This window comes from Streptomyces sp. AC512_CC834 (assembly GCF_019049325.1).
GTDB lineage: Bacteria > Actinomycetota > Actinomycetes > Streptomycetales > Streptomycetaceae > Streptomyces.
Map to the genome: position 1 here is coordinate 1 of NZ_JAGMUO010000018.1, position 57,101 is coordinate 57,101.

Sequence of the window (57,101 nt, forward strand, 5' to 3'; positions counted from 1 at the left end):
GGCGGGGGTGGCCCAGGGGGCGGCGGGGGCGCCTCGGACTGAGCCCGCGCACACGCGAGAGCGGCCCGCCCCCACGGGGGAACGGGCCGCTCTCGGTATTCGGTACCCGGCGTGTCAGACCTTCAGCGGCTTGATCGCGGTCGGGGCGTGCGCCGGCTCGGTCGCCAGCTCCTCGAACTCCATGACGTTGCCGATGTCGTTCGTCCCCGACATGGAGATGTTGGTGACGCGCTCCAGGATGGCCTCGACGACGACCGGGACCCGGTGCTCCGCGGCGAGCTTCTTGGCCTGTTCCAGGGCCGCGCCCAGCTCGGCGGGGTCGGTCACCCGGATCGCCTTGCAGCCCAGGCCCTCGGCGACCTTGACGTGGTCGACGCCGTAGACGCCCAGCTCGGGCGAGTTGATGTTCTCGAACTCCAGGTTGACCTGGAAGTCGATGTCGAACGCCCGCTGCGCCTGGCGGATGAGGCCCAGGTAGGAGTTGTTCACCAGGACGTGCACGTACGGGATCCGGTGCTGGGCGCCGACGGCCAGTTCCTCCAGCATGAACTGGAAGTCGTAGTCCCCGGAGAGCGCCACGACCTGGGCGTCGGGGTCGGCCTTGGCGACGCCGAGCGCGGCCGGGACGGTCCAGCCGAGCGGGCCTGCCTGACCGCAGTTGATCCAGTGCCGCGGGCGGTAGACGTGCAGCATCTGGGCGCCGGCGATCTGGGAGAGGCCGATGGTGGAGACGTACCGGGTCTCGGGGCCGAAGGCCTTGTTCATCTCCTCGTAGACGCGCTGCGGCTTGATCGGGATGTCGTCGAAGTGCGTACGGCGCTGGAGGGTGGCCCTGCGCTCCTGCGCGGCGGCGGCCCACGCGGAGCGGTCGGGCAGCTTGCCGGCCGCCTTCAGCTCCTTGGCCACCGCGACGAACAGCTCGAGGGCAGCCTTCGCGTCGGAGGCGATGCCGTAGTCCGGAGCGAAGATCTTGCCGATCTGGGTGGGCTCGACGTCGACGTGGACGAACTTCCGGCCGGCGGTGTAGACGTCGAGCTTGCCGGTGTGGCGGTTGGCCCAGCGGTTGCCGATGCCGAGGACGAAGTCGGACTCCAGGAAGGTCGCGTTGCCGTAGCGGTGCGAGGTCTGCAGGCCGACCATGCCGGCGTTCAGCTCGTGGTCGTCGGGGAGCAGGCCCCAGCCCATCAGGGTGGGCACGACCGGGGTGCCGGTCAGTTCGGCGAACTCCACCAGGAGGTCGGCGGCGTCGGCGTTGACGACACCGCCGCCGGCCACGATCAGCGGGCGCTCGGCGGCGACCAGCATGCCGATGGCCTTCTCGATCTGGGCGCGGGTGGCGACGGGTCGGTAGACGGGCAGCGGCTCGTAGGTCTCCGGGTCGAACTCGATCTCCGTGGTCTGGACGTCGATCGGCAGGTCGATCAGGACCGGGCCCGGGCGGCCGGAGCGCATCAGGTGGAACGCCTGCTGGAAGACGCCGGGGACCTGCGCGGCCTCGAGGACGGTGACGGCCATCTTCGTCACCGGCCCCGCGATGGAGGCGATGTCGACCGCCTGGAAGTCCTCCTTGTGGATCACTGCGGTCGGCGCCTGGCCGGTGATGCACAGGATCGGGATCGAGTCGCCGATCGCCGAGTACAGGCCCGTGATCATGTCGGTGCCGGCCGGACCGGAGGTGCCGATGCAGACGCCGATGTTGCCGGGGTGGGTGCGGGTGTAGCCCTCGGCCATGTGCGAGGCGCCCTCGACGTGGCGGGCGAGGGTGTGCTGAACGCCGCCGGACGCCTTGAGCGCCGCGTAGAAGGGGTTGATCGCCGCGCCGGGGACACCGAACGCGTCGGTGACGCCCTCGCGCTTGAGGATCTCAACTGCCGCTCGGGCAGCGGTCATACGAGCCATCGAGTACTCCTGCTCCGGCTGTCGGATTCGCACTCCCGTCGCGCCCCGCGGTGAGCTTCTTCCGTAGCAACTTCCGTATAGCGAAATTTGTTTTCTACGATCTGGAAGTAATGTAAGTGGGCAGCCGAAGGCCGTCAAGGGAGGACGATGGGGGTCATGTCCGAGACCATCTCGGTGTGCTGCACCGCCTGCGGGCGCCGGCACCGCTACACGGCACCGTCGTATCCCTGCGCGTGCGGGGCGCCCGTCGCCCCTGAGCTGGATCCGCGGGGGACGGCGACCGCGGTCACCCACCGGGCGTGGGACGAGGAGTGGATCGGGGTGCGCTGCGCGGCCTGCGGGGCCGAGAGCAGGTGGCCCCGGCCGGAGCTGGGCTGCCCGTGCGGGACGGTGCTGTGCGTACCGGTGGACCGCACGGCCGCGGGCCGCTCCGGGCGCACCCCCGGTTCGCGGGTCCCGGCGCACCGGGCCGTCCCGATCCGCACCGCCCGCGACGCGGTCACCGCCGCCGTCCTTTATCTGCGCGGGCTGGGCCACCGGGACGTGCGCCGCGCCGACCAGCGGCCCCTGTCCGGCATCGGGCTTGCGGCGCCCGGCATCGTCGTCCAGGTGGATCCGACGGTGGGCCCGGCCTCGGTGCGGGACGTGGAGCGCCTGTGGCTGACGGCGATGGCGGAGTCGGCGCGGTGCGTGTACTTCTCCCTGGCCGGGTACGCCGAGGACGCCCTGGTCCGCGCCGACCTGCTGGACGTGCCGCTCTTCGTGCTCGACCCGACGGGTGTGCCGCGTCCGGCGAACGCGCCGGCCGTGGCGCTGGACGCCACGGCCGGCTGAGAACTGCTGCGGCGACTACCGCGCCGCGTACCCGAAGGTGGTGCCGGAGGCGGGGAGACCGCCCTGTCCCGGCTGGTACACGGTGGGCGCCGCGTTGGGCTCGCCGAGGGTCACGTTGGACATCGGCAGGGCGTAGAGCGCGCCGGTGCCGGTCGGGCCGTAGGGCATGCCGACGTACAGGTGGCTGCCGGTGAAGTGGATGCTGGAGCCGAGGCGCTGGTTCGCGCCGGGGGCCCCGGGGACGCCGTCGCCGTCGCCGGACTCGATCCACTTGTCGTTGGCGCCCGGCGAGCCGAGCATCGAGAAGACGTGGACGGCGCCGGACTTGGCGGCCGTGCCGATCGCCTCGTCGGGCAGGCCTACGGCCATCTTCATGGTCGCCTCGGTGCTCACCGCGCGCGGCGCGGTGTTGACGGCGGTCAGGGTGGCGCCGAAGTGGTCACCGGCCTCGGAGGTGCCGGAGACGTCGTCGTCGCCGGTGCCGGAGGAGTATCCGTCGAGCTGGGAGTAGGTGCCGGCGGCGGTGACGCGGAAGGTGATGACGCCGCCCGTCTCGGCCTTGCTGACGCCGTTCACGTTCAGCGCCTCACCCGGCGAACCGACGGCGAGGATCGACTCGTCGGCGCTCGCCGCGCCCGACGGGCGGTACGGGGCCAGCGCCAGGGCCGCGCCGAAGCGGTCGCCCGCCTCGGCACCGCCGGAGACGGTGTCCAGGTCCTGGTCGAGGCCGAACAGCGGGGTGGGACGGTTCTCGCTGTTCAGCACGTGCGAGAAGACCGCGAGGTTGCCGGCCGCGGCGTCGCCGTTGATGGACTCGTTGGGCGCCCCGATGGCGAGGTGGTTGGCGTCGGCGGCGAGCACGGCGCCGAAGCCGTCGTTGGCCTGCACGGCGCCGGGCACGTCCAGCTTGTCCTGGTGGACGGAGACGTTGGTGCCGCCGCGCACGTAGAACGCCTCGCCCGCCTTGGCGAGGTCGCCGAGGCCCTCGCCGGGGGTGCCGATGAGGAGGAAGGGCTCACCGGCGGCGGTGGTGCCGGCCACGAGGGCCTGGCCCATCAGGTCACCGGTCTCGGGGGTGGAGGCGCTGATGGAGCCGTTGCCCGAGGCCTGCTCGAAGTGGGTGTTCTTGGTGGCGCCGGTGCCGAGGCCGCCGGGAGCGCCGTACAGGAGGTCGGCCATGCCCGCGTCCACGGCGTCGCCCAGGTTCTCCCCCGGGACGCCGACGGCCAGGTCGGTGCAGCCGTCCTCGTCGTAGTCGACGGTGTCGAAGGCCTGTCCGAAGAGGTCGTTCGTCTCGCCGGCGCCCGGGACCCAGTCGAGGTCCTGGTTGATCTCGGCGGTGCCCTTGCCGTCGCCGTACACGACGCGGATCAGGCCGGCCCTGGCGTCGCCGCCGACGGCCGCCTCGGGGTCGGCGATCGCGATGTCCTCGACGCCGTCGCAGTTGAAGTCGGTGACGCGGTTGGCGCCGGCCTTCGAGGCGATCCAGGAGCCGAGGTCGTCGACGCGGGTGGCGACGCCGCCGGTACGGGTCTCGGTGGCGTCGATGCCGAAGCAACCGCCCTGGTACGAGCGGCTGCTGAGGGCGGCGAGTTGTCCGGTGCCGTTCACCGTGCGCACCAGCGGGCCGCCGGTGTCGCCCATGCACGCGGCCACGCCGTCCTTGCCGGTCACCGTCGCGGTGGTGGCGTCGGCGGCGTCCACGGAGAAGGCACCGGTGTGCAGGTTCAGCGGCGCCCACTCGGTCTTCGTACGGCCGTAACCGGCGAGGGTCAGCTCCTCGCCCGCGGTGGGCGCGGCGGTGGCCAGGGCGATGGGGGTGACGTCGGTGACCGGGCGGTTCAGCCGGGCCAGGACCACGTCGCGGTCGGTGCGGGGCACCAGTTCCACGACCGTGCGGACCGCGCCCCCGGTGCCGGTGAGGTCGGCGCGGCCGATGGTCGCGGTGGTCGTGCGGGCCGGCTTGCCGGCGGGTACCGCGAGGCTCTCGGCGGGGTTGTCGGCGAAGCAACTGGCCGCGGTGAGCAGCCACTCGGTGTCGACCAGGACCCCGGAGCAGCCGCGGTCGTGGTCGCCGACGACGACCCGCGCCGTGTAGGCGTGCGTGGTGTCGGAGTCGGCGGAGGCGGGTCCCGTCACGGCGGTGGCGGGCACGGCGGTCATGACGAGCGGCCCCGCGGTCAGGGCCGCGACCAGTGCGGCGAGGCGCACGGATCTGGTGTGTCGCATGGTTTGAGTTCCTTGGTGGGAGATCCGGCTGCGGCGTTCGGCTGGGCCGACTGAGCAGGCTGGGCACTACTTGCCGGGCATTACTTGCCGGGCACTACTCGCTGGGCACTACTTGGAGGTCCTGATCTCCACCAGCAGATGCTCACGGTTCTGCTCGTCGGCGCTCTCGCCCACCGGGGTCCAGGTGTTCTTCTCCAGGTCGAAGGACTTCTCCTCGTCCCCGACGGTCATGTCCACCTGCGTGTCGTAGTCGTTGCCCCGCATCGAGTACACGGCGGGGATCTCCAGCGTCAGCCAGCCCGAGTCGCCCACCGACTTGAAGCACACCTTCTCCGCGGTCCGCCGCGCCAGCACCTCGATGAACCCCGTCCCGCCGGCACAGTCCACCAGTGTGATGTGGCCGTCTCCGCGCTTGAGCAGGATGCCCTGCTCCGCCTCGATCCGGTCCGCCTGCGGGTAGTCGAAGTCCTCCACCGCGTACCCCGGTGCGTCGTCGGCGACAGCCACCGACGGGCCGCCGGCCGCGCCCTGGGGTACGGACGCCAGCACGCCCCACGCCAGGGCGCCCGCGGCGGCCGCCGCGATCAGGGTGCGCGCGACGATTCGTTTCCTCTTTCGTGAATTCGCCGCGACAACGACGTTTTCTCTCATGCCGATCCTTAATCAATTCACGGGCGGCCGAGTGTCCGCGTCCGGTCGATATTCCGGGGCGGAATTCACTCACGGTGCCGCCGAGCCTGACCATGGCACGTCAATCGCCTCACCGTGTCCACCTGCTGAACCACCGCAAACGGGGCGGCAGTTGAGGAGGCGGCGTGACGTCTCTCACGTTTTGCAAAGGTTGTGCGACCTTTCGTGAAGAACTTGTGTGGGTTGTTCACTGCATGCCGAGAAGATTGCTGACGTCGACTCACATTCCCTTATACGCAATTGATTTCCCCTTCGAAGCGCGCTCAAATAGGCACGGCCATCGCACGCATTCGCTGCCGCCACTCACGACGACGAGGACAACTCACCCATGCAGACGATGTTCTGGAGCCGCAGACGGCTTCTCGGCGCGGTCGCCGCCACCACCGCCGTGGCCGCCGCTCCCCTCACGCTCGCGCGGCCCGCCCGGGCGGCCGACGCTCAGGACCCGGCGGACGGCTCGGCGGACGGCTCGCTCGTCCTGCCGGACACCGACCGGGCGAAGGTGGTCAAGGCCTGGTCCACGGGCGGCCGGGCCACCAAGGCCGCCGCCGCCTACGCGCTCTACGGCACCGACAGCGACATCCGGACGTTCCTCACCGAGACGCTGCCGAAGGTCCTCGCGGAGGACAACCGCGTCGCCGTCTCCCGGCTCATCTTCCGGGCCGGCAAGGGCACGCGTCGCGAGGCGTCCGCCGCGCTGGACAACGGCGACGCCGCCGTCGCGGCGTTCCTGGGCGAGGGGTACAAGCCCGCCCTGCTGGAGGACCTGGCGGTGACGACGTCCATCGTGTCGAGCACCGGCGGCAAGGGCGTCAGGCGCGAGGCCTCCGCCGCCCTCGACGCCAACACCCAGCAGGCGCTGGAGGACTTCCTCACCGACGGCCAGTACGGCGCCGCCCTGGAGGACGCCCGGGTGCAGGTGGCCACGATGCTGGTCGGCGCCGGGCCCGAGGTGCAGAAGTACGCGGACCGCGCCCTGAGCGGCGAGGCGTCGGACATCCAGTGGTTCCTCGACACCGGCCAGCACATAGCCCGGGCCCGGGACCAGGAGTCGGCGACCATCGCCGAACTGGTGGCCGTGGTGGAGCGGGAGGGCAAGCAGGCCCAGGCCGAGACCGACCTCGCCGTCGAGGCCTCCGAGCGGGCCCTGACCGCCGCCCAGAAGGCCAAGGAAGCCGCGCAGAAGGCCGCCGCCGAGGCCGCCGCCGCCAAGGACGACGTACGCAGGTCCGCCGCGGCCGCCCGGAAGGCGGCCAATGCCGCCAAGGGCGCGGCGAACGCCGCCCGCGACGCCATCAGCGCCTCCAACGCCGCCGTGGTCGCCTCCCGCCGTGCCTCGTGGGCGGCGGCTGCCGCCTCCCAGGCCGCCGCAACGGCCGGCAACGCCGCCTCCCGGGCCTACAACGCCGCCATCGCCGCGTCGAAGGACGCCGGCAAGACCAAGGCGGCCAAGGACGCGGCCTTCGCCGCCCGCGACTGCGCCGAGAAGGCCAAGACCGCCGCCAGGGCCGCCGACTACGCGGCCGCCGCGGGCGCGCAGGCCGCCAACGCCGGCAGCTCGGCCGCCTCCGCCGCCCGCAACTCGGCGGCCGCCGCGGGCGCCGCCGCGCAGGCCGCCGCGGCCTCCGGCGCCGCCCAGTCCGAGGCCAACGAGGCCAAGCGCCAGGCCGCCATCGCCACGACCGCGGCCAACCGCGCCACCAACGCCGCCTCCACGGCCCAGGCGCTCGCCAACACGGCCGCCGCCGCGGCGCGCAAGGCCCGTGACGCCGCCTACTCCGCGGCCGAGCACGCTCTGAAGGCCGCCGACGCGGCCGACGAGGCGGTCAAGTTCGCCGGCCAGGCCATCGACTACGCCAACAAGTCCACCGCGCACGCCGGCGAGGCCGTGAAGGCGGCCAACAACGCCACCGAGGCCGTCGACGAGGCCATGGCGACCGAGAAGGCCGCGCGGGAGGCCGAACTGGCCCGGCTGGAGCAGGACAGGCTCCAGGGCATGGACGAGGCCCGGCTGCTGTCCGGGATCGAGGCTCAGGAGCAGGCCGAGTACGACGACAAGCGCACGCAGGAGAAGCAGACCGCGCAGGCCCTCAAGGAGCTGATCGCCTCCGCCGAGAAGGCCCTGTTCGAGACCGGGGACCTGGCGCTCGCCGCCACCCTGGGCCGCCAGGCCGCCACAGGCCTGCTGGAGGCGAAGGGCGCCTGGACGCGACAGGCCGCCCAGTACGCGCTGGCCGGCAGCGACGACGACCTGTACTCGTGGATCGACCTGGACCGGACCCTCGCCCAGAGCCAGGACGACCGGGAGACCGTCCTGCACATCGCCGAGATATCCAGCCCCGCCATCGCGCAGGCGGCGCAGGCGGCGCTGGAGAGCGACAGTTCGGCTGCCGTGGGCGATTTCCTGACCTCGGGAATGATCCGGGCGTCGCAGGACGACCGCAAGGTGCAGATCGCCCGCATCCTGAACGACAATCCCGGCAAGGCCGTCACCAAGGCGGCCAACGACGCCCTCGACGCCAACACCCCCGAGGCGGTCTCGGACTTCTTCGACCGCACCTACCCGGCGGCGGTGCGCGAGGACGACGCGGTGGCGACCTCCACGGCCCTCGCCAACGGGGGCGAGTACGTCAAGTCGTACGCCGAGGTGGCCCTCGAGGGTCCCACCTGGATGCGCCGGAACTTCGTCCAGGTCGTCCAGTACACGGCGGCCCAGCTCGACCACGACTCCGCCACCCACATCGCCGCGATCCGCGGGTCCATCGCCGCCGCCGCCAAGATCGCCCACACGGCGCAGGAGAACGCGGCGCTGGCGTCGAAGGCCGCGGCGGACGCCCGCGACGCCGCCGACCAGGCGAAGGAGTGGGCCGACAAGGCCATCGCCTCGGCGAAGGAGGCGGACAGCTACGCCGACCAGGCCAAGCAGAACGCCGACGCCGCCGACAAGTCCGCCGCCGACGCGAAGGCCTCGGCGAGCACCGCCAAGGCCGCCGCCGCGACCGCGCGCACCGCGTCCCGCTCGGCGAACTACTCCGCCAACAAGGCGATCGACTCGGCCCGTTCGGCGCTCCAGTCCTCCTACAGCGCGCAGGCGTCGGCCGCCAGTGCCCGCCAGTCGGAACTGGAGGCCGGCCGGGACTCCAAGGCGGCCGCCGCGGCATCCAGCCAGGCGCGCGCCATCGTCGCCCAAAAGCGGGCGGCCGAGCAGGCCGAGGCCGCCCGCGAGGCCAAGGAGAAGGCGCAGCGGGAGCGGGACGAGGGCCGCAACCCGGCCAACAACGAGAGCAACGACGACATCCACCCGAACGGCACCGGTTCCGGCAAGGAGGACTGGTGGTCGGACGCAAGCTGGTGGGCCGACGCGGCCAACACCGTCAGCATCGCCTCGGGGTTCATCGCCGCCGGACTCGGTCTGGCCAGTCTGGTCTTCCCCCCGCTGGCCGTGGGTGCGGCGTTCTTCGGATACCTGTCCGTGGGCGCCGGCGCGCTGGGGGCGCTGTTCACCGGCCTCGAACACGGCTTCACCAGCGGTGAGTTCGTCAAGGCCATCGGCGGGACCGCGCTGAACCTGGCCACCTTCGGCCGGGGCAAGCTCGTCCTCTCGGCCGGCAAGAAGGTGGCACCGGTGGTGCACAAGGTCGCCGAGGAGGGCAAGGAGCTGGTGTCCTCGATCACCGGCGGACTGTCCAACTTCTTCTGACCGGCTGGCCTGCCGGACACACCCGGCCGTCACCGGACAGCACGTCGCACCCGAAAGGACAGTCCCACGATGAGACCCTCGTCTCGAATACCGCGCTCCCGGCGCGTGCTCCTCTCCCTGCTGGCCGTCATGGCGCTCGGCGCCACCACGACGGCCATGGTCCCGGCGCAGGCGACGCCGCAGACCCAGGAGCGGCCCGGGAGCCGGGCGGACCGGACCGACCCGACCGACCCGACCGATCCGGTCAATCCGGCCGATCAGGCCGATCCAGCAGACACTTCCGCCGCCACCAAGACCCGCCCCGCCACGGTGGCGCCCGGGGAGCGATGCGAGCCCACCCGCGCCGGCTCCCGCGAGCGCCGGGCAGGAGCCGTACAGGCCTGCGTCTCGATGAGCGCCACGCCGGTGAAGCCGGCCGAGCGGCAGTCCCTCGCCGCGTCGTCCGCATCGTCGGCGTCGGCGTCGGCCGCCGCCGACGACGCGGCCAGTTGCGCGATCACCGCTCCCGGAACATGGAAGTTCAACCGCTTCGGCTACTGCGTGAGCGGCCTGACCGTGCTGTACGTGCTCAAGGACGGCAACGGCAAGCAGATCGGCACCGGCACGCTGAACGTGACGACCAGTGCCCTCCTGCCCGCCGAGGGCACGTCGTGGGAAGAGCACGTGACCGTGACCATGACCGGCGCGACCGGGGCCGTCACGTCCCTGACCGCGAAGTTCAGGTCCGCGTGCTCGGCCGGCTGCAAGGCCACCAAGACCGCCCCGTGGTACGGGGGCACCCTGGTCAAGGGCGATTCCCGCAACGGCCGCGTCGCCTACTCCTCCACCCCCGCAGCGGGTACCGAGGTCGAGTTCACGACGTCGTACGACCTGTACGTGACCTCTCCCGGCGCCCAGATCACGGACCCGAGCGCCTCCTGGAGCAACCCGGAACGGATCCGCTGCGACGACGACGTCAGCGACACCGCCTCCGCCGGCACGCCAGGACCCGGCTGCGTGGTGCCCAGCGTCATGCCGGTCGTCAACATCGACGCCACGTCGGGCGCCGCGGCGGTCGGGTACCGGTGGGCCCAGCAGAACCTCGCGGGCGGCTGGGGGCGCGACAAGCCGCTGACCCGGGCGAAGAGCGGCATCGCCGACCGCACCGCTCGCACCTGCGGCGGGTCGAAGCCCTTCCAGGCCCTGCCGGACGTCGTCACGAACGACAGTTGCGGCACGTTCCCCTTCGCGGCCACGCATGAGGGCGGAACCGACGGCGCCCTGTGTGCCGAGATCGTCCTCAAGGACACCGGCGGAGGCTGGGCCGTCCAGCAACTGGGCGGCACCGACCTCGGCAGGTCCTGCGTACGCGCGCACGTCCCCGCTGCCGACAACCAGGCCGCCGAGAACCAGCTCTTCGACGGCTTCGTGAACCAGCGGGTCGTGGAAGCCGAGAAGTTCATGGTGGAGATCACCGGCGCGACCGCGCAGGCGCAGGGAGCCTGCCTGCGGACCCTGCCGAACGGATCGCTCCGGGCCGGCGACGGGTGGATCAAGAACACCACCGACGCCGTCGACCACGTGAACAAGACCACCACTCCGAACGGAGCCGGTACCCGCGCGGCCGTGGCGCAGGCCTGCCTGGGGAAGAACCTCGACACGGGCTCCGACGCGTCCGGTGACATCACCGGATGGCAGGACGCGCAGTTGTTCCGCGACACCTACTCGCCGAAGACCGGGCTCGCCCGGTGTCACCTGATCCCCAACATCCTCGGTGGCAAGGGCCAGGTGGTGGACGGCGGGCAGAACAACCTCGTCCCCTGCTGGCAGTCCGGCATGAACACCGGCACGCCCAGCATGCGGACCTTCGAACTGGCGGCTCAGAAGCTGGTGAAGGAGGACCCCAACTTCCAGGCGAACGACGCGCTGTTCTACCAGGTGACGCCCAAGTACCAGGACGCCACGAGCACGATACCCGTGGGGGTCACGATGACCGCTACAGTGCAGCGGGCGGACGGAACGTCCCAGCCGCTGTTTCCCGAGGTCTACATCACCAACACCAAGGGCAACACCGGGACGCTCAATCTCGGGAACTGAACCCGTCTGATCAGCGCCATCGGGAGCCAGTATGAGTCGCACCACCCCACCGCGGCCGTTCGACGTCACCGCGCTCTTCCCTCAACTGGCCCCGCTGGCACGCACGGCGACCCGGCTGCATCCGCGCGCCGGGTCGCCGTCGCGGCACGACAGCTCGGTCGGCGGGCCGCTCCTGTGGCCCGCCGGCGAGCCGTGGCCGTACTGCGACGGCCCGCACGAGTGGGACCAGGTGAACGAGCCGACGTCACCGGCGGACGTGCGGGTGCAGCGGCGCATCCACGAGGCCGCGGCGAACCGGCCGCACGGCGGGCCGCACGCATCCGGATACACGGACGAGGAGCGGGCGGCCCTCGAGCGGATCAACGCCGGCCGCCCGTGGCCCGAGGGCCCGATCGCCATGCTGCCCGTGGCCCAGTTGTACGTGCGCGACGTCCCCCTGCTGCGCCCGCCCGGGCAGGCCGACGCCGACCTGCTCCAGGTGCTGTGGTGCCCCTTCGACCATCCGGAACACCCGAGGACCGCGCTGGTCCGGCGGTCCGCCGCCGAGGTCACCGACGTCCTCGACGCGCCTCCCGAGCCGCCCGCGGTCCAGTTCTCCGACTACGTGCCCCAGCCGTGCCTGCTCTCGCCCGAGCAGGTCACCGAGTACCCCCACTTCCTCGAACTGGACAAGGAGTTGCGGGAACGGCTGGCGGACTGGAGCAGGTGGCAGGCGGCCGGGGACGCGGTGGACGGCGCCTACGCCGTGGCGCCGCAGGAGTTCTACACGAACAAGCTGTCCGTCTCTCCCGGTTGGAAGGCCGGCGGCTGGTCCCGTTGGGGTCTCACGGATCTCGTGCCCCGGGCCTGCTCCGCCTGCGGCACCGCGATGGAACCGCTGCTGACCATCGCCTCGACGGAATGGAACGGCGGCACCAAGGACTGGGCCCCCGAGGGGGACCGGGCCCGCGACCCGCTTCCCCCGGGCGTTCCGCCGGCGAACTACACCCGGATCGTCGTCGCCGGCGGCTACGCCCTGCAACTCCACGTCTGCCCGGTCTCCGCGGACCACCCGCACCTGGAGCTGGTCCAGTAAGTCCGGTCAGGCGCGCGTCCCGTACCGCTCCCGCAGCTCGACCTTGCGCACCTTCCCGGACACGGTCATCGGGAAGGAGTCGAGGATCTCCACCCTGCTGGGCACCTTGTAGTGGGCGAGCTGCCCGTCGCAGTAGGCGCGCAGTTCCTCCAGGGTGAGCGGGTCGGCCGCGTCGCGCGGGACGACGCAGGCGAGGACCTCCTCGCCGTAGCGCTCGTGCGGTACGCCGACGACCTGGACGTCCGCGATCTTCGGGTGGGCGTAGAGGAACTCCTCGACCTCGCGCGGGTAGACGTTCTCGCCGCCCCGGATGACCACGTCCTTGATCCGGCCGACGATCTCCACGTAGCCGTCCTCGCGCATCACCGCGAGGTCCCCGGTGTGCATCCAGCGGCCCGGGTCGATCGCCTCGGCGGTCCGCTCGGGCTCCTCCCAGTAGCCGAGCATCACGCTGTAGCCGCGGGTGCGCAGTTCGCCCGCGTCGCCGCGCGGCACGGTCACGCCGGTGACCGGGTCGACGACCTTCACCTCGATGTGGGGCAGCACCCGGCCGACGGTGCCGGTGCGATGTTCGAGGTCGTCGTCCATGCGGGTCTGCAGGGAGACCGGGGAGGTCTCGGTCATGCCGTAGCAGATGGAGACCTGCTCCATGTGCATCTCGGCGACCACCCGCTTCATCACCTCCACCGGGCAGGGGGAGCCCGCCATGATGCCGGTGCGCAGGGAGGTGAGGTCGTAGGAGGCGAAGTCGGGGTGGTTCAGCTCCGCGATGAACATGGTGGGGACGCCGTACAGGGACGTGCACCGCTCCCGCTGCACCGCCTCCAGCGTCGCGGCCGGCTCGAAGGACGGGCCGGGGATGACGATGCACGCGCCGTGCGAGGTGGCTCCGAGATTCCCCATTACCATGCCAAAACAGTGATAAAAGGGCACCGGCAGACACACCCGGTCCTGCTCCGTGTAGCCGACGGTACGGCCCACCCAGTAGCCGTTGTTGAGGATGTTGTGGTGGGAGAGGGTGGCGCCCTTCGGGAAGCCGGTGGTGCCGGAGGTGTACTGGATGTTGACCGGGTCGTCGCAGCTCAGCTCGGCGGCGAGCGAGTCGACCCGCTCCTGCGGCACCGCGGCGGCGCCCGCCGTCAGCGCGTCCCAGGACGGGTCGCCGATGTACACGGTCTCGCGCAGCGCGGGGCACCGGCCGCGGACCTGCTCGACGATGGCCCGGTAGTCGCTGCCCTTGTGCGCGAGGGAGGCGACGAGCAGGGTGATGCCGGACTGCTCGAGGACGTACTCCAGCTCGTGCGCCCGGTAGGCCGGGTTGACGTTCACCATGATGACGCCGATGCGGGCGGTGGCGTACTGGACGAGGACCCACTCGGGGCAGTTGACGGCCCAGATGCCGACCCGGTCGCCCTTGGTGACGCCCTTCGCCAGCAGTCCGCGCGCCACCTCGTCGACCGCGGCGCCGAACTCGGCGTAGGTCCAGCGCCGTCCGGACTCCACGTCGACCAGGGCCTCGCGGCCCGGGTGGGCGGCGATCGCGCGGTCGAGGTTTGCGCCGATGGTGTCGCCGAGGAGCGGGGTCGTGGCGGTGCCGTGGGCGTAAGAAAGAACGTGGGAGGGGGCCTTGGAGAGGGCGGTCATCGGAAGTTCTCCTCGCGGTACTCGTTCGCGGAACCGGCCGCCGTGGCCTCGCGCAGCTCGATGCGGCGGATCTTGCCGGACACGGTCTTGGGCAGCTCGCCGAACTCCAGGCGGCGCACCCGCTTGTAGGGGGCGAGGGCGTCGCGGGAGTGCTCGAACAGCACCTTCGCGGTGTCCGGGCCGGGCTCCCAGCCCGCGGCCAGCACGATGTACGCCTTCGGTACGGCCAGCCGCAGTGCGTCGGGAGCCGGCACGACCGCCGCCTCGGCGACCGCCTCGTGCTCCAGCAGGGCGCTCTCCAGCTCGAACGGGGAGATCTTGTAGTCGGACGCCTTGAAGACGTCGTCGCTGCGGCCGACGTAGGTCAGGTAGCCGTCCGCGTCGCGGGAGCCGATGTCGCCGGTGCGGTAGTAGCCGCCGGCCATCGCCTCGGCCGTGCGGTCGGGGTCTCCGTGGTAGCCGGTCATCAGGCCCACGGGGCCGCCGGACAGGTCCAGGGCGATCTCGCCCTCGTCGGCGCCGGGCGCGCCGCTGACCGGGTCGAGGAGTTCGACGCGGTAGCCGGGGCTGGGGCGGCCCATGGAGCCGGTCTTGAGGACCTGGCCGGGGCTGTTGGAGACCTGGACGGCGGTCTCGGTCTGGCCGAAGCCGTCCCGGATGGTCACCCCCCACACGCGGCGGACCTGTTCGATCACCTCGGGGTTGAGCGGCTCACCGGCGGCGACGACCTCGCGGGGCGGGGTGGCGAGCTGTGTCAGGTCGGCCTGGATGAGCATGCGCCACACGGTCGGCGGGGCGCAGAAGGTGGTCACGCCTGCCCGGTCCATCTCGGCCATCAGGCGGGACGCGTCGAACCGGGCGTAGTTGTACAGGAAGACGGTCGCCTCGGCGTTCCACGGCGCGAACAGGTTGGACCAGGCGTGCTTGGCCCAGCCGGGCGAGGAGATGTTGAGGTGGACGTCGCCGGGCTGCAGCCCGATCCAGTACATGGTCGCCAGGTGCCCCACGGGGTACGACACGTGGGTGTGCTCGACCAGCTTGGGGCGGGCGGTGGTGCCCGAGGTGAAGTACAGCATCAGCGGGTCGTCGGCGACGGTGGGGCCGTCCGGGGTGAAGGTGTCGGAGGCGGTGTAGACGTCCTCGTAGGCCCGCCAGCCGGCGGCCCGCGTGCCGCCGCCCACGGCGATGCGCGTGTAGGCGCCGGGCACGTCGTCGAACTTGCCGGTGTCCTCACAGCGGGCGATCACGTGCTTCACCCGGCCGCGGTCGACGCGGTCGCGCAGGTCGGCGGGGCCGAGCAGCGTGGTGGCCGGGATGACGACGGCGCGCAGCTTCATCGCGGCCAGCGCGGTCTCCCACAGTTCGGCCTGGTTGCCGAGCATGACGAGGATGCGGTCCTCCGGGCCGACGCCCCACTCGCGCAGGCGGTTCGCGACCCGGTCGGAGCGGGCGGACATCTCGGCGAAGGAGACCCGGACCTCGGCGCCGTCCTCCTCGACGATGTGCAGGGCGGTGCGCTCGTTGCCGTCGGCGATGACGTCGAACCAGTCCAGCGCCCAGTTGAAGTTCTCGGGGCGGGGCCAGGTGAAGCCCTCGTAGGCGGCGGTGTAGTCCGCACGGTGTTCCAGCAGGAAGTCCCGTGCGCTGCGGAACAGCTCCGTGGCCGTCGTCATCTGTCCTCCTCGGTGCCGGACCTTGCCGGGCGGCTCTGTGCCATCGTGTAATCCGTGATGCAGGTCTCACTACCCCCGAACGGGGGTGTGCGTCCCGGGGCGGGCGCGAGGGAGGGCGGAACGAGTGGCGGTGGACGCGGCCGACGCGGCGGAGATCCGTGGTGCGCTGGCGCGGCTGCGGCGCGCGACGGGGCTGCCGGTGGCCTTCGGCGGGCTGCTGGAGTCCGGCCGGCGCCAGGTGCGCATCAGCGAGCTGAGCGGGACGGCGACGGACGCGCTGCGTGCCCTCGCGGTGACCTCCGGCAACGGCCTGGGCGGCAGGGCGGTGGCGTTGTCGCGGCCGTGCGCCGTGACGGACTACTCGGTGTCCCGGCAGATCAGCCACGAGTACGACCTGCCCGTCGCCGCCGAGGGGCTGCGCTCGGTCCTCGCGGTGCCGGTGGTCGTACGGCGCCAGGTGCGCGGGGTGCTGTACGGCGCCCTGCGCTCGGCCCAGCCGCTGGGCGACCGCACGCTGAGCGCGGCCGTGGCGGCGGCCCGGGACGCGGAGCAGGCGCTGGTGCTGCGGGACGAGGCGGGCGAGCTGCTGGCGGCGTCCCGGCCCCGGCCGGCGCACGACCCGGCGGGCGCCGCGGCCTGGGAGCAGGTGCGGGAGGCGCACGCGGCGCTGCGGGCGCTGGCGCCCAGGATCACGGACCCGGCGCTGCGGGACGAACTGCTGCGCGCGTGCGGCCTGCTGGCGGCGGGGAACGCGCCCGCCCCCGGGCCCCGGCTGGCTCCGCGCGAGGTGGACGTGCTGGCGTGCGTGGCCGCGGGCGCGACGAACGGGGCGGCGGCCGAGCGGCTCGGGGTGGGCCCGGAGACCGTCAAGAGCTATCTGCGCTCGGCGATGCGCAAACTGGGCGCCCGCACCCGCGGCGAGGCCGTCGCGGCCGCCCGCCGGACGGGGTGGCTGCCGTAGGGCGCGGGCGCCGGGGCGAAGATTTCTCGCCGCCGGAGTTTGTTTTCGATGCCCCCGCGTTTGTTGTCGGGCTCACCTCGCCGTCCCTCCAGAATGCAATGAGCCAATGCCTAATATTGGCCCGGACACGACACACGGAGGGGAGCGGTCACCGTGCGACGGGACTTCGCGGAGTCTGCCGGAGGCCGCTTGGACCTGGTCATCGGGCGGGAGGAGCCATTCGGCGCGGCGCATGAGCAGCTCGCCCGGGGCGGCAGTGTGCTGCTGCACGGGCCCGCCGGAATTGGAAAGTCGACGGTCCTGCGGACCCTGGCCGCGGAATACGCCCGTACGGCGCACACCGTGCTGCGCTGCTCGGCCACCGAGTCGGAATCCCATCTCCCCTTCCTCGCCCTGGCCGACCTCCTGGGCCTGGTGCTCGACGAGGTGTCGGACGCGCTGCCCGGCGCCCAGCGCACCGCGTTGGAGTCGGCGCTCACCGGCCGCGGCGAGTCCACCCTCCAGCGCGACGGTCTCGCGCTGCGGCTGGCCGTGCTGTCGGCGCTGCGCGCCCTGGCCGCCGAGGGGCCCGTCCTCGTCGTCGCCGACGACCTGCAGTGGCTCGATCCCGCCAGCGCGGAACTCCTCGGCTTCGCCGCCCGCCGCCTGGGCGACACCCCGGTGCGGCTGCTGTGCGCGGTGCGGACCGAGGGTCCCGAGACGGAGAGCGCGGAGTACGACCGGCATCTGCGCGCCTCCCCGCCGGACACCCGCGCCGTCCGCCTCGGCCCGCTGACCCGGGCCCAGGTGTCGACGCTGCTCGACGAGCGCGGCTACTCGGGTCTGCACCGTTCCACGGTCCGTGACATCCACCGCACCAGCGGCGGCAATCCGCTGTTCGCCCTGGAGCTGGGCCGGGCCCTGGCCGAGAGCCCCGCCGCTCCGCGCCCGGGTGAGCCGCTGCCGGTGCCGACCTCGCTGCGCGCCCTGGTGCTGTCCCGGCTGGAGATGCTGTCGGACGAGGCGCGCCGCACCCTCCTGGTGGCCAGCGCCGGCGCCCGCCCCACCCCGGCCCTGCTGCACGCGGCCGGCCGGGACAACGCCGAGGCCGAGACCGCGCAGGCGGCGGCGCTCGGGCTGCTGGCGACCGACCCGGAGGGCCCGGCCGTACGGTTCGCGCATCCGCTGATCTCGGCCGCGCTGTACGCGGAGGCTCCGGCGCCGGAGCGGCGGGCCGCGCACGCCGCGCTGTCCACGGCGGCCTCCGACCCGATCGAGCGCGCCCGGCACCTGGCGCTGGCCACCACCGGCACCGACCCGGAGGTGGCGGCCCGGCTGGCGGAGGCCGCCGCGCTGGCCCGGGACCGCGGGGCGCCGTCGGTGGCCGCCTCGCTGGGGCTGCTCGCCGCCCGCCACACCCCGGCGGACAGCACACCGGGCCCGGACGAGCGCCGGCTGGCGGCCGCCGAGGACGCGATCACCGCGGGTGAGCCGGACCTCGCCCGGGACCTCGCCCGCGAGGTGCTGACCCGGACCACCTCGCCCGGCGGGCGGGTACGGGCCTGGATGGTGGTGATCGAGGCGGCCGGGCAGGCCATCGGCGAGGTCGACGCCGTCTTCCCGCAGGCCCTGGCCGACGCGGGCGACGACCCGCGGCTGCTCGCCCTGGTCCACTACCAGTTGGCCTGGCGCTCCCTGGTGGTGCAGGGCGACTTCGCCCAGGGCCGTCAGGAGGCGGCGCACGCGGCCCGGCTGGCGGCGCGGGCCGGGGACCGGCGCTCCGAGCTGCTCGCGCTCGCCTTCCAGGCGCAGGCCGAGACGCTGATGGGGCATCCGGGCGCCCCGGCGACCATCCAGCGGGCGCTTCAGGAACCCCAGGACCCCCGGGTGGCGTGCCATCACAACGGTGCGGGCTCGTCCCGGTTCCGGTGGCTGGTGATGAGCGACCGGCTGGCGGAGGCGCGGACCACCGTCACCGCGCTGCTGCGCGAGGTGCGCAGGCGTGGCATGGCCGAGAGCGAGGTCCACTACCTGCGTTTCCTCTCGGAGACCGAACTGCACTCCGGTCACTGCGGCCGGGCGCTCGAGCTGTCCCGGGAGAGCCTGACGCTGGCGCGCGACGCGGGCATCGGCGAGGGCGCGGGCGCGATGCAGGCCGCGCTCGCCGAGGCCGCGGGCGGCGACCCCGGCCGGGCGCTGGAGCTGGCGCGGGAGGCGGTGCGGCGGGCGGAGGGGGACGGCGACGCCGTGTACCTGTCGCGGGCACTGGCCGCGCTCGGACACGCGAACCTGGCGGCGGGCGACGCGGCGGCGGCCGTACGGGTGCTGCGCCGGGTGCGGGAGCTGGAGGCCGGCGCGGGCATCACCGACCCGGCGCGCGGCCGTTGGCAGGGCGATCTCGCGGAGGCGCTGGTGCGCACCGGGGAGCCCGCCGAAGCGCTCGACGTCATCGAGGTCACCCGCGCGCACGCGCTGCGGCTCGGGCGCGGGAGCGTCCTCGCCGTGCTCGACCGGGCCGAGGCCCTGGTGCGGGCCGCGCGGGGCGAACACCGGGCGGCGGTCACGCGGTTGACGTCGGCACGGGAGCGGCTCGCCGAGCTGGGGTTCGGCCTGGAGGAGGCGCGGGCGGTCTTCGCGCTGGCCGAGCTGCACGCCGAACGGCCGGGGCGGGCCCCGGAGTCGGCGTCGTACGACGAGGCGGCCCGGCTGTTCCGGCGGTGCCGGGCGCTGCCCTGGCTGCGGCGGGTGGAGGCGGCGGTCGCGGCGCGGGCGGCCGGGCCGCCCCCGGTGCCGGTGGCCGAGCCGGACGGTCTGGCGGGGCTCGCCCCGATGGAGCGTCAGGTGGCCGCGCTCGTCATGGAGGGCGCGACCAACCGGGAGATCGCGACCCGGCTGTTCGTCAGCGTCAAGACCGTCGAGGCGACCCTGACGCGGGTCTACCGCAAGCTCGGGATCCGGTCCCGGGTCGACATCGTCCGACTGGCGGCGGGCCGGCGGCCCGACTGAGAACGGCCGACCGAGAACGGCAGACCGGGAACGGCTGCCTGAGAACGGCCGGCTGAGAACGGTCGGCTGACAATCGGCGGCTGCCGGCGGGCCGGGTTTACCGGCGGTAAACCGAGGGTTTTCCCTGTCCGGCTCCCCTAGGGGGTTCCCTCATTGGGCGGTCCGGACCGCCGGTTCTAGCGTGAGCATGTGCCGCTCGCCCGGGCATCGGGGGTCTGTCCCGAGACCCCCGTCCACCCCCCACGCCCGGGCGGGCTACGTCATCTCCTGAGCAGCCCTCAGGTGCGAGACCAGGGGGCGTTGCGAGCCTCCACGAGCGGCCCGCAACGCCCCCTTTCCAGTCTTCAGCCGCGTACGGTCCCGAAGCGGATGTCGTACGCGGTCGTGGGGTGCATCGTCGCCAGCATCCGCTCGCCCTCGGCCACGATCTCGTCCCGGTCCTTCCCCGGGAGACGGCCGAAGAGCTCGACGACGAGGGCGGCGTCGTCCTCGAGCTTCCACAGTCCGGCCACGAAGCCGTCGACGAGGAGGACGCGGTAGGCCTGGTTCTTCCGCCAGGTACGGCCCTTGTGCTCGGGCGGGACGACGCGGGTGCGGTCGGCGTGGGAGAGGAGCAGGTTGTCGAACTCCGGCAGGAAGCGCGGCGGGGCCGGGGTGTCCGGGTCGGGGCGCGGCGCGTCGGGGAGGTCGAAGAGTTCGGTGCCGTTCGGGTCCCGGAAGGTGACGAGGCGGGGGCGGAGCCGTTCGAAGGCGTCCCGGAGCCGGGTCAGTCCCGCCCAGGTCTGCATGTCCTTCACGGAGGCGGGTCCGAACGCGGCGAGGTAGCGCAGCACGGTGTCGTCCGGGTCCTGCGCCGGACGCGTGGGGCGGTCGAACCAGTGCTCGGCGGTGGTGAGCGTGACCTGACCGCTCCTGCCCCACAGTCCGCGCGGCGTCACCTGCACGAGCGGGAGCCGGCAGCGGGCGGCGACGGACAGGGCCAGGGGGTCCGCGTCGGGCCACTCGGCGAGGAGGGCCTCGCGCAACCGCCCCAGGGTGCGCGGCTCGGCCTCGACCAGCTCGCGGGCGAGGGAGGTGAGCCGGTCCAGGTCGACGCCCGCCAGACCCTTGCGGAAGCTCCCCAGCTCCCGGTCCCGGGCGGCCTGCACCAGCGGCCGCAGGGTCAGGCAGTCGTCGGCGGTGTGGGTGTGGATGGTCGAGCGCATGGTGACGAGGCGGGCGACCCGGCGGTCGGCCATCGGCTCCGACAGGTCGCCGGGGGTGAAGCCGTCGAGCCGGGCGGCGAGCGCGTAGTACGGCGGCTTCACGTTCTGCGCCTGGAGTCCGACGAGGTGCGCGACGGCGTCCTCGGCGGACATCGCCGCACGGCGCAGCAGCAACTGCCGGGCCAGGGTGGCGCGGTTGAGGGCGCGGGTGCCGAGGACGGGGGCGGTCGTTCCTGCCTTGTTCGTCATGCCGGGCACGTTAGCGGGGGTTGCGGACGGTTCCTGTCCGCGATCCGCAGGTGGGCCGGTAGGTGAGCTGCGGCAGGAGTTCGCCCCAGCGGGCGGGGGTGAGGTCGCCGCCGGTGTGGGCGCAGACCTGGCGGACCGCCCGGTCCGTGTCCAGCGTCCAGATCCTGGCCGTGAGGTCGGTGCCCGCCGAGGCCAGGGTGTCGCCGCCGGGCGCGAACGCGACGGAGGTGACCGTGTCCAGGTGACCGGTGAGCGCGTTGCCGAAGGCCTCGGCGTGGGCAGGGTCGGCCACGTTCCACAGGCGTACGGTGTGGTCCTCGCCGCCGCTGGCGAGGGTGCGGCCGTCCGGGGCGAAGGACACGGAGGTCACGCCGCCGCGGTGCCCGGTCAGCTCCTCGCCCAGGGGGCGGACGCGGCCGGGATCGCGCACGTCCCACAGCCGTACCGTGCGGTCCCGGCCGCCGGTGGCGAGGACGTGTCCCCGGGGCGCGAAGGCGACCGAGTTGACCCAGTCCCCGTGGGCGGTCAGGGGCTTGCCCACCGGCCGGGCCCGGTCGCGGTCGCGCACGTCCCACAGCCGGGCCGTCTTGTCCTGGCTGCCGGAGGCGAGGGTGTTCCCGTCCGGGGAGAAGGCCACGGAGCCGACCCAGTCGGTGTGTCCGGTCAGGGGCGCGCCCACGGGACGTACGTCGTCGGGGCCGCGCACCTCCCACAGGCGGACCCGGTCGTCCGCGCCGCCGGTGGCGAGGGTGCGGCCGTCCGGGGAGAAGGCGACGGTGAGGACACCGCCGGGGTGTGCGTCCCGGAGGGTGGCGGCGGGGGCCGGCCGGTCGGGGTCGGTGACGTCCCACAGCCGTACGGTGCCGTCCTCGGCCCCGGAGGCGACGGTGCGGCCGTCGGGGGCGAAGGCCACGGTCAGGACGGCGGCCTCGTGACCGGCGAGCGGTCGTGGCAGGGGGCGCGGCCGTCCGGGCCCGCGGACGTCCCAGAGCCGGATCAGGGCGTCGTCGGTGCTGCCGGCGGCGAGCAGCCGGCCCTGCGGGTCGTAGGCCACGGAGGTGAGCGGGTTGGTGAAGTCGGTGAGGACGTTGTCCGGCAGATGCCACAGGCGGACGCTGCGGTCGGCGCCGGTGGTGGCGAGGGTGCGGCCGTCCGGGGCGAAGGCCAGGTCCCACAGGCCCTCCGTGTGCCCGGTCAGCGGTTCGCCGATCTGCTGCGGGTAGGCGGGGTTGGACACGTTCCACAGGATCACGGTGTCGTCCTGGGCGGCGCTGGCCAGGGTGTGTCCGTCCGGGCTGAACTCCACGGCCCACACGGCGGCGGTGTGCGCGGTGAGCGGTTCGCCCAGGGGGCGCGGGCCGCCGGTGTCCGACACGTCCCACAGGCGCACCGTGTCGTCGTAGCCGGCGGTGGCGAGGGTGTCGCCGTCCGGGGAGAACGCCACCGACCAGACCGCCTCGTCGTGGGCGTGCCAGGGCTCGCCGAGCGGGGCCGGTCCGTCGGCGCGGTCCAGCCGCCACAGTCGTACGGTGCCGGTGTGTCCGGCGGTGGCCAGGGTGCGGCCGTCCGGGGCGAAGGCGACGTCCCGCACGCTGCGGGCGTCGGCGCGGGCCGGTGTGCCGAGGGGCGCGGGCGCGGCCGGGTCGCTCAGGTCCCACAGGCGCAGGGTGCCGTCGTCGCCGACGGTGGCGAGGGTGCGGCCGTCGGGGGCGAAGGCCACGGACGTGACGGACTTGCCCCCGTGGCTCACCAGGGGCCGGCCCAGCGGCTCGGGCCGGGTGCGGTCCCGGACGTCCCACAGCCGGATGCCGCCGCCGTGCCCGGCCGCCACGAGCACGGTGCCGTCCGGCGAGAACGCGACCGCGCCCACCGGGTCCCCGGCGATCCGCAGCGGCTCGCCTAGCTGCATGTCCTGGCCGTCCTCGCTGGCCTGACCGTCCTCGCCGACCTGGCCGTCCTCGCCGTCCTCCCCGGCCTGACCGGCCTGACCGGCCTGACCGGCCTCGCCGTCCTGGCCGTCCTGGCCGTCCTCGCCGTCCTCCCCGGCCTGACCGGCCTCGCCGTCCTGGCCGTCCTGGCCGTCCTCCCCGGCCGTGTCCCACAGTCGTACGGTGCCGTCGTGGCCGCCGCTGGCGAGGGTGCGGCCGTCGGGGGCGAAGGCCACGGCGCTGCCGATGTCGTCGTGGCCGGGCAGCCGGGTGGACAGCACCCGGCCCGCGTCCGAGGTGAGCGCGGTCCGCAGTTCGGGGGTGGTGCGCATGCCGAGCGCGGCGACGTCCAGCCGGGCGGCGAGGGTGGCGCTGGTGTCGCGCACCCGGTCGGCCTCGGCGGTGATCCGGCCGAAGACGGCGTCGTCCCGCTCGGCCTGGGCGTCGGCCCGCGCCCGGAGCGCGACGACGGCCGTGCCCGTGGCGACCAGGACCAGCAGGACGAGCGCGGCCGACAGTCCGCGCCGGAGCCACACCGCGCGCCGCCGCCTGCGGACCGAGGCGGCGAGGAACTCGCCCTCCACCGGTGTCAGTTGGCCCACGCGGTGGTCCTGCGGGAAGGCCTCGTGGGCGGCGGCCAGCCGGGATCCGGCGTACAGTGCGGCGTTCTCCCGGCCGAGGGCCACCCACGTGCGAGCGGCCTCGGAGAGCGCGCGGTGGACGCGCAGCCGGTCGCGCTCGGCGTCGATCCAGCCGCGCAGCCGAGGCCAGGCCGTGATGAGGGCCTCGTGGGCGAGTTCGACGGTGCCGTCGTCGAAGGTGAGCAGCCGGGCCCCGACCAGCCGGTCAAGGACGGCGCGGCTGTCGTCGGGGTCGCCGAGGTCGAGTTCCGCGTGTTCGGCGGGGCGCCGGGTGTCGGGGGTGCCGTCGCCCGGGGCGACGAGCCGCAGCAGGATCCGTCGGGCCAGGTCGGCCTGGGGGGCGGTGAGTTCGCCGTACACCTCCTCGGCGGTGCGGACGACGGCGCCGCGCAGTCCCCCGGCCGCCTCGTAGGCGGACTCGGTCAGAGTGCGGCCGGTGCGATGGCGCCAGGTCTCCAGCAACGCGTGCGACATCAGCGGCAGTCCGCCCGGCGCGTCCTCGACCTCGTCGAGCAGCCGTGCGGTCAGGGCGCGTTCGACGACCAGTGAGGCCGCGGCGGCCGGCCGTACGACGGCCTCCCTCAGCTCCTCCCGGCTCATCGGCCCGGCCAGCAGGGTCGCGTCCTGCAACGCGGCGGTGAGCCCGGGGTGTTCGGCGCAGCGCCCCAGGAAGTCGGCGCGCACGGCGACCACCACGCGCAGTCGGCTGCCGGGGGCGGTGGCGGCGAGGAGGCGGTCGACGAAGGCGTCGCGTTCGGCCGGGTCCGTACAGAGGGTGTACAGCTCCTCGAACTGGTCGACGATCAGCCAGGTGTCCGCGTCCGTGTCCGGCACGGGGTCCAGCCGGTCGGCGTGGGTGGCCGCCGGGCGGGCGCCGGGGGTGAGGATGCGTACGGCGGCGGGGGCGGGGGGTGCGCCGGCGCCGGCTCTGGCTCCGGGCGTGCGCACGCGCGGGATCAGGCCGGCCCGCAGCAGGGAGGACTTGCCGCTGCCGGAGGGGCCGAAGACGGCGGTGAAGCGGTGCTCGCGGGCCAGTTCGGCCAGCCGGTCCACCAGCCGGTCGCGGCCGAAGAACAGCGCGGCGTCGTCGGGTTCGTAGCGGGTCAGACCCCGGTAGGGCGGGAGCGTCTCCTTGTCGGCGGGGAATTCCGCGGCCTCGTCGCTCGCCGCCCGCCAGCGCCGCTCCCACTCCCGCGGGTCGCCGCCGCAGACGTCGACGTAGGCGAGGGTCACCGCGAGCGTGGGCAGTTGCCGTCCAGCCGCCGCCTGGGACAGGGCGGTCACCGAGAACGGGACCTTGTCCGCCATCGTCCGGTAGGTGGGGCGTCCCACCGACTCGCGCAGGGCGCGGAGTTCGGCGGCGAACCGCTCCACCGGTCCGGCTCCCGGGTCGAGCCGTCGCTCCCGGCGCCCCACTCCGTTTCCGCTCACGTGTCCCCGCCCCGCCGTTGCTCTCGGTCCCCGTCCGGGCGCCCACGGTAGGGAGCCCCTGGACGGGGCGGCAAGCGAACGGGCCCCCATCGGGGGGTGGCGCACGGGGAGTTCACGGTGTCTTCACTCCGGTTCCGCATTGTCGCGCATTGTTCAGTGCCGCGTCCTGGCTGCTGAACAACGGCGGTACGCGGTGGAATCGGTGTCCGGGGGAGTGCGGGGTGGCACGACCGCCGGGTCCGTCACGGCACGGCCGCACCACCCCGCACCCACGTTCGCCCGTTCCGGGTATGGCCTGTGAGGGAAGTGATCAAATGATCGCCGACACGACCCGTCGGCCGCGCAGCGTGACGCTGGCGGTGGTGCTGGTGATGCTGGGCACGCTGGTCGCGGCGACGACGGCGGCCGGCCCGCAGGGGGCGGCGACCCTGGTGCTCCTGCTGGTGGCGGTCTGCTTCTGGTTCGCGGTCCGCGCGGGCCGGGGCCGGCGCGGCGCCCGGACCGCGGTGACCGGTCTGACCGCGGCGATCCTCGTGATCGCCGCCCCGTTCGCCCTCGACGATCCGCTGTACGGCGGCTCCACGCTGCTGTTCGCCGCGCTGCTCGCGGTCCCGGGCGTGATCCTGCTGCACCTGCCGGCCGCCGACGCGTACGTCCGTGCCCGGAGCGGGGAGAGCGACGAGGAGATGATCGGAGGATGACCCGGCCGCCGGACGAGGAACCGGAGCAGCACGAGGACCCGGAGCAGCACGAGAGCCCGGAGCACCTGAAGCACCCGGAGTACCCGGAGTACCCGGAGTACCCGGAGGCCGAGTATCCCGGACCCGACTGGCCGCCGCCGGTCCCCCGCGAACCCCGGGACCCCGATCCGCTCGCTGTGGCCGTCGGCAACGCCTCGCTGCTCGGGACGGGTTATCTGATCATGGGGCGGCGCGCGCTGTTCTGGGCCGCCGCGGTGGTCACGGTGTCGCTGCTGTGGCTGACGTACGAGACCGCCGAGACCTGGTGCGAGTTGCTCCTGCTGCTGTGGTGGGCCGCGCTCGTCGCGCACGGCTGGTGGCTGGCCCGGCGGCACCCGGCGGCCGGTCCCCGGCGCGGACAGCGGGTCCTCGCGCTCGCCCTCGCCCTGCCGGTGCTGGTCTCCGCCGGGTGGCTGCGGTACGACGCCCACGAGATCGAGGACGCCGTCGCCGGGGCCCGCGAGCGGGGGAAGTGCGGTGACGCGGCGGACGCCCAGGACGGGGTCGGGTTCCGTCACCGGCTCACCGCCGGGCCGGTGGTCGCCCGTGGTGACGCGGTGGTCGAGGCGTGCGAGCGCCTGGACACGGCGGCGGGCTATCTGAACGTCGGGCTCAGTGGTGACCTGGACTCGCTGGAGACCGGCTTCCGGGGGCTCGGCGCGGTCCTCGGCGAGTCCGGCAACGAGCGGACCGTCGCGGCCACCCTGGACCGCTTCCTCGCCGGGCTGCCCACCGACGACGGCTGCCTGACCGTGCGTATCGCGGACTGGCTGTGGGACCGGGACACCGGACCGAAGGCCCTCACCCGACCGGCCACCGCCACCTCGGCCCGGATAGCGCCCGAGGCGCTCATGGAGTGCGGCGACGCCCTCATGACCGACAGGGAGTGGGCGAACGCGCGGGACCGCTACCAGCGGCTGGTCGACGAGCATCCGGACGACGGCCACGCGGACGACGCCCGCAAGGGCATCAGGAAGGCGGGCCTGGCGATCGAGCTGGACCGGGTCAGGGAGCTGGTGTCGGCGGCGGACAGCATGAGCACCGGATACTGCAAGAACCCCGCGAAGTACTCCGCGGCCCCCGCCTACCGCAAGGGGAAGAGCCGCGCCGTGTTCGTCGGCGACACCGAGTACACGGACAAGCTGCCCGAGGGGTGGCGGGCCGAGACCTCCGATGCCGCGCTGGTGGTGTGCACGGGCGAGACGGAGGCGGGGGACGTCGTCGAGACGTGCCAGTACCAGGACCACCGGGGAGACATCGGCAGCGTCAGGTTCAACAAGCTGGCGATACCGGTGAAGGCCTACGCGCTGCGGACCGGGAAGCTCGTGATCGACCGCAAGGTGCAGTTGAGCGGCGAGAGCTGCCCGGGCCTGCTGCGGTACTTCGACGAGTTGCCGTCGCGGATGGCCGTCACGCCCTCGAAGGCGGACGTGCGCGACGCCTTCGAGCCGGTGGTGGGCCGCTGAGCCGGCACACCGTCACACCGTCGCCGTCGCCGTCGCCGTCTGCACAGCGTGGTCGGCGAGGGTCAGGCGGTACACCTGTTCCGCGGCGTCGGCGACGCGCGCCCAGGTGTAGTGCCGCAGGACGCGTTCACGGCCGTTCCTGCCGTGCTGGCGGCGCAGTCGCTCGTCGGCGAGGAGTTCACGGACGGCGTCCGCGATGGCCCCGGGGTCCTGCGGGGCGATCAGGCGGCCGGTGCTGCCGTCGGCCACGGAGTCGCGGTGGCCGCCGACGTCGGTGGCGAGGACGGGCACCCCGCACGCCATCGCCTCCAGCGGCACGATGCCGAACGGCTCGTACACGGGGGTGCACAGCACCAGGTCGGCGCTGCGGAGCAGGGCGGGCATGTCGTCCGGGTCGACCGCACCGAGCAGCCGGACCCGGTCGGCCACGCCGGCGCGGCGGGCGATCCGGGTCAGGCGCCGGGCCTCGGGCTCGGTGTCCACGGCGCCGGCGGGCGGGCCGCCCCCGATGAGGAGCTCGGCGTCGGGAATGTCGGCCAGGGCGCGGATGGCCTGGTCGTAGCCCTTGCGCGGGACGAGCCGCCCGCAGGCGAGCAGCCGGTGCGGAAGTCGTCGTTCGGGGGTGCGGCCGGTGTCCGCGGCGGGGTGGAAGTGCTCGGCGTCCACTCCGCAGGGCACCACGGAGATCCGCCGGGGCGGGATGCCCATGCCGTCGAGTTCGGCGGCCTCGTCGGCGCAGGTGGCCAGGACCCGTTCGCAGGCGCGGCCGAGCTGCCGTTCGATGCCGATGCGCTCGTAGGGGCTGGTGTCCCACAGTCCCTGGTGGCGCCGCTTGACGGTGCCGAGGGCGTGGAAGGTCTGGACGAGGGGGATGCCATGCGGCCGTGCGCCGGTCTGCGAGGCCATGCCGGACATCCAGAAGTGGGCGTGCACCACGTCGGGCCGCAGCCTGGCCCAGGCCCGGGCCAGGTGGGCGCCGAAGGCGGGCATGTGCGGGAGGAGTTCGTCCTTGGGGAGGGTCACGGGCGGTCCGGCCGGCACGTGTTCGACGACCGCGCCGCCGGGCAGGGGCACCCGGTCGGGCAGGTCGCCCGCGTCCCGGCGGGTGTAGACGGTGACCTCGTGGCCGCGAGCCGCCAACTCCTCGGTGAGGTGGGCCACGTAGACGTTCTGTCCCCCGGCGTCGACACCGCCGGGCGCGGCGAGTGGACTCGCGTGCTCGGACACCATGGCGATCCTCATCGGGTCACCTCCTTCAGCGTGCACTCCCGCCCCTCCGAAAACCGGGACGGCCCGTAGTGGCCCCGGACTCCGCTCAGCGGCGGGGGCAGGCCCGGGGAGTGCCGACGGGCGGGGTGGGCGGGCTCGACGGGGCGGCTGGGCTCGACGAAGTGGCCAGGGCGACCGAGCTGAACGGGACGGACGGGCTCGACGAAGTGCCTGGGGCGACCGGACTCGACGGGGCGGCCAGGCCCGACGGAGTGGGCGGGCTCGGCGGGGTAGCCGGGGCAGACGGGCTCAACGGAGTGGCCGAGCTCAACGGAGTAGGCGGAGCGACCGGGCTCAACGGGGCGGCCAGGCCCGACGAGGTGGCCGAGCTCAACGAGGTGGCCAGGGCGACCGGGCTCAACGGGACGGACGGGGAGGCCGGGCTCAACGGAGTAGGCGGGCTCGACGGAGTAGGCGGGCTCGACGGAGTAGGCGGGCTCGACGGAGTAGCGGGGCTCAACGGAGTAGGCGGGCTCGACGGAGTAGCGGGGCTCAACGGAGTAGGCGGGCTCGACGGAGTAGCGGGGCTCAACGGAGTGGGTGGGCTCGGTAGGGGTCATGGGGTCATCTCTTGCCACGCGGGTGCGGCGCGGTGGCGCCACAGGCCGCTCAGTCGGTGCCAGGTCGCGGCGGGCGGGATGAGCGCGCTGGTGATCAGCATGGTCGTGACCTCGTCGCGGGTGCGGGGGCCGGGCGCTATGCGGGCCCAGGCGAACTCGGCGGTGCCCGCGGCCCAGCCGAGCCCGGCGACCCCGGCGGCGCGGGGGCGACCGGCGGCGGCGAGGGCCAAGGCGGCCGCACCGGCGCCGGTGATCGCCGCGTGTCGCCGGATCCGGCCCCTGGGCGCCACCGCCTTGGCCCACCAGTCGGGGCCGTGCAGGCGCCGCATCAGGGCGTCGTCGGCGTTGCCGCGCTGCTGCTCCAGGGAGACCCAGCGCGTGGTGGGGTGTACGGGGTGGCGGGTGGTGCGGCGGCCCCGCCGGATGCGCCAGCCCGCGTCGAGGACGCGCAGCGCGAGGTCGGCGTCCTCGCGGTAGGCGCGGGTGAAGCGTTCGTCGAAGCCGCCGAACTCTTCGAGTACGCCGGTGCGGTAGGCCATGTCGGCGGCGATCCACCGGGCCCGCGCGAGGCCGGCGGTGCCGCGCTCCCAGTCGGTGGGACGGCGCTCCCCCGGCAGCGGTACGGCGATCACGCCCTGCACGGCCCCGGTGTCGGGTGCCGCCTCGGCGAGGTCCTGGGCAAGCTGGTCGCACCAGTGCGGGCCGACCTGGACGTCGTCGTCGAGGAAGACGGTCCAGGGCGAAGTGACCGCGCGGACACCGGCGTTGCGGGCGGCGGCGGGGCCGCGGCCCCCGCTGCGCAGCGCCACGGTGCGTTCGCGCAGGTCGCCGAGGACGGTCAGGGGGTGCTCCAGCGCGTCCGGGTCGGTGTCTGGCCCGGGCCGGTCGTCGACCAGGACGATCTCGCCGGGGGCCGGACCGGTCGCGGCGGCCAGCGCGGCCAGGCAGTCGGCCAGCGTGTCCCGCACGAGGGTGGGCACGACGACGGCGTATCCCGCCCCGGAGGCCCCGGCCCCGGGATCGCCGCTCATCCGTACGTCCTCGTCCTCGCGACCGCGCATGAGGGTGCTCCTCTCTCGGGATCGCGGGTGCCGCGGCCGAACCGGCTCAAACACGTGGAAACCTCCGGCTTCGCCGGCGGTCCGATCAAGGAGAGGAGCACTATAAACGACGTATATACACTCTGTGTATAGTCCTCGCATGCTTTCGCTGACCAGGAAGATGACAAAAACGGGGACCAGGTTGCGCACCCTCGCGACCTTCACGACCCTCACGACCGCCGCCGCGCTGACACTCGCGCTGAGCGGCTGCACGAAACTGGAGACGACCTCTCCCAGCTCCGTCCGGGGCGCTGCGGGCGCCCAGGCGGGAGCGGCCGGATTCGGCACCGTCGACTGCGGGCACGTCAAGTGCATCGCGCTGACCTTCGACGCCGGACCGAGCGAGAACTCCGCCCGGCTGCTCGACATTCTCAAGGAGAAGCGGGTACCGGCGACCTTCTTCCTGCTCGGCAAGCGGCACATCGACACGTATCCCGAACTTGTCAGGCGCATGGCCGACGAGGGCCACGAGGTGGCCAGTCACACCTGGACGCACAAGATCCTCACGGACGCCGAACCGGACGAGATACGCGAGGAGCTGGAGCGCCCGAACAAGGAGATAGAGCGGCTGACGGGGCAGCGCCCCTCCCTGATGCGCCCGCCGCAGGGCCGCACGGACGACACGGTGCACGAGATCTGCCGTGAGCTGGGGCTGGCGGAGGTGCTGTGGAGCGTGACCGCCAAGGACTACCGGACCAAGGACTCCGACCTGATCACCGAGCGCGTCCTGGACCAGTCGTCCCGGGACGGCATCATCCTGCTGCACGACATCTACGACGGCACCGTGCCCGCCGTGCCCGGGATCATCGACGCGCTCAAGAAGCGGGGCTACGTCTTCGTGACGGTGCCCCAGCTACTGGCCCCGGGGAAGGCCGAGCCGGGCAAGGTCTACCGGTAGGCGCATTGCCTACGATCGTCCGGTGGCCACCTTCTCGCTCGAACGCACCGCGCCGCTCGCCCCGGACGAGGCCTGGCGCCGGCTCACCCGGTGGGAGCGGCACGGCGACACCGTGCCGCTGACCCGGGTCACCGCCGACCCGCCCGGCGGCCCCACCCGCCGGGGCACGCTGGTCGTGGCCCGCACGGGCGCCGGCCCGTTCGCCTTCGCCGACACCATGGAGGTGACGGTGTGGCAGCCGCCGCGGGAGGACTCCCCCGGCCTGTGCAGGCTGGAGAAGCGCGGCCAGGTGGTCCGGGGCTGGGCGGAGATCGAGGTCCGGACGGGGCCCGGCGGCCGGGCGCGCGTGGTGTGGCGCGAGGAGCTGGACGTCCGGCTCCTCCCGTCCTTCCTCGACGGCCTCCTCGTCCGCTCGGGGCGCCACGTCTTCGGCCGCACGGTCAACCACCTGCTGCGGCACCCGTGAACCGCGGGTTGCGGGCGGCGTAAGAGTCGCGAACGAGCGCGAACGAGATCGCGCCGCGCGTCTCGCGGGCACCGTTTCCCGCGTACCGTGCCGACATGTCTCCCAGATCGCGCACCTTCACCCAACTGTCCCTCGCGGGTGCCCTGTTGACGCTGGCTGTCGCGGCACCACCCGCCTTCGCCGGCCAGCCCGGCCACCCGGTCCCGCTGCGCATCGCCACCTACAACATCCACGCCGGAACGGGATCGGACGGCGTCTTCGACCTCGACCGGCAGGCCGCCGTACTGCGCGCCCTGGACGCGGATGTCATCGGCCTCCAGGAGGTCGACGTGCACTGGAGCGCCCGCAGTCAGGGGCTCGACGTGGCCGGGGAGCTGGCGCGGCGGCTCGGCATGCGGGTGTCGTTCGCGCCGATCTACAGCCTCGATCCCGCGACGGCCGGACAGCCCCGGCGCGAGTACGGCGTGGCGGTGCTGTCCCGCTTCCCGATCCGTTCCGCGACGAACCACGAGATCACCCGCCTGTCCACGCAGGACGAGAACCCGGTGCCCGCGCCCGCCCCCGGGTTCGGCGAGGTGACGCTCAAGGTGCGCGGAGTGCCGGTGCAGGTGTTCGTGACGCACCTCGACTACCGGGCGGACCCGGCGGTCCGGGTGGCGCAGGTCGCCGACACCCGGCGGATCATGGCCCGGGAGCGGGCGGAGCAGCCGGGGGCGCGGCAGGTGCTGCTCGGCGACCTCAACGCCGAGCACTCGGCACCCGAGCTGCGGCCGCTGTGGAAGGAGCTGCGCGACGCCGGACCGCGGAACGCCGGCACGTATCCGGCCGAGGCCCCCGTGAAGCGCATCGACTACGTGGCCGTGGGCAAGGGCGTACGGGTGCACGGCGCCGCGGTACCGCGGGAGGCCGCGGCCTCCGACCACCGCCCGGTGGTCGCGGACGTGTCCCTGGCCAGGAGGGGACCCGGCCGGGGCTGAGACCCCTCGACCGGGCCCCTGCGCGCCCGCGGGGCGTGGCGCCGGGTGCCTGGGGCCTGGGGCCGTCCGGCGGGCCCTGGGGCCGTCCGGCGGATCACGCCCTGGACACGGGGTCTGGCAGGGCCTCCCCTCCCACGCCCTCCCCCGCCACCTGAAGGGCGTGGGAGGGGCGCGCCAGGCCCCCTCAGCGGTGCCGACGAGGTGCACGGCTCCCCTGCGGCCTGATCCGCCCGACAGGCCCTGGGCGAGCCCTGGACCGGCCCTGGACCGGCCCTGCGCGACCGAGTGCCCCTACGCGACCGATCCGATACGCCCCGCCGGTGCCGTCGGGCCGTCGTGGTGGATGGGGGTGTGGGCGCCGGTCAGGGAGGCGCCCGTACCCCCGTGGCGGGTCGCGACGATCTCGGCGGCGATGGACAGGGCCGTCTCCTCGGGGGTGCGGGCGCCGAGGTCGAGGCCGATCGGCGACCTGAGGCGGGCCAGCTCCAGGTCGCTGACGCCGACCTCGCGCAGGCGTGCGTTGCGGTCCAGGTGGGTGCGGCGGGAGCCCATCGCGCCGACGTACGCCACCGGCAGCCGCAGCGCCAGCTTCAGCAGCGGTATGTCGAACTTGGCGTCGTGGGTCAGCACGCACAGCACCGTGCGCGCGTCGACCTCGGTGCGCCGCAGGTACTCGTGGGGCCACTCGACGACGATGTCGTCCGCGTCCGGGAAGCGGGCCGGGGTGGCGAAGACGGGGCGGGCGTCGCAGACCGTCACGTGGTAGCCGAGAAACCTGCCGGCCCGTACCAGTGCCGAGGCGAAGTCGATCGCGCCGAAGACGATCATGCGGGGGGCCGGGACCGAGGACTCGATCAGCAGCGTGAGAGGCGCTCCGCACCGTGAGCCCTGCTCACCGATCTCCAGCGTGCCGGTGCGCCCGGCGTCCAGGAAGGCGTCCGCCTCGGCGGCGGCCGTGCGGTCCAGTTCGGGGTGGCCGCCGAAGCCGCCGGTGCGGGAGCCGTCCGGACGGACCACGAGGGCGCGGCCCAGCAGGTCCGTCGGACCGCTCACGATCCGGGCCACCGCCGCCGTCTCCCCGCGCGCGGCGGCGGCGAGGGCTGCGGCCACTGCCGGTCGGGCGGGATCGGCCGCCCGTACCGGTGTGACGAGGATGTCGATGACCCCGCCGCAGGTCAGACCCACGGCGAAGGCGTCCTCGTCGCTGTAGCCGAAGCGCTCCAGGACGGTTTCGCCGTCCTCGAGCGACTGCCGGCACAGCTCGTACACGGCTCCCTCCACGCACCCGCCGGAGACCGAGCCGATCACCGTGCCCCCGGCGTCCACCGCGAGTGCGGCGCCGGGGCGGCGGGGCGCGCTGCCGCCGACGGCCACCACGGTGGCCACGGCGAAGTCGCGTCCCTGCTCGACCCACCGGTGCAGCTCTTCGGCGATGTCCAGCATCTTTCGGTCCTCCTTGGACAAGGGGTACGTGAAGGGTTCCCGTCGTGGCGGCTAGTGCACGCCCAGCCAGCTCTCGATCGGGTTGAGGGCGAAGTAGACGACGAAGATCACCGTCAGGGCCCACATGAACGCGCCGATCTCCCGGGCCTTGCCCTGGGCGACCCTGATGGCGACGTAGGAGATGACGCCCGCGGCGACACCCGCCGTGATGGAGTACGTGAACGGCATCAGGACGACGGTCAGGAAGACCGGGATCGCGGTGGCCCGGTCGGCCCAGTCCACGTGCCGGGCGTTCATCATCATCATCGCCCCGATGACGACCAGCGCGGCGGAGGCGACCTCCTGCGGCACGATCGCGGTGATCGGGGTGAAGAAGAGGCAGGCCGCGAAGAACGTGCCGGTGACGACCGAGGCGAGCCCGGTGCGGGCCCCCTCGCCGACGCCGGTCGCGGACTCGACGAAGACGGTCTGGCCGGAGCCGCCCGCCACGCCGCCGATGGCACCGCCGGCGCCGTCGATGAACAGCGCCTTCGACAGGCCCGGCATACGGCCCTTGTCGTCGGCGAGCTTCGCCTCGGTGCCGACGCCGATGATGGTGGCCATCGCGTCGAAGAACCCGGCGAGGACCAGCGTGAAGACGATCATGCCGACCGTCATCGCGCCGACCTCGCCCCAGCCGCCGAACTCCAGGCCGCCGAAGAGCGAGAAGTCCGGCATGGAGACCGCGCTGCCGTGCAGCTCGGGGGCGCCGTTCGCCCACTGCTCGGGGTCGATGACCCCGGTGGCGTTGAGGATCGCCGCGACGATCGTGCCGGTGACGATGCCGATCAGGATCGCCCCGGGCATGTTGCGCGCCTGGAGCATGAAGATCAGCAGCAGGGTGCCCGCGAAGAGCAGGACGGGCCAGCCGGCGAGTTCCCCCGTGGGGCCGAGCGTGAGCGGGGTCGCCTTGCCCGCGTGGACGAAGCCGCCCTTGACCAGGCCGATGATGGCGATGAACAGGCCGATGCCCATGGTGATGCCGTGCTTGAGGGCCAGCGGGATCGCGTTCATGATCATCTCGCGGAGCCCGGTGACCACGAGCAGCATGATCACCACGCCGTACATCACACACATGCCCATGGCCTGCGGCCAGGTCATCTGCGGGGCGACCTGCCCGGCGATCACCCCGGACACCGAGAGTCCGGCGGCCAGGGCCAGCGGCACCTTGCCGACGAAGCCCATCAGGAGCGTGGTGACCGCCGCGGCGAGCGCCGTCGCGGTGATCAGGGCCTTCTGGCCCAGGGTGTCCCCCGCCGCGTCCTTGCCGGACAGGATGACGGGGTTGAGCAGGACGATGTACGCCATCGCCATGAAGGTGGTGAGCCCGCCGCGCACCTCACGCGCGACCGTGGATCCTCTGTGCGATATGTGAAAGTACCGGTCGAGCCAAGACCGTCCGGAGGGGACGCGGGAACCCGCGCCCGCGTCCTCGGCGGTGGTCTTGGGCTCCACTGACTGCTGGGTCATAGGGGCCGTCTCCCAAGGTTCATAGGTGCACCCGTGCCGTTTGCCTTCGGCGAACGCGCGGGATTTGGGATATGCACGACCCGGGGGACGGCCCGAGACGAACGCATGTGGGGTGGTACTTCAAGCACCGCGAGCGGAGCGGGACTTGGGCTGTGCTCCGGACGGCGCGGAGTGTGTGACGTTCCGTGCGCCGCCCGGAGGGTTCAGGGGGTGCCGGTGAGGTGCTCCGGTCGTACCGGCGTGCGGTCGAGCGCCAGCCCCGTCGCGTTCCGGATGGCCGCGAGGACCGCCGGGGTGGACGACAGGGTGGGGGCCTCGCCGATGCCGCGCAGTCCGTACGGCGCGTGGTCGTCGGCGAGTTCGAGCACGTCGACCGGGATGGTCGGCGTGTCGAGGATGGTGGGGAGCAGGTAGTCCGTGAAGGACGGGTTCCGGACCTTCGCCGTCTTCGGGTCGACGACGATCTCCTCCATGATGGCGATGCCCAGGCCCTGGGTGGTGCCGCCCTGGATCTGCCCGATGACGGACAGCGGGTTCAGCGCCTTGCCGACGTCTTGCGCGCAGGCCAGTTCGATGACCTTGACCAGGCCGAGTTCGGTGTCGACCTCGACGACGGCGCGGTGCGCGGCGAAGGAGTACTGGACGTGGCCGTTGCCCTGGCCGGTACGCAGGTCGAAGGCCTCGGTCGGCCGGTGCCGCCACTCCTCCTCGACCTCGACGGCCTCGCCCTCCAGGACCTCCACGAGGTCGGTCAGGACCTCGCCGCCGTCGGTGACGACCTTGCCGCCCTCCAGGAGGAGTTCGGCGGTGGCCCAGGCGGGGTGGTAGGAGCCGAACTTGCGGCGCCCGATCTCCAGTACCTTCTCGCGCACGATCTCGCAGGCGTTCTTCACGGCGCCGCCGGTGACGTACGTCTGCCGGGAGGCCGAGGTGGAGCCGGCCGATCCGACCTGGGTGTCGGCGGGGTGGATGGTGACCTGGGTGACGCCCAGCTCGGTGCGGGCGATCTGCGCGTGGACGGTGACGCCGCCCTGGCCGACCTCCGCCATCGCGGTGTGCACGGTGGCCACCGGTTCACCGCCGACGACCTCCATGCGGACCCTGGCGGTGGAGTAGTCGTCGAAGCCCTCGGAGAAGCCGACGTTCTTGATGCCGACCGCGTAGCCGACGCCGCGGACGACGTCCTCGCCGTGCGTGGTGTTGGACAGGCCGCCGGGCAACTGCCGTACGTCGGAGCCCTCGCTGGACTCCCACTGGCGCTCGGGCGGCATGGGCATCGCCTTGACGCGGCGCAGCAGTTCGGCGACCGGCGCCGGGGAGTCGACCGGCTGTCCGGTGGGCATGATGGTGCCCTGCTCCATGGCGTTGATCCGGCGGAACTCCACCGGGTCCATGCCGAGTTCCCCGGCCACCTTGTCCATCTGCGCCTCGTAGGCGAAGCACGCCTGGACCGCGCCGAAGCCGCGCATGGCGCCGCAGGGCGGGTTGTTGGAGTAGAGGGCGAGGGCCTCGATGTCCACGTCGTCGACCACGTACGGGCCGACGGCGAGCGAGGCGGCGTTGCCGACGACCGCCGGGGATGCGGAGGCGTAGGCGCCGCCGTCCAGGACGATCCGGCACTTCAGGTGGGTGAGGCGGCCGTCCCTGGTGGCGCCGTGCTCGTAGTGCAGGCGGGCCGGGTGGCGGTGGACATGGCCGAAGAACGACTCGAAGCGGTTGTAGACGATCTTGACGGGCTTGCCGGTGCGCATCGCCAGCAGGCAGGCGTGGATCTGCATCGACAGGTCCTCGCGCCCGCCGAAGGCACCGCCCACGCCGGACAGCGTCATCCGTACCTTGTCCTCGGGCAGGCCGAGGACCGGGGCGATCTGCTTCAGGTCGGAGTGCAGCCACTGGGTGGCGACGTACAACTCGACGCCGCCGTCCTCGGCGGGCACGGCGAGACCGGACTCCGGGCCGAGGAAGGCCTGGTCCTGCATGCCGAAGTAGTAGTCGCCCTTGACGATCACGTCGGCCCGCCCGGCGGCCTCGTCGGCGTCGCCGCGCACGATCGGCTGGCGGTGCACGATGTTGGGGTGCGGGACGTGGCCGATGTGGTGGTCGTCGCGGCCCTCGTGGACGAGGATCGCGTCGGGGGCGGTCGCGGAGGCCTCGTCGGTGATGACGGGCAGCTCCCGGTACTCCACCTTGATCTTGGCGGCGGCGCGGCGCGCGGTCTCCGGGTGGTCGGCGGCGACGATGGCGACCGGCTCGCCGTGGTGGCGGACCTTGCCGTGGGCGAGGACCGGGGTGTCCTGGATCTCCAGGCCGTAGTCGCGCACCTCGGTGGGCAGGTCGTCGTAGGTCATGACGGCGTAGACGCCGGCTGTCGCGAGGGCCTCGCCGGTGTCGATGGAGACGATCTCGGCGTGCGCGACGGTGGAGCGCAGGATCTGGCCCCAGAGCATGTCCTCGTGCCACATGTCGGACGAGTACGCGAACTCGCCGGTGACCTTGAGGGTGCCGTCCGGGCGGAGCGTGGACTCGCCGATGCCGCCCTTGGTCTGGGAACCCTGGGTGATTTTGGTCGGTGCGCCGGTGGCAGCCATGCTCAGACCCCCTCGGACTGACGGGCCGCGGCCAGGCGGACCGCGTCCATGATCTTCTCGTAGCCCGTGCAGCGGCACAGGTTGCCCGACAGCGCCTCGCGGATGTCCGCGTCGGACGGGTTCGGGTGGTGTTCCAGCATCTCGTCGGCGGCGACGAGGAGACCGGGCGTGCAGAAGCCGCACTGGACGGCACCGGCGTCGATGAACGCCTGCTGGATGGGGGCCAGTTCGATGCCCTCGCCGGTCTGCGAGTCGGTGCCCCCCGCCTGCCACCGCTTGGCCGCGTCGAGCGAGGCGCTCGCGCCGCCGCCGGGGGTGCCGGGGGTGCTCGTGGCGCAGCCTTCGGCGCGGTCCTTGGCGTACTCCGCCAGGCCCTCGACCGTGACGACCTCGCGGCCCTCCGCCTGTCCGGCGGCGACCAGACAGGAACACACCGGCACGCCGTCCAGGCGGACCGTGCAGGAGCCGCACTCGCCCTGCTCGCAGGCGTTCTTGGAACCGGGCAGGCCCATCCGCTCGCGCAGCACGTACAGCAGGGACTCGCCCTCCCACACGTCGTCGGCTTCCTGCGGACGTCCGTTGACAGTGAAGTTGACACGCATTACGCGGCTCCCTCCGTTGCGTGGCGGGTGCCGCGGTACGACTCCCAGGTCCAGGTGAGCGTCCGGCGGGCCATCACGCCGACCGCGTGGCGGCGGTAGCTCGCGGTGCCCCGGACGTCGTCGATGGGGTTGCAGGCGGCGGAGCACAGGTCCGCGAACTGCTTGGCCGCCGACGGGGTGATGATCTTTCCGCTGTCCCAGAAGCCGCCCTCTTCGAGCGCCGCGTTCAGGAACTCCTCGGCGGCCGTGGCCCTTACGGGTGTGGGCGCCGCGGAGCCGATGCCGGTGCGGACGGTGCGGGTCTCGGGGTGCAGGGCGAGGCCGAAGGCGCACACGGCGATGACCATGGCGTTGCGGGTGCCGACCTTGGAGAACTGCTGCGGCCCTTCGGCCTTCTTCACGTGCACGGCACGGATCAGCTCGTCGGGCTCCAGGGCGTTGCGCTTGACGCCGCGATAGAACGCGTCGATCGGGATGCGGCGCGCGCCGCGCACCGACTCGGCCTCGACCTCGGCGCCGGCGGCCAGCAGCGCGGGATGGGCGTCGCCGGCCGGGGAGGCGGTGCCGAGGTTCCCGCCCACGCCGCCGCGGTTACGGATCTGCGGGGAGGCGACCGTGTGCGAGGCGAGGGCGAGACCCGGCAGCTCGGCGCGCAGGCTCTCCATGATCGCGGAGTAGGGCACGGAGGCGCCGAGCCGTACGGAGTCCTCGCCGACCTCCCACTCGGTGAGGTCGCCGATGCGGCCCAGGTCCATGAGGTACTCGGGCCGCCGGTGGTCGAAGTTGATCTCGACCATCACGTCGGTGCCGCCCGCGATCGGCACAGCGGTGGGGTGCTCGGCCTTGGCGGCGAGCGCCTCCTCCCAGCTTGCGGGGCGAAGGAAGTCCATGACCGGCTCTCTTCTTCGTCTGCTTGTGAGGCGTAGTGGGGCTTGGTGGGGCTTGGTGGGGCTTGGTGGGGCGTACAGATTGAGCCAATCCGTGTGCGGCGGGCCCGGCTCGTTCAAGTGCTGTTCACGTGGAGTGGGCTCAGTACACCGTCCTGTCCGCCACCGGGGTCAGTCGCAGAAACCATGAAGGAGTTGGCTGGCCAGGGCGGGCATCTTGTAGATTCGTATGAACGGGGGTCCTCATGAACCTCCTGCTTTTCCTCCGGCAACGCGCGCCACACCCGCGTGACCTGGAACACTTCGAGACAAAGAACGGCGGCGACGAGAATGCGGCTGCGCGCACTGCTGGACACCGACGCGCTGGGCCTCAAGATGCTCGGCGGCGAGGACGAGCTGGACCGCACGGTCCGGGGCGTGATGACCACCGACCTGCGGGACCCCAGCCGCTATCTCTCGGGCGGCGAGCTGGTTCTCACCGGCCTGGCCTGGCGCCGGGACGCCGCCGACTCCGAGCCGTTCGTCCGCCTCCTGGTGCAGGCCGGGGTGGCGGCCCTCGCCGCCGGTGAGGCGGAGCTGGGGTGCGTGCCGGAAGACCTGGTGGCGGCGTGCGTACGGCACCGGCTGCCGCTGTTCGCGGTGCACGAGTCGGTGGCCTTCGCGACCATCACCGAGCATGTCGTGCGCCAGGTCTCCGGGGAGCGCGCCGGGGACCTCGCGGCCGTGGTGGACCGGCACCGCCGGATGATGACCTCGGGACCGGCGGGCGGCGGCCCCGACGTGGTCCTGGACCTGCTCGGCTCCGACCTCGACCTCCGGGCCTGGGTGCTCTCCCCCACCGGGCGCCCGGTCGCCGGGCCGAAGGACGCCGATCCCGTGCTGTCCGCCGAGGTGTGCGCGAAGCTGGCGGCGGAGCATCTCGCGGCCACCCGCGCGGGTCGGCGCGCGCCGCACCGGGTGCCCGTGGGCTCCACGACGTACAGCCTCTTCCCGGTGCGCGGCCGAGGGCACCTGCCGGCGGCGCCCGGCGGGGCCCGCGCCCCGCAGGGGGTGGCCGGCGGACGGGACGTGCGCGAGACGGTGCTGTCCGACTGGCTGCTCGTGGTGGAGGCGGACGCCGGGGACTGGGCCGAGGAGCGTCTGGACCTGCTGTACGGCGTCACTCAGCTCATCGCGGTGGAGCGGGACCGGCGGGACGCGGCACGCACGGTGCGGCGGCGGCTCGCCCAGGAGGTCCTGGAGCTGGTGCAGACGGGCGCCGCGCCCGCCGAGATCGCGGCCCGGCTGCGGGTGGCGGCGCCGGTGCTCCTGCCGGGCCTCGGCGCCGCCCCGCACTGGCAGGTCGTGGTGGCCCGCGTCGAGTGGGAGGACGGCGCGGCTCAGACCGGGCCGGTCGCCCAGACCCTCCTGGAGGAGATCCTCGTCGACCCGCTCGCCACCGGCCCCGAGCACTCCGACCGCATCGCCGTGGCGCACACCGGTGACGAGGCCGTCGCCCTCGTACCGCTGCCGGCGGTCTCCAGCGAGCACGACGGCTCGGAGACCGGCGTCCTGGCGGACGCGCTCCTCGAATCCGTACGGGAACCGCTGTCGGCGGGTCTCGACGGCGACGGGCGGGTCACGCTCGGCGTCAGCGCGGCCGTGCACTCGGCGGAGGGACTGCGCGGCGCGCTGGAGGAGGCCCGGCACGCGCGCCGGGTCGCCGCGGCGCGCCCCGGGCGGGTCTGCGCGGCCGGCCACCAGGAACTGGCCTCGCACGTGCTGCTGCTCCCGTTCGTCCCGGACGACGTGCGGCGCGCCTTCACCGCGCGGCTCCTCGACCCGCTGCGGGACTACGACCGCCGCCACCGCGCCGAGCTGGTCCCGACACTGGAGGCCTTCCTCGACAGCGACGGCTCCTGGACGCGCTGTGCGAACCGGCTCCACCTGCACGTCAACACGCTGCGCTACCGCGTCGGTCGGATCGAGCAGTTGACGGGACGTGATCTGTCGCGCCTGGAGGACAAGCTGGATTTCTTCCTGGCACTGCGCATGAGCTGAGGCGCGGGGAAGCCCTGGGGAAGCCCCGGGGCTTCCCAAACCTCGGAGCGGGAAGTCCCACCACTTTGTGAAAAGTTTCACCCATACCCTTGGCCGAGCCGCCGGATCCGTGCTGAGATGCGGCCACCACTCAAGAGCTCGACGGCGTGCTAAGGGGAGGGCGACGTGGCGCATTCCGCCATGGCTGGTTCTGGCTGGGGAACGACCGAAGGTGACGATCCGCTCCAGACCGCGGTATGGCGCTTGCGCTCGCGCGCCTGCTGGGCCGACGCGGCGGCCCTGCTGGAGCCGGTCACCGCGGACACCGCCTTGCAGCGGACCGCGCTGCTGGTGGAGCGGTGTCTGTACACGGAGCAGGGCTGGGCCGAGGCCGAGGACGCGCTGCGCACGGCGGAGGCGCTGGCGCACAGCGACGACGAGCGCGGGGCCGCCGCCTGCGAACGGGGGCAACTCGCGTACGCCGCCACGGTGCACGGAGTACGCGACCGGGCCGACGAGGCACGGGCCGCGCTGGGCCGGGCGGCGGCACTGATCGCGCCGGGAGCCGGGGGGCGGGCGCTGCTGGACTTCCGGCGCGGGCTGCTCGCGGAGAACCTGACCCGCTCGCCGCAGGCCGCCCGCGCGGCGTACCGGCGGGCCCACGCCGGTGCCACCGCGCACGCCGACCCGCTGCTCCAGTCCTTCACCTGGCGGCATCTGGCCGGGCTCGCCCTGCGTGAGGGGGAGTTGGCCGAGGCACGGCACGGATTCGCCGAGTCGCTGCGCATCCGCGAGGAGCTGGGATACCTGGTGGGTACGGCACCGGCGCTGGTGTCACTGGCGGACGCGGAGACGGAGCCGGAGGCGTCGCGGCTGCGGGAGGAGGCGCGGCGGCTGTTCCGGCTGCTGGGCGGTGTGCCGACGTGGCTGGCACAGCAGTTGGCACCCCCGGCCACGGGCGCGGCGACGGCGTGACCGCTGCCGTCCCTGTCCCCGTCCCCGTCTCCCGTCGGCCGGTCATGGAAGCCTGCTCCAGCGCGGGGCCGTGGTGGCCCAGGCCGCGTCCCACTGGGCGAGGTTGCGCCGGTGCAGCACGAGACCCGTGCCGGCGTGGGCCGCGAGGCCGGTGAGGACGACGCCCAGGAAGGCGAGGATCGCCCAGCCCATCGTGCGGCTGCGGATCTGCTCCGCGGTCAGCGGCGGCTCGGTGATCCCGCCCTCCGCGTCGACCCAGACCAGGACGGTACTGTCCGCGGGCAGCCCCGGTTCGACGTCGGTGCTGCCGGTCCGGGACGTTCCGTCCGGGCCGGTGTAGCGGACCGGGACCGGGTAGCGAGTCTCCTTCGCCTCGTCCGACCCCGGCTCGGGGTGGCGCGGGGCGTCGTGGACGAGGACGGCGGGGCGGTGGTCCCGGGTCCGTGCCTCGTGCTCCGCGGTACTGCGGTAGTGGCGGTAGGCGCTGTCGCCGACCCCGAACATCGCCACCGGGGCCGCCACCAGCACGGCGAGCACGAGCCCGAGCGTGATCCACGCCCGCAGCCGGTCGCTCGGGCGCCGCAACGGATTGCGCCGCCACCTCCACAGCAGGAGATACGGGTGTCGTACGGGTTCGGGGTCGGGGTCCGGGAGGGCGGGTGGTGGCTGGGCTGGAGGAATCTCACCGGCCACGGTTTCTCTCCTTCCTGGCGGCGTCACCGCCTCAAGCTGGAACGGGGGTGCGGGGCGAGGGACGAAGGTGTGCGGGACGGGGGACGAAGGTGCGGGACGATTGATGCGGCGGGCTTGGGCGAGCGGCGCCGGCCCGCTCGGGCGGTGGGGGAATGCCGGAGCGCCGGGATCACGCGTCGGTCGGCCGGGCGCCCTGCCCCGACTCCGACACCAGCAGCCGTGCGACGGTCGCGGGCGAGTGACGCCCATCCACCCGGGACGGGCGGCACCGTCCACCGGGACGGCTGGCACCATCCGGCCGGGACGGGCTGCGAACGCCCGAGCCTCGAGACCCCGCACCGGTCGGCCAGGCACCCTCCCCCGCCCCCGACACCACCAGCCGTGCGACGATCGCAGGCGAGCGGCGCCCTTCCACCGGGACGGCCAGCACCGTCCACTGGAGCGGGCGGCACCGTCCACCGGGACGGCTGGCACCATCCGGCCGGGACGGGCTGCGAACGCCCGAGCCTCGAGACCCCGCACCGGTCGGCCAGACGCCCTCCCCCGCCCCCGACACCACCAGCCGTGCGACGGTCGCGGGCGAGCGGCGCCCTTCCACCGGGACGGCCAGCACCATCCACCAGGACGGCCGGCGCCATCCACCGGGACGGCCAGCACCGTCCACCGGAGCGGACAGCACCATCCGCCAGGACAGGCAGCACCGTCCACCGGGACGGCTGGGCGCCGTCCGCCGGGGAGGGCGGCGCCGTCCGCCGGGGAGGGCGGCGCCGTCCGCCGGGGAGGGCGGCGCCGTCCGCCGGGGAAGGTGGCGAACGCCCGAGCCTCGAGTCACCGCGCCGGTCGGCCAGGCGGGTTGGGCCGGTGCCGGGCGGCGGTCGGGGGGCCGGTGGTGTCCGTTCGTGGGGGCGGGGCCCGGTGTGCTGGACGCGGCCCGGTGCCGGGTCAGTACGGGTGACCGTCCGGTGGGTCCGTGCCGGTGGTCGACGGGTGGGAGTGCGCGGCTTCCAGGAGTTTGGCGGCGCCGCGCACGGCGGCCGTGTGCGGTGCCGCCACGGCCCGCAGGGGCACGTGCAGCCGGTCGGCGAGGTGACAGGTGATCTCGGGGCGCAGGGCGCCCCCGCCGGCCAGCAGCGGGCCCCTGCTCAGCGCGTCGACCGTGAGGGACGTACGGTCCTGACGCAGCATCGAGGTCGTCATGTCGGCCAGCGCCTCTCCGATCTGCGAGGACGGGGTCGCGTCGTCGATGTCCCCGGTGCCCAGCGCGGTGCGGCGCGCGTCGAAGACGGCGCCGTCCACCAGGAGCACCACCTCCGTGAGATGGGCGCCGATGTCCATCACGAGCAGCGGACGGGACAGGTCCGCGCCCGCCGCCAGCGCCACCGCCCGCGCGCTGGGAACGGTCAGCACGCTGCGCGGGCGCAGCACCTCCACGGCCGTACGGGCCTCGGTCCGGTAGGCGAACCCGTCCAGCACCGGCGCGGTGACCACGACCATCGGACGGGCGAAGCGGGGCAGTCGGTGGCCCAGCAGCCGGTCGAGCATCCGCGCCGTGCCCTGGGTGTCGACGATGGAGCCGCGCTGGATCGGATAGACCGCGCCCGCACCCGGGAAGGTCACCGTCGGCACGTCGAGGATCATCCCCCGCCCGGCGACCCAGGCGCGGGTACGGGCGCTGCCCATGTCGAGGGCGACGCCGCTGCACCGCCGGCACAGCGGCCACGGCCGGTGCCGGGGCGGGACGGCGCGGGGCCGCCGGATCACGGTCATCGGCCGGCCTCCCGCACCTGCTGGCAGCGAGCGCAGTAGCGGGCCTGCGGCACGATCATCAGGCGCTCGCGGTCGATGGGTCGCCGGCACAGATGGCAACGGCCGTATCGGCCCTCGGCCATGCGGTCGAGGGCCGCTTCCACGTCGGCGAGGACCATGCGCGCGGAGGCCGCGAGCTTGACCCGGACCTCGGTCTGCGCGGCGGACCGCCGCTGGATCAGCGCGTCGGTACGGGAAGGGACCGCCGCGATCTGCCGGAGCTGGTCCTCGCGGAACAGCCGCTGTTCCCGGAGGTTCTCCTGGAGGGCGGCGAGGTCCTCCGGCGACAGAGGCGACAGGGACGCCATCGGCGATACAGGCGTGTCGCGGTCGTCGATGATCTGATTGTTCACCACTTCACCCACTTCACCCCTCGGACGGGGCGGGAGACGAAGACTGGACGGACGGGCGGTCAGGCGGCGGCGCGGCGCTGGCAGGCGACGCAGTACCGCGTGTAGGGGAGGATTTCCAGGCGCTCCCCCGGGACGGGCTTGCCACAGCCCAGGCAGGTGCCGTACGTGCCCTCCTCGACCCGGGCGAAGGCCTCTTCGATCTCCTTGAGCACCCGCTCGATCGCGGTCTTCTGCGCGGACATCAACTGGTCGTCCGTCTGGCCGCTCTCGCCGAGGGCCTGGAGCTGGGTCATACGGGTGTTGCGGGCGTGTTCGAGACGCTGGCGCGCCTCGTGAGCGGTCAGCCGCTCGGGGCGGGGTTCGATGCGGGAGGCGTCGAGCGACACGGTGAGTGGTCCTCTTCTCGGAAGGTTCTGCGGGTATGCCGAGCGCCGGGACGATCGGGCCCGGTCACCTCAACCCTGGCCGGGCCGCCCGGGGAAACCCATCGGGCGCAGGCCCCATTTGCCCGGGGGCGCGGGATCCACTCGGCGGCGCGCGAGGACGGCCGAATGGGTATGCCGCGAGCCGGAAATGGGGGCCGGGCCCCATCGACCGGGCGGGTACGGGAGGGGCACGCTGGTCGCTTGCTCGGTCGCTACCTGGGCCGCAGCTCCCACCGAGGGTGCGCGATGACCGACAGTAGAGGCGTACCAGTCGACACGTCGCAGAAGGAGGCGTACCCCCGGTGTCCCTGTTCTGGCGGATCTTCGGGCTCAACGCGGTGGTGCTGGGCTTCGCCACGGCGCTGCTGCTGTGGGCTCCGGTGACCGTCTCCGTGCCGATCCTGCTGACCGAGGCCGTCGTCCTGGTCGTCGGCATGGGCGTCATGCTGGTGGCCAACGGCGCCCTGTTGCGCTGGGGGCTGGCACCGCTGGAGCGGCTCACCAAGCTGATGACCACCGTCGACCTGCTGCGTCCCGGCCAGCGGCTGCCGGTGTCCGGCGGCGGTGAGGTCCCCGAGCTGATCCGCACCTTCAACGCCATGCTGGACCGCCTGGAGACCGAGCGGGTCACCAGCAGCGCCCGCGTCCTGCTCGCCCAGGAGGCGGAGCGGCGCCGTATCGCCCAGGAGCTGCACGACGAGGTCGGGCAGAGCATGACGGCGATCCTGCTGGTCCTGGGGCGTGCCGCGGACGACGCCGAAGAGCCGCTGCGCGACGAGCTGCACCAGGCGCAGGAGATCACCCGGGAGAGCCTGGACGAGGTCCGCCGCCTGGTGCGCCGACTGCGGCCCGGCGTCCTGGACGACCTCGGCCTGATCAGCGCGCTGTCCTCGCTCACGCACGACTTCGCCACCCACACCGGTCTGCGCGTGGTGCGGCGTTTCGACCCCGACCTGCCCGTCCTGGACCACGAGACCGAGCTGGTCCTCTACCGCGTGGCGCAGGAGAGCCTGACCAACGCCGCGCGCCACGCGGACGCCGAGCGGCTGGAGGTGGGTCTGAGCCGCGCCGACGGCGCGGTGACGCTCACCATCTCCGACGACGGCCGCGGCATCGAGGCGGCGTGCGAGGGCGCCGGCCTCCGCGGCATGCGCGAACGGGCCCTGCTCATCGGGGCCGCCCTCGACATCACGTCGGCACCCGGCGCGGGCACCCGCATCCGGCTCACCGCACCCCTTCCCAGGAAGTAGCCCTGCCCATGTCCGACCCGTCCCTGCCCGACCCGTCCCTACCCGGCCCGTCCCTGCCCGGCCCGTCGCCGGCGTCCGCCGCGCCGAAGATCCGCATCCTGCTCGCCGACGACCACGCGCTGGTACGCCGCGGTGTGCGTCTCATCCTCGACCGGGAGCCGGACCTCGAGGTGGTCGCCGAGGCCGGGGACGGCGCGGAGGCCATCGAGATGGCGCGGGCCCACGACGCCGACCTCGCGGTCCTGGACATCGCGATGCCCCGCCTCACCGGTCTCCAGGCGGCCCGCGAACTGGCGGCACTGAAACCGGGGCTGCGCATCCTGATGCTGACGATGCACGACAACGAGCAGTACCTGTTCCAGGCGCTGAAGTCGGGTGCCTGCGGTTACGTGCTGAAGTCGGTCGCCGACCGTGACCTGGTCGCCGCCTGCCGGGCCGCGATGCGTGACGAGCCGTTCCTGTACCCGGGTGCGGTGACGGCGCTGATCCGCAACTACCTCGACCGGGTCCGGCACGGCGAGGAGACCTCCGACCACATCCTCACGCCCCGCGAGGAGGAGGTCCTCAAGCTCGTCGCCGAGGGGCACTCCTCGAAGGAGATCGCCGAGATCCTCTTCATCAGCATCAAGACCGTCCAGCGGCACCGGGCGAACCTGCTGCAGAAGCTCGGCCTGCGCGACCGCCTGGAACTGACCCGGTACGCCATCCGCGCCGGGCTCATCGAGCCCTGAGCCCCGGGCTCCCTCCCGACCACCCGATCACCCGATCACCCACCACGAAAGGGGACGGTGCATGCGCCGGCGGCTCGCGACCGTGCTCACCGTCCTGCTGGCCGTCCTGCTGCCGCTGGTCCCGGCCTGGCCCGCGGCGGGCGCGCACGTCGGCCCCAGCGGCCCCCTCGCGGCCGCCACGGCCACCGCCGTCCCCCACCCGGCCCTCGACCACCACGCGGACGACGGCTGTACGCCGGTCTGCGCCGCCCAGCCCAGGGCCCGGCACGACCAGCCGGCCGAGCGTCCGACGGCACCGGACCACCACGCGGCCACGGCCCCGCACGCCCCGGGCGCCACCCCCGGCGCCCGTACCCGGACCTCGGCGGCACCCGGTCCGGTGCCGGTCTCCCCCGGTCGCACGAGCCACGACAACGGGCGGGCGCCTCCCGTCTCCTCCGGCACCTGAGACCCCCGACCTTTCACCTTCTTCCGCCGCGGCCGTGCTCGGCCGCCGCGGTGGCGTGCCCGCCGGAGGCCCGTGTTGAAACGCTCCCGTCCCCGCTCCCGTCCTCGCTCCGGGTCGCGTCCGCGTCCCCGTTCCGGCTCGCGTTCGCGTGCCCTGAACGTCCGTGCGCTCGTCGCGCTCGCCGTGCTGGCCGTGTCCGTGGCCATCGCCCTGACCATGCCGATCCGCCTCGGGCTCGACCTGCGCGGCGGTACCCAGATCGTGCTGGAGACCAAGTCCACCGAGACCACCGAGGCCGACCGGGAGGCCACCGACCGCACCGTGGAGGTGCTGCGCGGCCGCATCGACGCCCTCGGTGTCGCCGAGCCGACCATCGTCCGTTCCGGCGAGAACCGCGTCGTCGTCGAGCTGCCGGGCGTACAGGACCCCAAGAAGGCCGCGGATGTGCTGGGCCGCACCGCGCAGCTCACCGTCCACTCGGTCCTCGGCCCGGCCGAAGGCACGTCGGGCACGGACGGCGAGCGGGTGCTGCCGGACGAGTCCGGGCAGTCCCTGCGGCTGAAGGCCGCCACGCTCACCGGACAGGACGTCAAGGGCGCCGACGCCCGCTTCGACCAGCAGAACGGCGCCGGATGGCACGTCACCGTCGACTTCAAGGACGCCGGCAGCGACCGCTGGGCACAGGTGACCGGCGAGGCGGCCTGTCACCCGGCCGGTGATCCCCAGCGCCGGGTCGCCATCGTGCTCGACGACAAGATCATCTCCTCGCCGCAGGTCGACCCGTCCGTGGCCTGCGGGACGGGCATCGCCGGCGGCTCCACGCAGATCACCGGCTCCTTCGACGACACCGAGGCCCGCGAACTTGCCCTGCTCGTCAAGGGCGGCGCCCTGCCGGTGCCGGTCGAGACCATCGAGCAGCGCACCATCGGTGCCACCCTGGGCGACGAGGCCATCTCGGCCGGTGCCTGGGCCGCCGTCATCGGCACCGCGCTGACCGGGCTGTTCATCATCGTCGTCTACCGGCTGATGGGCGCCCTGGCCACCGTGGCACTGCTCTGCTACGGCCTGATCTCCTACGCCGCCCTGGCCGCGATCGGCGCGACCCTGACCCTGCCGGGACTCGCCGGCTTCGTCCTCGCGATCGGCATGGCGGTGGACGCCAACGTCCTTGTCTTCGAACGGGCCCGCGAGGAGCAGGCCGCCCGCACCCGCCCGAGTACGCGTTCCGCGCTGACCGCCGGGTTCCGCAGCGCCTTCAGCGCGATCGCCGACTCCAACGTCACCACGCTGATCGCCGCCGCCCTGCTGTTCTTCCTGGCCTCCGGTCCGGTGAAGGGCTTCGGCGTCACCCTCGGGATCGGTGTGCTCGCCTCGATGGTCAGCGCCCTGGTGATCACCCGGGTGCTGGCCGAGTTCGCCGCGGGCCGCCCGGCGGTCTTCCGCCGCCCCCGTATCACCGGGATCTCGAGCACCGGCCCGGTCCGCGACGCGCTGCTGCGCCGCAACCCCTTCCTGATGCGCCGGCCGCGCCGCTGGCTGGCCGCCTCCCTCATCGTCATGGTGGTGGCGGGCTCCGGCATCCTGGTGCGCGGGCTGAACTTCGGCATCGAGTTCACCGGCGGGCGGCTCATCGAGTACTCCACCGCCTCCCAGGTCGACCCCGACCGGGCCCGCGACGCCCTGGCCGACGCGGGCTTCCCGCGGGCCGTCGTCCAGTCCTCCGGCGACGGCGACCTCACGGTGCGCACCGAGGAGCTGACCGACGCCGAGACGGCGACCGTCACCGAGGCCGTCGCCGGACTGGGCGGCGAGACGGAGAAGGTCCGCGACGAGCTGATCGGCCCGAGCCTCGGCGAGGAGCTGCGGCGCGACGCCCTGATCGCCCTCGGCCTGGCCCTGGGCGCCCAGCTCCTCTACCTCGCCGCCCGGTTCCGCCTGCTGTTCGGCACGGCGGCGGTCAGCGCGCTCGCCCACGACGTGATCATCCTGGTCGGGGTGTTCGCCTGGCTGGGCAAGCCGATCGACGGGGTGTTCCTGGCCGCGCTGCTGACGGTGATCGGCTACTCGGTCAACGACTCGGTCGTGCTCTTCGACCGCGTCCGGGAGCTGCTCGGCCGGGACCGCAAGGCCCCGTTCGACAGGCTCACCAACGACGCGATCCTGCAGACCCTGCCGCGCACGGTCAACACGGGCATGGGCGCGGTGCTCATCCTGGCCTCGCTGGCCGTCCTCGCCGACGACTCGCTCACCGACTTCGCCCTCGCTCTGCTGATCGGCGTGGGGGTCGGGACGTATTCGTCGGTGTTCACCGCCTCCCCGCTGGCCATCGAGCTGCACGGCCGTGGCGCCGGGTCCCGCCCTGCGCGCCGCGGCAAGGGCCGCACCACCGGGAAGAAGACGCCGGCGAGCCGCCCGGCACGGCAGGAGGTCCCGTAGCGGCAGTAGACCGCGTAACTCCACGAGGTCCCGGAGGGGCGCCGCCGCTCAGGGGGCGCCGGTGAAGTGCTGTCCCACCAGGGACCGCACCACGTCCGGGTCGCCGGCGATCAGCGCGTCGAGCAGGGCCGTGTGCTCGTGCGCGTCGGCGACCAGGTCGGCCCGCCCCCTGGCGGCGGGGGCGGCGGGGGCGGCGGCCGGCGGCCACTGGGCGCGGCGGTGCACGTCACCGGCGATCCGGACGAGCTGTTCGTTGCCGGACAGCGCGAGCACCGCGCGGTGGAAGGCGCGGTCGGCCTCGGCGTACGTGGCCGGGCAGCCGGCGGACGCGGCCCGTACGGTGCCCTCGGCGAGGGGACGCAGCCGCGCCCAGCGCTCGGCGGGCACCGTGCGGGCCAGACGGAGCCAGACCGGGACCTCGATCAGGGCCCGGACCTCGGCCAGCTCGGCCAGTTCACGGTCGCCGCGCTCGACGACGCGGAAGCCGCGGTTGGGGACGACCTCGACGGCGCCCTCCAGGGCGAGCTGCTGCATGGCCTCCCGTACGGGGGTGGCCGAGACGCCGAACCGGTCGCCGAGCGCGGGCGCCGAGTAGACCTCGCCGGGTCGCAGCTCGCCGGTGACCAGCGCGGTGCGCAGGGCGTCGAGGATCTGCCCGCGCACGGAGGAGCGCTGGACGAGGGCGCGCGGACCGGGCGCGGGCGGGCGGGCTGCGGACGGACGGGGTGCGGGCGGTTCGCTGTGGGTGTGCTCGCCGCGCGCGGCGCCGTCCGGTTCCCCGGTGCCGCCCGCCCGGTCGCGGGCCACGTCCGCCACCCCGGGCTGCGCCGGGATCCGCACCGATTCGGCCGCGGTGGCCGCGGCAGCCGCACGGACCCGCCCGGTTCCCGTTCCTGCGGCGCCCTGCGCGCTGGGGTTCACGGGTCCTCCTGCGGGACGTGTCGGTACTTGGGGTCATTACGGCGGGTTGTCACCTGTCCGTCAAGCACCATAGGGGTACGGGCCGTCAGTTCAAATCCCAAGGATCCCGGGTAAGGCAAGGCTTACCTCTAAGCGGCCGGCCGGCGGCGCGGACGCGCCCTGTGGGGCATGGCGACCGACGAGATCGTCGAGGGCCTGCGGTACGTCGCCCATCTGCTCGGCGAGCAGGAGCGGGCCCGGCACGAGCTGGAGCTGCTCTGCTGCCGCTGCTGCATGTTCTGCACCCTGCGACGCGGGCCGGGTACTGACGCGCGGTCAGGGATCCAAGATCGTCGACTAGGATCATCCGCGTTGTTTCACAACTTCCCCACGCGTCGCGGTAACTTTCCGTGGAACCACTCGTACGGGTAGTCTTATTCGAACTCAACTCCCGCCGGTCATGCGGCAGTTCGAGCAGAACGCCGCCCTGGGCATCCCCTCTGCACTCCCTTGGCGGCCTCTTGCCCCGAAACCCCCTGAGGCCCGCTGAGTTTGGGCCACCATGGCGGGCGTTACGCCCTATCCCACTGCAAGGGACCCCAGATGAGATTGACCGACATATCGCTGAACTGGCTGCTTCCGGGCGCCGTGCTGCTCCTGGGCATGCTGGCGGCGGTGGCGGTGCTCGCGCGTGGCAAGCGTTCCTCGGGGAAGGACGCGGGCGCGGACGACTCGTGGGAGCGTTCCGAGGAACGCCGCAGGCGCAAGGAGGCCGTCTACGGCACCGCCTCCTACGTCCTGCTGTTCTGCTGCGCCGCGGTCGCCGCGGCGCTCTCTTTCCACGGTCTGGTCGGCTTCGGCGAGCAGAACCTCGGCCTGAGCGACGGCTGGCAGTACCTGGTCCCGTTCGGGCTCGACGGAGCGGCGATGTTCTGCTCCGTCCTCGCGGTGCGCGAGGCCAGCCACGGTGACGCGGCGCTCGGCTCGCGCATACTCGTGTGGACCTTCGCCTTCGCGGCGGCCTGGTTCAACTGGGTGCACGCGCCCCGGGGCGCCGGGCACGCGGGCGCGCCGCACTTCTTCGCGGGCATGTCGATGTCCGCGGCGGTGCTGTTCGACCGCGCGCTGAAGCAGACCCGCCGGGCCGCCCTGCGCGAGCAGGGTCTGGTGCCGCGTCCGCTGCCGCAGATCCGCATGGTCCGCTGGCTGCGCGCTCCCCGGGAGACCTACCGCGCCTGGTCGCTGATGCTCCTGGAGGGCGTACGCAGCCTGGACGAGGCGGTCGAGGAGGTCCGGGACGACCGGCGCCAGAAGGAGGAGAAGAAGCTGCGGCGGCGCGAGCACGAGCGCCTCGAGCGGGCCCAGCTCAAGGCGATCAGCCGGGGCCACGGCCACCGGGGCTTCCCCGGCCGCGGCGGCCGTCAGGTCGAGGTCGAGGTGCAGCAGGTGGAGCGCGGCACGGAACGCGCCACCGCGGAGCCTGCCATATCCACCCCGGAGCAACTGCCCCCGGCGGCCCGGCGGCCCTCCCTGCAGCCCGTACGGAGCCGGTCTGACCAGATGACCATGGAACCCATGGAAACCATGGAATCCGTGGAAACCGTTGACCTCACCGCGGAGGACGACACCCAGGCGCTGCCCCGCCTGGACTCCCTGGAGCGCAAGCTCAAGGACCTGGAGCAGCAGTTCGGCTAGAACACGCCGGACGGACGGCCCGAGGGGCGCCCTGAGGGCCGGCCCGGGGCGCCGGGTTCACCGGCGCCTCAGGCCGCTTCCGCGCCCAGTTCGAACCAGACCGACTTGCCCACCTCGCAGGGCCGCACCCCCCAGTCGTCGGCGAGGGACTCCACCAGGACCAGCCCTCTGCCGTTGGTTCTCTCCTCCGCCGCCGGAGCGCGCGGTGCGGGCCGCCGGCCCACGTAGTCCCGTACCTCGACCCGCAGCGCGCTCGGGCCGACCGTCGCGGTCAGGACCGCGCCGTCGTCGGTGTGGACGAGCGCGTTGGTGACCAGCTCGCTGGTGAGCAGCTCCGCCACCTCCGACTGTCCGGGCTCGCCCCAGTGCCGCAGCAGCTCCCGCAGGGCCCGCCGGGCCTCGGGCACCGCCCGCAGGTCCGCCCGGCCGAGCCGCCGTCTGAGCTGTGGCACCGCCTGTGCCTTCATGTCCCCCGTCGGCGTGCTGATGTCGTTCCCCCTCCGCTCGAACACCTTCACGGAGGAAGCCTTGCCCGTTCGGGCCCCGGCCAGTCATCCCGATTCAGGAGGACCGCTCTTTCGGTCACGGCCGCGGCACGTTGCGCAGGTTCGAGCGGGCGAGCTGGACCATGCGTCCGACGCCGCCGTCCAGGACGATCTTCGAGGCGGACAGGGCGAAGCCGGTGACCATGTCGGCGCTGATCTTCGGCGGGATGGACAGGGCGTTGGGGTCGGTGACGACGTCGACGAGGGCCGGTCCCTTGTGCTTGAAGGCGGCCTTCAGCGCCCCCGCCAGGTCCTTGGGTTTCTCCACCCGTACGCCGAAGGCGCCGCAGGCCTCGGCGACGGCGGCGAAGTCGGGGTTCTTGTTGGCCACGCCGTGCGAGGGCAGGCCCGCGACCAGCATCTCCAACTCCACCATGCCGAGGGAGGAGTTGTTGAACAGCACGACCTTCACCGGCAGATCGTGCTGGACCAGGGTGAGGAAGTCGCCCATGAGCATGGTGAATCCGCCGTCGCCCGACATCGAGACGACCTGCCGGTGCCGGTCGGTGAACTGGGCGCCGATCGCCATCGGCAGCGCGTTCGCCATCGAGCCGTGGGAGAAGGAGCCGATGATGCGGCGGCGGCCGTTGGGCGAGATGTAGCGGGCGGCCCAGACGTTGCACATCCCGGTGTCGACGGTGAACACCGCGTCGTCGTCGGCCATGTCGTCCAGCACGGCGGCCACGTACTCGGGGTGGATCGGGACGTGCTTGTCGACCTTGCGGGTGTACGCCTTGACGACGCCCTCCAGCGCGTCCGCGTGCTTCTTGAGCATCCGGTCGAGGAAGCGGCGGTTCTTCTTCTCCTTCACCCGGGGGGTCAGGCAGCGCAGCGTCTCCCGCGCGTCGCCCCACACCGCGAGGTCCAGTTTGGAGCGCCGGCCCAGGTTCTCGGGCCGGACGTCGATCTGGGCGATCTTCACGTCGTCGGGCAGGAAGGCGGTGTACGGGAAGTCCGTGCCGATCAGGATCAGCAGGTCGCACTCGTGGGTGGCCTCGTAGGCGGCGCCGTAGCCGAGCAGCCCGCTCATGCCTACGTCGAACGGGTTGTCGTACTGAATCCACTCCTTGCCGCGCAGGGCGTGCCCCACCGGGGACTTGATTTTCCCGGCGAACTCCATGACCTCGGTGTGCGCGCCCGCCGTGCCGCTGCCGCAGAAGAGGGTGACCCGGTCGGCGTCGTCGATCATCCGCACCAGCCGGTCGATCTCCTCGTCGCCGGGGCGGACGGTGGGCCGGGAGGTGACGAGTGCCGTCTCGGCGGCCTTCTCGGGGGCGGGCTCGTCCGCGATGTCGCCGGGCAGGGAGACGACGCTGACGCCGCCCTGGCCGACGGCGTGCTGGATCGCGGTCTGGAGCAGCCTCGGCATCTGCTTCGGGCTGGAGATCAGCTCGCTGTAGTGACTGCACTCGCGGAACAGTTGGTCGGGGTGGGTCTCCTGGAAGAACCCGAGCCCGATCTCGCTGGACGGGATCTGTGAGGCGAGGGCGAGGACGGGGGCCATGGAGCGGTGGGCGTCGTAGAGCCCGTTGATGAGGTGGAGGTTGCCGGGGCCGCAGGAGCCGGCGCACGCGGTCAGCTTCCCGGTGATCTGGGCCTCCGCGCCGGCGGCGAAGGCGGCGGTCTCCTCGTGCCGGACGTGCACCCATTCGATACCGGAGTGGCGGCGTACGGCGTCCACGACGGGGTTGAGGCTGTCGCCGACGACTCCGTAGAGGCGTTCGACCCCGGCGCGGGTGAGGATGTCGACGAACTGTTCCGCGACGTTCTGTTTGGCCATGGTTCCAGCTTTGCCACAGCGAGCGGCCTCACGCCTCCCAAACGGCGGCGGCCGTACGGTCGTCCGCGTATCCCTTGACCCGGACGCGGCTGTCGGTGAGGAACTCCGCGAGTCCGGGCGGGGTGCGGCCCGTCCATCGCCGGGCGAGGAGTTCGCCCAGTTCGGGCTCGTTCAGCAGTGGCTCGGAGAGGCCCGCCGTGCACATCAGGAGCACATCACCCGGGCGGGCTACCGAGGCCCGGAAGCGGAAGGGCTCGCGGGGTGGTTCGGCGGGCGGTCCGTCGTGGGGGCCGGGCGCCGTGGTGATGCCGAGGTCCATGGTGAGGCGGTCGCCGTCGGGCGTCTCGCTCGGCGCGTCGTTGGGCGTGCCGCCGGGCGTGCCCCTGGGCGCGGAGCCGAAGCCGAGGACGGGCTCACCGCTGACATCACCGAACTCCGGCTCCATGTCCTGCCAGACACCGTCCCGCAGCCGGAGCAGTCCGCCGGCGCCGACGCCGAAGAACACCCGGGTGCGGCACTCGGGGTCGGCGGGCAGCAGCAGGCAGCGCAGGGTGGCCGCGTACTCGTCCGGGGCGAGGCCCTGTTCGGCGGCGCCGGCGCGGAGCCGGCCGAGGCTGCGGTCGGTGAGGCGGTGCAGGCCGGACTTCAGTTCGCCGCGGCGGGCGGCCCGCAGGTCCTCGGCGAGCCGGGCCTGGCTGCGGCCCACGGCCCGGCCGATCCACCGGCACACCTCGGCCGCCGCCCGGTGCGCCCCGGGGGTCGCGCGGGCACCGGTCGCCATCGCCACCAGGACCAGCGCCTGCTCGCCCGCGCCGAACCGGGCGACGAGCAGCGCGTCGCGCCGCGGCTCGCCCCGGTAGCGCGCGGAGTCCCCGCGCACGGAGACGGCCCGCAGCGTGCAGGTCCCGTACCGGGCGCCGTCCAGCACGGTGTCCGGGACCAGCCCGTCAAGACCGTCGGGGTCGGCGGGCGGCAGCGCGGTGGGCTCGGCGTCGTAGGTGGGCGGCCCGGTACCGACGTAGTCACGGTCGGCGCCGTCCGGCTCCGCGGGCAGCGAGGGGAGGAACGAGGACGGGGGCGGCGGCAGGTCGGCCACGCTCCGGGCCGGAACGACCGGCCGCCTGGACAACGGCACAACGGCGGGCGGCTCGCTCAGATCGGCGTCCCCAGTACCGGAGGTCGTCCGCCCCCGCAGCCCGCCACCCCGCTGCCCGACGGGCCGCGCGACGTCTCCGGAGCCGCGCCGCACGTCGCCCGACGACGCGGTGGCCGGGGGCGGAGTGATCGGCTGGGCGGGGGGCTGCGGGGCGGGGGGCTGCG

41 protein-coding genes and 1 pseudogene are annotated in these 57,101 nt (G+C 73.4%); 19 read left to right on the forward strand and 23 right to left on the reverse strand.

The features are described from left to right. Positions 1-114: 114 nt before the first annotated feature. Positions 115-1,899, reverse strand: coding sequence for a glyoxylate carboligase (gene gcl / locus KUM40_RS07340; RefSeq protein WP_217164099.1), 1,785 nt, complete (start codon positions 1,897-1,899; stop codon positions 115-117). A 147-nt stretch (positions 1,900-2,046) separates the two neighbouring features. Between gcl and KUM40_RS07345 the strand changes: the two genes are divergently transcribed. Then, complete coding sequence (locus tag KUM40_RS07345) at positions 2,047-2,733, forward strand: hypothetical protein (RefSeq protein WP_217164101.1); 687 nt, start codon at positions 2,047-2,049, stop codon at positions 2,731-2,733. Positions 2,734-2,748: 15 nt separating this feature from the next. On the opposite strand, the gene KUM40_RS07350 is transcribed toward KUM40_RS07345, so the two are convergent. Together KUM40_RS07350 and KUM40_RS07355 are read right to left on the reverse strand one after the other, a co-directional pair. After that, positions 2,749-4,962, reverse strand: coding sequence for a trypsin-like serine protease (locus KUM40_RS07350; protein ID WP_217164103.1), 2,214 nt, complete (start codon positions 4,960-4,962; stop codon positions 2,749-2,751). 108 nt (positions 4,963-5,070) lie between these two features. Further along, the gene (locus KUM40_RS07355; protein ID WP_254394723.1) at positions 5,071-5,613 is read right to left on the reverse strand and encodes a hypothetical protein; all 543 of its coding nucleotides are present in this window, start codon (positions 5,611-5,613) and stop codon (positions 5,071-5,073) included. 367 nt (positions 5,614-5,980) lie between these two features. Here KUM40_RS07355 and KUM40_RS07360 point away from each other — a divergent pair, with 367 nt between their 5' ends. The 3 genes from KUM40_RS07360 (at position 5,981) to KUM40_RS07370 (ending at position 12,503) form a co-directional block, all read left to right on the forward strand. Next, a complete protein-coding gene (locus tag KUM40_RS07360) occupies positions 5,981-9,352 on the forward strand; it encodes an ALF repeat-containing protein (RefSeq protein WP_217164106.1) in 3,372 nt (1,123 codons plus the stop codon). Positions 9,353-9,421: 69 nt separating this feature from the next. Next, positions 9,422-11,428, forward strand: coding sequence for a DNA/RNA non-specific endonuclease (locus tag KUM40_RS41075; protein WP_254394724.1), 2,007 nt, complete (start codon positions 9,422-9,424; stop codon positions 11,426-11,428). Positions 11,429-11,459: 31 nt separating this feature from the next. Beyond that, a complete protein-coding gene (locus tag KUM40_RS07370) occupies positions 11,460-12,503 on the forward strand; it encodes a hypothetical protein (RefSeq protein ID WP_217164108.1) in 1,044 nt (347 codons plus the stop codon). A 6-nt stretch (positions 12,504-12,509) separates the two neighbouring features. Here the strand turns inward: KUM40_RS07370 and lbuL are convergent, their stop codons facing one another. Further along, positions 12,510-14,147 carry a linear/branched/unsaturated fatty acid:CoA ligase LbuL gene (gene lbuL / locus KUM40_RS07375; RefSeq protein WP_217164109.1) on the reverse strand — a complete coding sequence of 546 codons (1,638 nt, stop codon included), beginning with the start codon at positions 14,145-14,147 and terminating at the stop codon, positions 12,510-12,512. Continuing rightward, positions 14,144-15,820, reverse strand: a complete 1,677-nt coding sequence (gene ibuL, locus KUM40_RS07380; protein ID WP_217164113.1) for an isobutyrate:CoA ligase IbuL — start codon at positions 15,818-15,820, stop codon at positions 14,144-14,146. The genes lbuL and ibuL overlap by 4 nt, the downstream gene beginning before the upstream one ends. Before the next feature lie 124 nt (positions 15,821-15,944). On the opposite strand from ibuL, the gene KUM40_RS07385 reads away from it, so the two are divergent. Continuing rightward, positions 15,945-16,781: a helix-turn-helix transcriptional regulator gene (locus tag KUM40_RS07385; RefSeq protein ID WP_217164115.1), complete on the forward strand. Its 837-nt coding sequence runs from the start codon at positions 15,945-15,947 to the stop codon at positions 16,779-16,781. 153 nt (positions 16,782-16,934) lie between these two features. Next, positions 16,935-19,766 (forward strand): AAA family ATPase, encoded by a 2,832-nt coding sequence (locus tag KUM40_RS07390; RefSeq protein ID WP_217164117.1) that lies wholly within the window; start codon positions 16,935-16,937, stop codon positions 19,764-19,766. Between the two features lie 344 nt (positions 19,767-20,110). Here the strand turns inward: KUM40_RS07390 and KUM40_RS07395 are convergent, their stop codons facing one another. Beyond that, complete coding sequence (locus KUM40_RS07395; RefSeq protein ID WP_217164119.1) at positions 20,111-21,220, reverse strand: winged helix DNA-binding domain-containing protein; 1,110 nt, start codon at positions 21,218-21,220, stop codon at positions 20,111-20,113. A 10-nt stretch (positions 21,221-21,230) separates the two neighbouring features. Beyond that, positions 21,231-25,220 carry a WD40 repeat domain-containing protein gene (locus tag KUM40_RS42350; protein WP_217164121.1) on the reverse strand — a complete coding sequence of 1,330 codons (3,990 nt, stop codon included), beginning with the start codon at positions 25,218-25,220 and terminating at the stop codon, positions 21,231-21,233. Positions 25,221-25,534: 314 nt separating this feature from the next. Between KUM40_RS42350 and KUM40_RS07405 the strand changes: the two genes are divergently transcribed. Further along, entirely contained in the window at positions 25,535-25,921 is a 387-nt protein-coding gene (locus KUM40_RS07405) for a hypothetical protein (RefSeq protein ID WP_217164123.1), read from the forward strand. Then, entirely contained in the window at positions 25,918-27,426 is a 1,509-nt protein-coding gene (locus KUM40_RS07410; protein ID WP_217164125.1) for a tol-pal system YbgF family protein, read from the forward strand. Before KUM40_RS07405 ends, KUM40_RS07410 begins: the two co-directional genes overlap by 4 nt. A gap of 12 nt (positions 27,427-27,438) precedes the next feature. Here the strand turns inward: KUM40_RS07410 and KUM40_RS07415 are convergent, their stop codons facing one another. From KUM40_RS07415 to KUM40_RS07425, 3 genes are read right to left on the reverse strand one after another with little or no spacing between them, the layout of a single operon-like run. Further along, entirely contained in the window at positions 27,439-28,668 is a 1,230-nt protein-coding gene (locus KUM40_RS07415) for a glycosyltransferase family 1 protein (RefSeq protein ID WP_217164127.1), read from the reverse strand. After that, positions 28,665-29,255, reverse strand: a complete 591-nt coding sequence (locus KUM40_RS07420; protein WP_217164129.1) for a hypothetical protein — start codon at positions 29,253-29,255, stop codon at positions 28,665-28,667. Before KUM40_RS07420 ends, KUM40_RS07415 begins: the two co-directional genes overlap by 4 nt. Next, the gene (locus tag KUM40_RS07425; protein WP_217164176.1) at positions 29,252-30,286 is read right to left on the reverse strand and encodes a glycosyltransferase; all 1,035 of its coding nucleotides are present in this window, start codon (positions 30,284-30,286) and stop codon (positions 29,252-29,254) included. The genes KUM40_RS07420 and KUM40_RS07425 overlap by 4 nt, the downstream gene beginning before the upstream one ends. A 190-nt stretch (positions 30,287-30,476) precedes the next feature. On the opposite strand from KUM40_RS07425, the gene KUM40_RS07430 reads away from it, so the two are divergent. From KUM40_RS07430 to KUM40_RS07440, 3 genes are all read left to right on the forward strand, one after another. After that, positions 30,477-31,253 (forward strand): polysaccharide deacetylase family protein, encoded by a 777-nt coding sequence (locus KUM40_RS07430; RefSeq protein WP_217164178.1) that lies wholly within the window; start codon positions 30,477-30,479, stop codon positions 31,251-31,253. 22 nt (positions 31,254-31,275) lie between these two features. Continuing rightward, positions 31,276-31,719, forward strand: a complete 444-nt coding sequence (locus KUM40_RS07435) for an SRPBCC family protein (RefSeq protein WP_217164131.1) — start codon at positions 31,276-31,278, stop codon at positions 31,717-31,719. A gap of 95 nt (positions 31,720-31,814) precedes the next feature. Further along, on the forward strand, positions 31,815-32,696 hold the full coding sequence (locus tag KUM40_RS07440; RefSeq protein WP_217164139.1) for an endonuclease/exonuclease/phosphatase family protein: 882 nt from the start codon (positions 31,815-31,817) through the stop codon (positions 32,694-32,696). 291 nt (positions 32,697-32,987) lie between these two features. On the opposite strand, the gene KUM40_RS07445 is transcribed toward KUM40_RS07440, so the two are convergent. The 5 genes from KUM40_RS07445 to KUM40_RS07465 all read right to left on the reverse strand — a co-directional run bounded on the left by KUM40_RS07445 (position 32,988) and on the right by KUM40_RS07465 (position 39,728). Then, positions 32,988-34,139 carry an XdhC/CoxI family protein gene (locus KUM40_RS07445; RefSeq protein ID WP_217164141.1) on the reverse strand — a complete coding sequence of 384 codons (1,152 nt, stop codon included), beginning with the start codon at positions 34,137-34,139 and terminating at the stop codon, positions 32,988-32,990. A 51-nt stretch (positions 34,140-34,190) separates the two neighbouring features. Continuing rightward, positions 34,191-35,648, reverse strand: a complete 1,458-nt coding sequence (locus tag KUM40_RS07450) for an NCS2 family permease (protein WP_217164143.1) — start codon at positions 35,646-35,648, stop codon at positions 34,191-34,193. Between the two features lie 203 nt (positions 35,649-35,851). Continuing rightward, on the reverse strand, positions 35,852-38,236 hold the full coding sequence (locus KUM40_RS07455; RefSeq protein ID WP_217164145.1) for a xanthine dehydrogenase family protein molybdopterin-binding subunit: 2,385 nt from the start codon (positions 38,234-38,236) through the stop codon (positions 35,852-35,854). 2 nt (positions 38,237-38,238) lie between these two features. Further along, on the reverse strand, positions 38,239-38,838 hold the full coding sequence (locus tag KUM40_RS07460) for a (2Fe-2S)-binding protein (RefSeq protein WP_217164147.1): 600 nt from the start codon (positions 38,836-38,838) through the stop codon (positions 38,239-38,241). Next, positions 38,838-39,728 (reverse strand): xanthine dehydrogenase family protein subunit M, encoded by an 891-nt coding sequence (locus tag KUM40_RS07465; RefSeq protein ID WP_217164149.1) that lies wholly within the window; start codon positions 39,726-39,728, stop codon positions 38,838-38,840. Before KUM40_RS07465 ends, KUM40_RS07460 begins: the two co-directional genes overlap by 1 nt. A gap of 327 nt (positions 39,729-40,055) precedes the next feature. Between KUM40_RS07465 and KUM40_RS07470 the strand changes: the two genes are divergently transcribed. Together KUM40_RS07470 and KUM40_RS07475 are read left to right on the forward strand one after the other, a co-directional pair. After that, the gene (locus KUM40_RS07470) at positions 40,056-41,765 is read left to right on the forward strand and encodes a PucR family transcriptional regulator ligand-binding domain-containing protein (protein WP_217164151.1); all 1,710 of its coding nucleotides are present in this window, start codon (positions 40,056-40,058) and stop codon (positions 41,763-41,765) included. Positions 41,766-41,930: 165 nt separating this feature from the next. Beyond that, positions 41,931-42,719 carry a hypothetical protein gene (locus KUM40_RS07475; RefSeq protein ID WP_217164153.1) on the forward strand — a complete coding sequence of 263 codons (789 nt, stop codon included), beginning with the start codon at positions 41,931-41,933 and terminating at the stop codon, positions 42,717-42,719. Positions 42,720-42,761: 42 nt separating this feature from the next. On the opposite strand, the gene KUM40_RS07480 is transcribed toward KUM40_RS07475, so the two are convergent. The 4 genes from KUM40_RS07480 to KUM40_RS07495 all read right to left on the reverse strand — a co-directional run bounded on the left by KUM40_RS07480 (position 42,762) and on the right by KUM40_RS07495 (position 45,957). Beyond that, entirely contained in the window at positions 42,762-43,412 is a 651-nt protein-coding gene (locus KUM40_RS07480; protein ID WP_217164155.1) for a hypothetical protein, read from the reverse strand. A gap of 942 nt (positions 43,413-44,354) precedes the next feature. Then, positions 44,355-45,179: a rod shape-determining protein gene (locus tag KUM40_RS07485; protein WP_217164157.1), complete on the reverse strand. Its 825-nt coding sequence runs from the start codon at positions 45,177-45,179 to the stop codon at positions 44,355-44,357. Next, positions 45,176-45,574 (reverse strand): TraR/DksA family transcriptional regulator, encoded by a 399-nt coding sequence (locus KUM40_RS07490; RefSeq protein ID WP_374227353.1) that lies wholly within the window; start codon positions 45,572-45,574, stop codon positions 45,176-45,178. Before KUM40_RS07490 ends, KUM40_RS07485 begins: the two co-directional genes overlap by 4 nt. 56 nt (positions 45,575-45,630) lie before the next feature. After that, complete coding sequence (locus KUM40_RS07495; protein ID WP_217164159.1) at positions 45,631-45,957, reverse strand: TraR/DksA C4-type zinc finger protein; 327 nt, start codon at positions 45,955-45,957, stop codon at positions 45,631-45,633. A gap of 341 nt (positions 45,958-46,298) precedes the next feature. On the opposite strand from KUM40_RS07495, the gene KUM40_RS07500 reads away from it, so the two are divergent. The 4 genes from KUM40_RS07500 to secD all read left to right on the forward strand — a co-directional run bounded on the left by KUM40_RS07500 (position 46,299) and on the right by secD (position 50,861). Then, positions 46,299-47,246, forward strand: a complete 948-nt coding sequence (locus tag KUM40_RS07500) for a HAMP domain-containing sensor histidine kinase (RefSeq protein WP_217164161.1) — start codon at positions 46,299-46,301, stop codon at positions 47,244-47,246. 8 nt (positions 47,247-47,254) lie between these two features. Beyond that, positions 47,255-47,977, forward strand: a complete 723-nt coding sequence (locus KUM40_RS07505; protein ID WP_254394726.1) for a response regulator transcription factor — start codon at positions 47,255-47,257, stop codon at positions 47,975-47,977. Between the two features lie 61 nt (positions 47,978-48,038). Next, on the forward strand, positions 48,039-48,425 hold the full coding sequence (locus KUM40_RS07510) for a hypothetical protein (RefSeq protein WP_217164163.1): 387 nt from the start codon (positions 48,039-48,041) through the stop codon (positions 48,423-48,425). A 75-nt stretch (positions 48,426-48,500) separates the two neighbouring features. Beyond that, on the forward strand, positions 48,501-50,861 hold the full coding sequence (gene secD / locus KUM40_RS07515; protein WP_217164165.1) for a protein translocase subunit SecD: 2,361 nt from the start codon (positions 48,501-48,503) through the stop codon (positions 50,859-50,861). 48 nt (positions 50,862-50,909) lie between these two features. Here secD and KUM40_RS07520 read toward each other — a convergent pair whose 3' ends face one another. Beyond that, positions 50,910-51,782, reverse strand: a complete 873-nt coding sequence (locus tag KUM40_RS07520) for a GntR family transcriptional regulator (RefSeq protein WP_217164167.1) — start codon at positions 51,780-51,782, stop codon at positions 50,910-50,912. 141 nt (positions 51,783-51,923) lie between these two features. Here KUM40_RS07520 and KUM40_RS41085 point away from each other — a divergent pair. Together KUM40_RS41085 and KUM40_RS07525 are read left to right on the forward strand one after the other, a co-directional pair. Next, positions 51,924-52,040, forward strand: a pseudogene (locus KUM40_RS41085) (iron-sulfur protein); the annotation flags it as partial. Positions 52,041-52,364: 324 nt separating this feature from the next. Then, positions 52,365-53,456, forward strand: coding sequence for a DUF2637 domain-containing protein (locus KUM40_RS07525; protein WP_217164168.1), 1,092 nt, complete (start codon positions 52,365-52,367; stop codon positions 53,454-53,456). A gap of 68 nt (positions 53,457-53,524) precedes the next feature. Here KUM40_RS07525 and KUM40_RS07530 read toward each other — a convergent pair whose 3' ends face one another. The 3 genes from KUM40_RS07530 to KUM40_RS07540 all read right to left on the reverse strand — a co-directional run. Next, a complete protein-coding gene (locus KUM40_RS07530; RefSeq protein ID WP_254394735.1) occupies positions 53,525-53,923 on the reverse strand; it encodes an ATP-binding protein in 399 nt (132 codons plus the stop codon). A 115-nt stretch (positions 53,924-54,038) separates the two neighbouring features. Further along, positions 54,039-55,781 carry a pyruvate dehydrogenase gene (locus KUM40_RS07535; protein ID WP_217164170.1) on the reverse strand — a complete coding sequence of 581 codons (1,743 nt, stop codon included), beginning with the start codon at positions 55,779-55,781 and terminating at the stop codon, positions 54,039-54,041. 28 nt (positions 55,782-55,809) lie between these two features. Then, a partial coding sequence (locus KUM40_RS07540; RefSeq protein ID WP_254394727.1) for a protein phosphatase 2C domain-containing protein occupies positions 55,810-57,101 on the reverse strand: 1,292 nt, incomplete at its 5' end.

Excerpts from the sequence above, each read along its gene's own strand:
- gcl (WP_217164099.1), bottom strand. The coding sequence starts at position 1,899 with ATGGCTCGTATGACCGCTGCCCGAGCGGCAGTTGAGATCCTCAAGCGC.
- KUM40_RS07345 (WP_217164101.1), top strand. The coding sequence starts at position 2,047 with ATGGGGGTCATGTCCGAGACCATCTCGGTGTGCTGCACCGCCTGCGGG.
- KUM40_RS07350 (WP_217164103.1), bottom strand. The coding sequence starts at position 4,962 with ATGCGACACACCAGATCCGTGCGCCTCGCCGCACTGGTCGCGGCCCTG.
- KUM40_RS07355 (WP_254394723.1), bottom strand. The coding sequence starts at position 5,613 with ATGAGAGAAAACGTCGTTGTCGCGGCGAATTCACGAAAGAGGAAACGA.
- KUM40_RS07360 (WP_217164106.1), top strand. The coding sequence starts at position 5,981 with ATGCAGACGATGTTCTGGAGCCGCAGACGGCTTCTCGGCGCGGTCGCC.
- KUM40_RS41075 (WP_254394724.1), top strand. The coding sequence starts at position 9,422 with ATGAGACCCTCGTCTCGAATACCGCGCTCCCGGCGCGTGCTCCTCTCC.
- KUM40_RS07370 (WP_217164108.1), top strand. The coding sequence starts at position 11,460 with ATGAGTCGCACCACCCCACCGCGGCCGTTCGACGTCACCGCGCTCTTC.
- lbuL (WP_217164109.1), bottom strand. The coding sequence starts at position 14,147 with ATGACCGCCCTCTCCAAGGCCCCCTCCCACGTTCTTTCTTACGCCCAC.
- ibuL (WP_217164113.1), bottom strand. The coding sequence starts at position 15,820 with ATGACGACGGCCACGGAGCTGTTCCGCAGCGCACGGGACTTCCTGCTG.
- KUM40_RS07395 (WP_217164119.1), bottom strand. The coding sequence starts at position 21,220 with ATGACGAACAAGGCAGGAACGACCGCCCCCGTCCTCGGCACCCGCGCC.
- KUM40_RS07405 (WP_217164123.1), top strand. The coding sequence starts at position 25,535 with ATGATCGCCGACACGACCCGTCGGCCGCGCAGCGTGACGCTGGCGGTG.
- KUM40_RS07410 (WP_217164125.1), top strand. The coding sequence starts at position 25,918 with ATGACCCGGCCGCCGGACGAGGAACCGGAGCAGCACGAGGACCCGGAG.
- KUM40_RS07415 (WP_217164127.1), bottom strand. The coding sequence starts at position 28,668 with ATGAGGATCGCCATGGTGTCCGAGCACGCGAGTCCACTCGCCGCGCCC.
- KUM40_RS07420 (WP_217164129.1), bottom strand. The coding sequence starts at position 29,255 with ATGACCCCTACCGAGCCCACCCACTCCGTTGAGCCCCGCTACTCCGTC.
- KUM40_RS07425 (WP_217164176.1), bottom strand. The coding sequence starts at position 30,286 with ATGAGCGGCGATCCCGGGGCCGGGGCCTCCGGGGCGGGATACGCCGTC.
- KUM40_RS07430 (WP_217164178.1), top strand. The coding sequence starts at position 30,477 with ATGACAAAAACGGGGACCAGGTTGCGCACCCTCGCGACCTTCACGACC.
- KUM40_RS07440 (WP_217164139.1), top strand. The coding sequence starts at position 31,815 with ATGTCTCCCAGATCGCGCACCTTCACCCAACTGTCCCTCGCGGGTGCC.
- KUM40_RS07445 (WP_217164141.1), bottom strand. The coding sequence starts at position 34,139 with ATGCTGGACATCGCCGAAGAGCTGCACCGGTGGGTCGAGCAGGGACGC.
- KUM40_RS07450 (WP_217164143.1), bottom strand. The coding sequence starts at position 35,648 with ATGACCCAGCAGTCAGTGGAGCCCAAGACCACCGCCGAGGACGCGGGC.
- KUM40_RS07455 (WP_217164145.1), bottom strand. The coding sequence starts at position 38,236 with ATGGCTGCCACCGGCGCACCGACCAAAATCACCCAGGGTTCCCAGACC.
- KUM40_RS07460 (WP_217164147.1), bottom strand. The coding sequence starts at position 38,838 with ATGCGTGTCAACTTCACTGTCAACGGACGTCCGCAGGAAGCCGACGAC.
- KUM40_RS07465 (WP_217164149.1), bottom strand. The coding sequence starts at position 39,728 with ATGGACTTCCTTCGCCCCGCAAGCTGGGAGGAGGCGCTCGCCGCCAAG.
- KUM40_RS07470 (WP_217164151.1), top strand. The coding sequence starts at position 40,056 with ATGCGGCTGCGCGCACTGCTGGACACCGACGCGCTGGGCCTCAAGATG.
- KUM40_RS07485 (WP_217164157.1), bottom strand. The coding sequence starts at position 45,179 with ATGACCGTGATCCGGCGGCCCCGCGCCGTCCCGCCCCGGCACCGGCCG.
- KUM40_RS07505 (WP_254394726.1), top strand. The coding sequence starts at position 47,255 with ATGTCCGACCCGTCCCTGCCCGACCCGTCCCTACCCGGCCCGTCCCTG.
- KUM40_RS07510 (WP_217164163.1), top strand. The coding sequence starts at position 48,039 with ATGCGCCGGCGGCTCGCGACCGTGCTCACCGTCCTGCTGGCCGTCCTG.
- KUM40_RS07525 (WP_217164168.1), top strand. The coding sequence starts at position 52,365 with ATGAGATTGACCGACATATCGCTGAACTGGCTGCTTCCGGGCGCCGTG.
- KUM40_RS07530 (WP_254394735.1), bottom strand. The coding sequence starts at position 53,923 with ATGAAGGCACAGGCGGTGCCACAGCTCAGACGGCGGCTCGGCCGGGCG.
- KUM40_RS07535 (WP_217164170.1), bottom strand. The coding sequence starts at position 55,781 with ATGGCCAAACAGAACGTCGCGGAACAGTTCGTCGACATCCTCACCCGC.